Genomic DNA, 57671 nt, shown 5'->3' with positions numbered 1-57671 from the left:
GCCGTCTGCGCGCCGAGCGCCGTCGGCACCGGATTGAGTCGCTGCCCGGTTCCGTCGGCCAGCGTGGGCCGCCAGACCTGCGTTCGCGGCACCGCATCGAACCGGTTCGCATAACCGCCGGCCTTCGCTTGCCGAACCACGCGCGGATCGAGCGCCGCCGCCGGCAACGGCCCGAGTTGCCGTTCGATGGCTTCCATGACGGTCGACGGCAGATTGTTGATCCCGACGTGCTCGACGCGCGTCAGCAGAAAATCCTCGGGCGCCGCGGCACCGCGCACGGGCTGCCAGCCGGCATCGACGAGTTTCAGCGCCCGTCCTGCGCGCGCCGTGCGCAGCGTGCCGTAGCCGGTCCAGAAACTGGCGCGCGACACGATCGCATCGGCCTGGCGCCGTACCGTATCTTCCGCTTCGCGCAAGCTGTCGAACGCCTCCGGCCCGACGTCGTCGTAGAGCTCGCGCGCGCCGGCCGGCCGGCCGAGCGTCGTACTCGCGGTAGTCGCCCGGTTCACGCGATAGTCGCTGCTGATCAGCGTGATGCGATCGGCGGTCAGCGACAGCGACTGCCCGATCCCGAGGATCACGTCGTCGGTGCCGGTCGCCGTCCCGCTCGAGCGGCGCGGCACGCCGCCGCGTCGCGCGGACGTATCGTCCTCGGCCAGTTGCGCGCTGTCGTCGAAGACCAGCATCGCGTGCCCGGCAGGCGCGTCCTCGTCTTCGACGAAACAGAAGCCGAGGCCGGCCTCGGCCAGCAGATGCTGCACGAATTCGTAGTGCGTATGGGTTCGGTACTGCACGCGATACGCAGCGGGGCCCAGCGCATCGAGACGCCGGCTGGCATCCGGCGTGAGGCGCCACCGCGCGATCTCGGCGTACGGTGCGAACACCGTGTCGAGCACGTCGGCAAGCGTCTGGTTCACGAAGGTTCGCTCGTCGCGCGCATGCGTGAGTGCGGCGAGCCACGGCACGACCCGGAGATGGTAGCGAGCGAGACCTGCGTCGTAACCCCGGCATTCGGCCTCGGCGACGAGACCGCTGCGCAGCGTCGTCGTGCCGTTCGCGAGCGTGGTGCGAATCGCAACACGCTGCCCGAGCATCGCGTCGAGATCCAGTGCAGGATCCGTCGACAACGCATCGACGTTCCATTCGAAGAGATCGGAGAGCGATTCGCGGCCGGTCCAGCGCTCGATTTGAAATGCGGCAAGCGCGCCCGCTCCGTCCAGCGAATACAGGCGATTGAATGCGCCAAAAAGAGACGCAAATTCCGTGATGACGCTCATGCGGCCCCGCTCTCTCAGGATTTGACGTTTTTAAATGGATATTGCTGCGACGAACACGGGATGATGCACGATTGCCGGCATCGCGCGCGCCATGCCGAACCGGCGCGTCACGCGCGGGAGCCCCGCGACACCGCCCGCTGTCTGGCTGAACGTGCGCCAGTTGGATCGGGTGATGCGCCCCCTATTCAAAGCTTACTATTCTAGATTACGCCGTTGGGCTTCGCCATAGGCAAACAGACCTAGATTTAAAATGCAGCCCTTGACGTGCCGGCATCACGCCCGATAATGACGGCCTTCGGTTCGAAAGCTACATTACGGCCGAATCGAAAAAAGCAATTATTACCGAAAGGTGATAAATACCCCATTCAGCCGAAATCGATTCGAAAAACGTTGTCGATGATAGACGCGACTCTCTCCCGCACCCGGCGGCGAAGCCGCGATGCATCGTCGCTGATTCCAGCCAGGAGGCCTATCCGGATGACCAAACCCTTCATCGTCCTTGGGGACAAGCACAGCCATGGCGGCACCGTGACCAGCGCGTCCACGCTGTCGTCGGTCGACGGCCGCGGCATCGCGCGCCGCAACGACACGGTGACGTGTCCGATCCACGGCCCGAATTACATCGTCGACGGCGACGACACGATGATCGTGCAGGGCGAAGGCGTCGCGCGCGATGGCCACAAGACGGCCTGCGGCGCCGTACTGGTCGCCAGCCGGACGGCGGGCGGCGACGGCAATTGATATACGACGCCGCAAGTCACGGGGAGAATCGACGGAAATGATCACGCGATTGCGCAAGACCGCATTCGTCGCCGCGCTGTTCGTCGCGGTGTGGATCGCCGTGTTCGTCTGGTGGAAAACGACCCGGCATGCGCCCACCACCCGGGAGCTGGTGCTGTGCGGGCTCGTGCTGCCGGCGGCCCTCGCCGTCTGCGTGGCATGGCTGCGCCGGGGGCTCGGCCCGCATCCGGCGCTCGCGGCCGCCGCACCGCCGGGTTCGCCCGCATCGGCGGACGCCTCTGCCGCGCAGGATCCGACGTCGCACACGTGGTCGGCCCTGCTGCTCGACAGCAGCGTGAGGTTGCCGACGGGGGCGACGACCGCAGACATCGATGCGGCGGCCCGGGAAGAGCGTTCCGTCGCGCTTCATCCCGAACTGCAACGTCCGGACGGAACCGGCGTATTCGCGAGCACCGTCGAATCGGTGTCGCTCGACCGGTTCGATACAAGCCTGCTTGCGCCCGACGCGCGGGAAACGCTGCAGGACGAGCATTGGCGCGGGCTGCTGTTGGCCGCCGACGCACTCGACGAATTGCGCGAGCGTCATGCCGTGTTGTCCGGCGCGGCCGCCGACGCGCCGCCGCTCAGGCTCCATCTGCTGATGCCGGAGCGCTGGCAACCGGTCGCCGCCACGCTCGCCGCATGGCTCGATGCACACGCGGCGCGGGAAGCCGTCGCGCCGGGCATCGTCCATGCGCAACTGCGCACGGTCGCCGATCCCGTACAAGCATGGGCAGTCGTCGACGAACTGATCCAGGCGATGCACCTGCAACCGTCCGGCGAGTTGCACGTCGTCCTCGCGTTCGACTCCACCGCAAGCCAGGACGCAGTCGACGCGCTGGATCGGGCGGGCCGGCTCTACGGCCGGGATCGGCCGAACGGCGTGATGCCCGGCGAAGGCGCATGTGCATTGCTGCTCGGCCATCCCGACACATCGCATGCGATGTCCGTCCCGTCGATCCACCGGCTCGCGGCCGCGCACCGCACGGGTTCCGCCGATCACGGCAAGGCCGAAGCGACGACGCTCGAACAGTTGCTTGCGGCGGCGGGTACGCGCTTGTCGACGTTACGCCCCGACCTGTCGGCATCCGGATTCGTCACCGACGCCGATCAACGCAGCAGCCGCCGCACCGAAGTCGTGACGGCCGGCGAGCAGATCTGGGGCGATGATGCCGCCGAGCGCAGCCGCCACCTCGGGCTCGCCAACGGGGCAAGCGGCGCGGCGCTCGCGCTCGCTGCGCTGGCCGTCGCCGCCGATCGCGCGACAGAGGAAGGACAAGCGGTATTGGCGGCATCGGTCAGCGACCCGCTCGCACGTGGCGTGATGCTCGTCACGCCGGCGATGACGGTCGACACCACGGCATCGGTGCCGCAATCCGGAGCGGTCGACGCGTGACGCGCCGGCCAGCGCGGCGCGTCACGCGTCGCGCGAGCCGCGGTCTACTCCGGTATCGAGGCGCCCGGGCGCCGCGGCCGCCGATACCGCGGCCCGCGGCGATGAATCGCGACGCGTGCTGCCGACGATCGGCCGCGCGATGTGCATGCCCGCAATAGCCGCACTCGCGGAGGCGACACGAGCCGCAACGGATTTTCGTCGGCGGCCGGATGCCTCACCCGCGCCGCACCCAGATCACTTTCCCGTCGCGAATGCCGAGATTGCGGCGCTCCTCCCGGTAATCCATCGTGCCCGGCAACGATTTCCCGTCGCGCTCGAGCACGCGCCACAGGCAGCCGTCGAGCAGCGCGGCCGCATCGGCCTCGGTCTTGCCGACCAGCGCATCGTCCGGCGTGGCGTCCGCCTTGCATACCTGCGCGCCGCCGGACTGCAAAGGGGCCCTCGCCGCACCGCCGGCGGTGGCGTTGCGGTGCTTCGCGTCCATGTCCGCACATCCTGCAAAGGTTGCACCCGCAACGAGTGCAACGAGCATCGCGATCGTATTCTTCATCGGTTTCTCCCTGAAGCGGCCCGGCGGTCGCCGTGCGGCATTCGTGCAAGACCGGGCATCGCATGCATGATCGATTCCGCACGCTGCCGGCCGCTTCCTGCCGAGCCGGCCCGCGCATGGCGGCCTTTCGCGACCCGGCCGAGCCGCCTCGGCGCCCCTGCGTCGCAGGCCCGGCCTGACGCCGAGCCCGCCCGCATGTTACCGCACGCGGTTCGCCGCGACGGCGCGACGCCGACGCCGACGCATCGTGTGCGCGCCGCGCGCACCGGCCCGCGTCGGCAATGCGCTCAGAACGTGTACGTCACGCCCGCGATGCCGTAGTAGTTGCTGCGCGACTGCACGATCGGGCTGTCGCCCGCGCGGCCCAGCAGTCGCGTCACGCCGCCGCTCGCGAGCACCGACCAGTGCCGCGACAGCGTCCAGTTCCATGCAACCGCCATCGACGCGCTGTCGATCCCGCCGCTCACCGAATACGGCCGGAACCGGCTCGTCATCGACTGCGCGTCGGTCACGCCGTAGAAGGTCTGCATGTAGCGTCCCGAGCCCGCGTGCACGGTGCCCGTCACGATGATCTCGAGCTGCGACGTCTTGAGCACCGGCACCGCGAGATCCACGTGCCCCGCCACGCCGCGCGACGTGTGCGTCGCCGGCGTATCGATCGTGACGCTCAGTTCCGCCGCGTTGAAGAGCGTGACGCCGGCGCGCACGCCGACGAGCACCGAGCCCGGAATCCGGCCCATCCCCTTCAGGTAGTCGGAGCCCGGCAGGTCGAAGCGGTTCTCGTCCGCGCGGCCCGCGTCGTAGTTCACCGCCGCCGACACGAACGCCCCGTGCGGCAGGTCCAGCCGGTAGCCGGCGCCCTGCGTGCTGTCGACGAAGAAGCCATTGCCGAACGTGGCGGAAAACGACGGCGCAACGACGCCGCGATACTGTTTGCTGCCCTGGTAGCGCGGTGCGAACCCGCCGCCGAGCGACAATGAATACTGGTTTTCCGCGTGGGCGGCGGCGGCGAGGGTCAGGCCGGCGAGCGGCATGCAATAGCGGTAGCGGCGAAGGGAGGGGCGCACAATATCGAGATATGAGTGACGAAGCCCGCAGTCTAGGTGCCGCCCCGCGCCGAGACTGTCCTGAATGTGCGGCGAATGTGTGCGCAATTGTGTTCGATTGTTCGCGATTGTCGCCCCGTTGCCCCGGTGGTCGATCCGCCGGATAGAATTCGCGTGCCGCGCGCGCATCGGTCTGCCGGGTGCGAGATGGCGCGTGCATCCGGGGAGACCATGAACGAAGTTCCACTCAAATACCGCGTGCTGCTGATCGAGGACGACGATCGCCTCGCGCAGCTCGTCCGCGAATACCTCGACGGCTATGAATTCGCGGTGACGGTCGTGCGGCGCGGCGACCTCGCCGTCGCCGCGGTGCGCGAGCACCAGCCGGCCCTCGTGATACTCGACCTGATGCTGCCGAATCTCGACGGCATGGAAGTCTGCCGGCGCATCCGCGCGTTCACCAACGTCCCCGTGCTGATCCTGACCGCACGGGCGGACGTATACGACCAGGTCGCCGGCCTCGAGACGGGCGCCGACGACTACGTGACGAAGCCGATCGAGCCGCGCGTGCTCGTCGCACGTGCTCGCGCGCTGTTGCGCCGCGCGCAACCGGCCGCGGCGCAAGCACCCGCGGTCGCGCCCGACGCGCTCGTATTCGGCGAGCTCGCCATTTCGCCGCCGAACCGCACCGTCACGTGGCGCGGCGAGCCGGTCGAGCTGAAGACCGCCGAATTCAACCTGCTGCTGATCCTCGCGCGCGCGGCCGGCACCGTGCTGAGCCGCGACGACATCCTGAAGCAGTTGCGCGGGATCGAATTCGACGGGCTCGACCGCTCGGTCGACTCAGGCATCTCGAAGCTGCGCCGCCGCTTCGAGGATGCGTCGTCGGAGCCGCACAAGATCAAGACGATCTGGGGTCGCGGCTACCTGTTCAGCCCTTCCGCGTGGGACGAATAAATGCTGCGCCCGCTGCTTCGGTTGTACCTCGTCGTGATCCTGTTCGTCGGCGCGTCGATCATCTTCATCCAGCTGTCGTTCGACCGGATTTTCTACGAGCGCGGCGCGCAGGCGCAACGCGACTCGCTGACCACCTATTCGTTCGTGCTGAACGACTACCTCGAACGCCATCCGGGCGCGCAGCGCGCGCTCGCATTGCGCGAACTCGCGCTGCACGGCCGCGAAGGGTTCGGCTTCATGTCGATGGCCGACGCACGCGCGCAACTGAGCGGCGCGCCGCTGCGCGATCTCGATGCCGGCAGGATCGCGATCAGCTACAACGGCAAGGATTACTACATGCCGCTCGCGGACGGCTCGGTGCTGCATGCGCGCCCGATCGAGGCGCCGGACCTCGACATCCGCATCTATGCGTACATGCTGCTCGCGCTCGCGACGCTGTTCGCGGTGGTGCTGTGGATTCACTATCACTGGCGCGACATTCGCCGGCTGCAGGACGCCGCGCGCGCGTTCGGCGCCGGGATGCTGTCGACGCGCGTGAAGGTGTCGGGCAAGTCGAACATCTACGAGTTGTCGCAGCAGTTCAACGACATGGCCGCGCGCATCGAGGCGTCGATCAAGCAGCAGCGCGAAATGATGCACGGCATCTCGCATGAACTGAAAACGCCGCTCGCCCGGCTCGAATTCGGGCTCGCGCTGCTCGCCGACGCCGACGAAACGGGCCGGATGCGCGAACGCCGCGACGCGCTGCGGCGCGACGTGCGCGAACTCGACGAGCTCGTTACCGAGCTGCTGACGATCGGCCGGCTCGAACAGGGAGCGAGCGAGCTCGCGCCGATGGAGGTCGTCGTCGACGCGCTGATCGACAGCGTCGCCGGCAACGTCGCGGACGACATCGCCGATCGCGGCATCGCGCTCGACGTGTCGACGCTCGACGCGCCCGCGACCCACGTGTGCGATCCGAAACTCGTCGCCCGCGCGTTGCTGAACCTGATCCGCAACGGCGCGCGCTATGCGTCGCGCAAGGTCGTACTGGCCGCCACGCGCGACCGGTCCGGCGCGCTCGTGCTGACGGTCGACGACGACGGCCCCGGCATTCCGGCCGCCGAGCGCGCCCGCGTGTTCGAGCCGTTCCAGCGGCTGGATTCGAGCCGCGACCGGCAGACCGGCGGCTTCGGGCTCGGGCTCGCGATCGTGCGGCGCGTCGCGCAGGTGCACGGCGGCGACGTGCGGCTCGAGGATTCGCCGCTCGGCGGCGCGCGCTTCGTGATCACGCTGCCCGTGCGCGCGCTGCCGAACAAGCGCTTCGACGTCGCGCAGGACGCGGCGACCCCACACGCCGATGCGCGCCGCCTCAGCGGCACGGGGACGGGTACGGTCATTCCGCTTCGATGAGACGGGCGGCGCGTCCCGGCCCGCCCTCGCCCGAGCGTGCCTTCGCTCAGCGCCGGCGCAGCAGCGCGACGAAGAACAGGCTGCCGAACAACGCGGTCACGATGCCGATCGGCAGATCCTCCGGCGCCGCGAGCGTGCGCGCGGCGACATCGGCCCACACGAGCAGGATCGCCCCCGCCAGTGCGGCGACCGGCAGCAGCCGGCCGTGCTCGGCGCCGACCATGCGACGGCACAGATGCGGCGTCACGAGCCCGACGAAGCCGATCGCGCCGCTGACCGCGACCATCGCGCCCGTCGCGAACGACGCGACGACGAACACCTCGCGCCGCATCCTCGCGCTCGGCACGCCGAGCGACGCGGCGGCGACGTCGCCCGACATCAGCGCATTCAGTTCGCGCCGGCGCGCATAGAGCGCGCAGCCGGCAAGCACCGCGCATACGGCCGGCACCGGCAGCAGATCCCAGCGCGCGAGCCCGACGCCGCCGAGCATCCAGAACAGCACCGACGACGCGGCGCGCTGGTCGCCGAGATACAGCAGCAGGTTGCCGAACGCGGCCATCATGAACGACACCGACACGCCCGCGAGCAGCAGCCGGTCCGATTCGAGCCGGCCGCTCCGGTAAGCGAGCGCGACCACGCATGCGGTAGCCGCAAGCGCGCCCGCGAATGCGGCGGCCGACAGCGTGAACGGGCCGAACGCGGCGCCGGCCACCACCGTGACCGCGATCGCGCCGAGCATCGCGCCCGCGCTCACGCCGAGCAGGTGCGGATCGGCCAGGCGGTTCGCGGTCGCCGCCTGCAACGCGACGCCGACCGCCGCCAGCGTCGCGCCGACGATCGCGGCCAGCAGCGCGCGCGGCATCCGGATCAGCCACACGATGCTGTCGTCGCCCGCGGCGGCCGCAAACGCGTCGGCGCCGCCGAACGCCGACGCGACGTGCGCGGCGACGATCCGCACCGCGGCCGGCATCGCGATCGGCGCGGGGCCGAACGCAGCCGACACGACGATCGACACGATCAGCAGCGCGGCCAGCCCCGGCAGCACCACGCGCATGCCGGGCCGCGCCGGCTGTGCGCGCACGCTCATCGTGCCGCCGCCGCAAATGCGGCCGGATACAGCGCGCGGGCGAGCGTCTCGACGGCCGCGACGTTCTCGGGGCCCGGCGTCGCCGCATCGTACGGAATCACGACGAAGCGCCGGTCGCGGATCGCGGCCACGCGCGCGAGCGCCGGCTGGCTCGACAGGAACTGCTGCTTCTGCGCGGCCGTCACCGCCGAATAGTCGACGATCACGATCACCTGCGGATCGCGCGCGACCACGCTTTCCCAGCTCACCTGCGTCCAGCTGCGCGGCAGGTCGTCCATCACGTTGCGCGCGCCCGCCGCCGCGAGCAACGCGGTCGGCATCGCGAGCCCGCCGGCGGTCATCGGCTTGTCGGTGCCGCTGTCGTACACGAACACGCGTAGCGGCGCCGGACGCCCGATCGCGCGCGACACCGCCGCGAGACGCGCGCGCATCCCGGCGACGACCTGCGCGGCGCGCGCATCGACGCCGAAGATCCGGCCGAGATTGGTCAGGTCGCGGAACACGTCGTCGAACGAGGCGGCCGACTGCTTCATCACGTGCGAGCACGATTCGGTCAGTTCGTACGTGCGGATGCCGAACGGCGCGAGCGTCGCGGGCGTCACCGGCCCGCCGACACGCATCCCGTAGTTCCAGCCCGCGAGATAGAAGTCGGCGCGCGCGGCGGCCAGCACTTCCAGCGACGGATACTGGCTCGCCAGTTCGGGCACGCCGCGCAACGCGTCGCGCACGCGTGCGGTGCCCGTCTTCCAGCCGCCGATGCCCGTATAGCCGACGAGACGATCCTTCAGGCCGAGCGCGAGCATCATCTCGGTGAGGTTCACGTCGTTGCTCACCGCGCGCGTCGGCGCGCGCTCGAACGTCACGTCGCGATCGCAACTGCGCACGGTGACCGGATAGGCGAGCGCGTGAACGGCCGCGCCGCCGAGCACGGCAGCGGCGACCAGACGGCGGGAGACTGAGGACAGGACAGGAAACGGCATGGCGGTCATTCCGGATGAAGCGGCGTGATGCGCGGGCGGCGCGTGACGGGATGGCGATCGACGAGCGCGGCGACGCCGAACACGTCGCGCAGCAGCGCTTCGGTCAGCACGTCGTCCGGCACGCCGGACGCGACGACGCGGCCGTGCGCGAGCACATGGAGGCGGTCGCAATACGCGGCCGCGAGATTGAGGTCGTGAATCGTCGCGAGCGTCGCGATGCCGAGGCGGCGCACGCGCGCGAGCAGTTCGAGTTGGTGACGCAGGTCGAGATGGTTGGTCGGTTCGTCGAGCAACAGCAGTTCGGGCTGCTGCGCGAGCGCGCGCGCCAGCAGCGCGCGCTGCTTCTCGCCGCCCGACAGCGACGCGAAGCGCTGTGCGCGGCGCTCGACGAGGCCGACATCGTGCAGTGCGGAGTCGACGATCCGGCGATCGTCGGCCGACTCCGCATCGAACGGCCGCTTGTGCGGCGTGCGGCCCATGCCGACCAGTTCGTCGACCGTCAGCCCGAAATCGTCCGGCGTCTCCTGCTGCAGCACCGCGATGCGCTGCGCGACCGCACGCGGCCGCATGCGCCACACGTCCTGCGCATCGAGCGCGACGCGGCCCGCGTCGGGGCGCGCGTAGCGGAACACGCAGCGCAGCAGGCTCGTCTTGCCGCTGCCGTTCGGGCCGACCAGCCCGACGAACTCGCCCTCCGCCACGCTCAACGTCACCGAATCGAGCACGGTGATCGCGCCACCGGGAGACCAGCTCACGCGTTCGATGTCGAGCATGTGGGTGACGGGACGCATGCCGTATCGCCCTAGAAGCGCATCGTCGCGACGAGCTCCGCCGAGCGCGACGGGCCGAGCAGCCATTGCTCGCCGCCGTTCGACGTCGTCACCGCGTACGTGCGGTTCGCGAGATTGCGCAGATACATCGCGAGCTCGGTGCGCGACGTCGGCTGCCAGCGCAGCGACGCATCGAACACCGTATACGACGGCACCCGCACGCGATTCGCGTCGTCGCCGTAGGTCGCACCAACGTAACGCACACCCGCATTCGCGTGCCAGCGCTCAGCGAACGCCCAGCCGAACCACAGGTTCGCGGTCTGCTGCGGCACGCCGGACGGCACGTTGCCGTCCCGCGACACCGTCGCGCCGCCGGCCGTCTGGTTGAACGCGTCGTAGCGGGCGCGCAGCAGCGCGACGTTCGCATCGATCGTCCAGCCGTGCGGCAGCCGCGCGCCGCCGGTCAGCTCGACGCCGCGCGACGATTGCCGGCCGACCTGCCGGCGCAGCGCCGGATTGAACGGATCGGTGCTGAGCAGGTTGCGCTTCACGATGTCGTACAGCGCGAACGTCCAGTAAGCACGACCGTCGAGCAGCGTCTGCTTGAGCCCGGCTTCCCACTGTTCACCGGTCGCGAGCCGGTAGCCCGCCTGCGACGCGGACAGCGTCACGAGCGAGCCGACGCCCTCCGCGCCCGTCGTGTACTGCGCATACGCGCTGAACGTCGGCGCGATCTCGAACACGAAACCGGTGCGCCAGCCGACGTTCGCGAACCGCTTGTCGAAGCCCGCGCCGCTCGCCGCCTGCTCGCGGCTGAACGCGATGTGGTCGTAGCGCAGGCTGCTCACCCACGCGAGCCGCGGCAGCACGTCGAGCCGGTTCTCCGCGAATACCGCCGCCTGCCGCGCACGCGTGCTGAACTGCTGCACTGTCGGGTCGGGGCTCGTGAAGACACCGGGATCGAAGCCGTGCGCCGGTACGGTCGTTTCGCCGCCGTACGGCGAATTGTTGATGCCGCTGAACGTGATCTGGCTGAATTCCGTGCCGATGACGAAACGGTTCGCGCGACCGAACAGCATCCCGTCGATGCGCGCGCTCAGCCGGTCGCCGATCTGCCGCTGATGGTGGCCGATGTCGAGATAGTCGCCGCGCGTGACGAGCCCCGTCGCCGCATCGAGCGCATACGATTCCGCGTTGCGCCAGTGGCGGTTCGACGTCAGGTAGTAGAGCTGATTGTCGATCGTCACGCCGGGCGCGGGCCGGTAGCGCGCCGACAGGCGCGTCCACTGGTCGTAGTACGAAATCGTCGCATCGCCGACCGTGTAGTTCAGCTTGCGCAGCGACGAATCGAGCACGCCGTTCGGCGCGGGCACGCCATAGTACGTCGCGGGCATCTGGCGGCCGTAGTCGTAGTCGAGCGTCAGCGTGAGTTGCGGGCTCACGTCGAACGTCAGCGCGCCGCCGATGGCCGTCGTATGCGTATCGGCCCGCTCGGCGAGACCGTTCGCGCGCGCATCGCTCGCATAGAAGCGGTACGACAGCCGCGGGCCGAGCGCGCCCGTCGTATCGAACGCGAAGCGCTTCGCGCCGTCGGGGCCGACGCCGGCCTGCAGCGCCGTCTCGCGCGTGCGCTGCGGCCGTTTCGGCACCACGTTCACGACCCCGCCGATCGCCCCTTCGCCGTACAGCACCGATGCCGGGCCGCGCAGCACCTCGATGCGCTCGACCGACCAAGTGTCGAACGGAAACGTGCTCGTGCCGGCCGCGGGCATCAGCCGCACGCCGTCGAGCAGCGTCATCACCGATTCCTGCCCGCTGAAGCCGCGCACGCTCAACGCGGTGCCGCCGGTGCCCGGCGCGATCGCGCTCGCGACGCCGGCGGTGCGCGTGACCGCATCGAGCACCGTGCGATCGCCGCGTGCGTCGATCGTGTCGGCCGTGACCGCTTCGACGCTCGCGGGCGTGTCGAGGCTCGCGAGCCCGAGCCGCGAGCCCGTTTCGAGCGGTTGCGTCAGCGGGTCGGCCTGGGCGGACGAAGCCGTGACGTTGATCGCCGGCAGCGCGTGCCGGTCGTCCGGCGACGATGCGGCGGCTTCGGCGGCCAGCGCGCCGGTGGTGGCGATCGCGCAGCCGACCAGGGTCGTGCAACCGCGTGCCGCGCGCGTGCGCCAGGCGCTCGCGTTCCGGCGCCGCGCCGCATGGCGCCGCTCCCCGCGCGCCGGGGTGTGTCCGATTCTCGTCACGTCGTATCGATCTTCGTTGGATGTCGTCGCACGCGAGCGGCCCGGGCACCCGGCCGGCCGGCGACGAAAAACGTCAGATGATACAATATATCAACTTGATCCGTCGGGATTTCGACAGCTCGAGTAGCTGCTCCGCGCGTCTAGGGCGGGCAACTCGACTGCTCCTACGGATTGTCGGCTGCGGCTCGTTGCGTGCCATGAACGCGTGAACGCCTGCATCGCGCGCGCTTGCCGCGCCTCGTCGAAGCCGCGCACGACCTCACGCGCCAGGCCTGGCACGCGGCCGCAAGCCGGTTGCACGCCCGCCGCCCCCCCCCCCCCCGCTCAACCGCCGGTCTTGAACGCCGGCAACTGCTGTCCGAGCCGCGCGCCCATTTCCGCGCCGAGCGCCTGCAGCGCATTGAACGGCCGGATCATCACCTCGAACTCGACGATCTTCCCGTCGTCGTCGAAGCGGATCATGTCGATCCCCTTCAGCGCCTTGTCGCCGATGGTCGCGCCGAATTCCAGCACGACGCTCTTGCCGTCGTCGGCCGCGAACTGGCGGTGATACGTGAAATTCTCGAGGAGGGTGATCACCGTGCGCAGCGCCATCAGCAGCGCCGGCGCCGGCCCGTACGGCTTGAACGCCATCGGCGAACGGAACACGGCGTCCGGATGGACGATCGATTCCAGCGCGCCGAAATCCTTGCGTTCGACCATCGCATGCCATGCGTCGAGCGATTTCGCGACGGCGGGATGAACCTTCAGCGGTGAGTGCGTCATCGCAATCTCCAGTAACGTTGTTGGATCGAATCGAAACGAATCGGTATCAAAGGGTCGCGGCCAGCGTCGTGCCCTGGTGAATCGCGCGCTTCGCATCGAGTTCGGCAGCCTCGTCCGCGCCGCCGATCAGATGCACGCGGCATCCGGCGGCCTGCAGTTGCTCCGCCAGCTCGCGCGACGGCTCCTGCCCCGCGCAGATCACCACGTTGTCCACCGGCAGCGTCTGCTCGACGCCGTCGATCGTCACGTGGAAGCCGTCGTCGTCGATGCGCCGGTACGTGACCGACGACGACATCCCGACGCCGCGCGCCTTCAGCGCCGTGCGGTGAATCCATCCGGTGGTCTTGCCGAGCCCGTCGCCGACTTTCGACGCCTTGCGCTGCAGCAGATGCACGTGCCGCGCCGCCGGTTCGGGCCGCGCTTCGCCCAGGCCGCCCGCATTCGCATACGACCGGTCGACGCCCCATTCGCTGAAGAACCGGTCCGCATCGACCTGCTCGCCGCCGTCGCGATGAACGAGATACTCGGCGACGTCGAAGCCGATTCCGCCCGCGCCGACGATCGCGACGTGGCGACCGACGGCCTTGTCGTCGCGCAGCACGTCGAGATAGCCGAGCGCCTTCGGATGCCCGATGCCGTCGATCGGCGGCGTGCGCGGCACGATGCCCGTCGCGATCACCACTTCGTCGAATGCACCGTGCAACAGCATCTCGGCGGTCGCACGCGTATTGACGTGCAGCGCGATGTCGCGCAGTTCGATCTGCCGGCGGAAATAGCGCAGCGTCTCGTTGAACTCTTCCTTGCCGGGCACCTTCTTCGCGATATTGAACTGGCCGCCGATCTCGGCGCCGGCTTCGTACAGCGTGACCGCGTGACCGCGTTCGGCCGCCGTGACCGCGAAGCCGAGGCCCGCCGGCCCCGCGCCGACCACCGCGATCCGCTTGCGCCGCGGCGCCGGCTGGATCACGAGCTCGGTTTCATGACACGCACGCGGATTCACGAGACACGACGTGATCCGGCCGCTGAACGTATGGTCGAGGCATGCCTGGTTGCAGCCGATGCACGTGTTGATTTCGTCCGCGCGCCCTTCCCGCGCCTTGCGGACGAACTCGGCATCGGCGAGGAACGGCCGCGCCATCGACACCATGTCGCAATAGCCGTCGGCGAGCAATTGCTCGGCGACTTCCGGCGTGTTGATCCGGTTGGTCGCGACGAGCGGGATGCGGACCTTGCCCATCAGTTGCCGCGTCACCCACGCATACGCGGCGCGCGGCACCTTGGTCGCGATGGTCGGAATGCGCGCCTCGTGCCAGCCGATGCCGGTATTGAGGATCGTCGCGCCGGCCGCTTCGATCGCCTGCGCGAGCCGGATCACCTCGTCGAGCGTCGAGCCGCCTTCGACGAGATCGAGCATCGACAGCCGGTAGACGACGATGAAGTTCGCGCCGACACGCTCGCGCACGCGCCGCACGATCTCGACCGCGAAGCGGATGCGATTCTCGTACGCGCCGCCCCACGCATCGTCGCGATGGTTCGTGCGCGCGGCGATGAATTCGTTGATCAGGTAACCCTCGGACCCCATGATCTCGACGCCGTCGTAGCCCGCATGCTGCGCGAGCGCGGCACATCGCACGAAATCGGCGATCGTCTCGTCGACCTCGTCGCTCGTCAATGCGTGCGGCGTGAACCGGTTGATCGGCGCCTTCAGCGCGCTGGGCGCGGCGAGCGCCGGATGATACGCGTAGCGCCCGAAATGCAGGATCTGCAATGCGATCCTGCCGCCCTCCGCGTGCACCGCGCGCGTCACGACACGATGGCGTTCGGCTTCCGCTTCGGTCGTCAGCATCGCGCCGCCCGGCGCCGGACGGCCGCGCTCGTTCGGCGCGAATCCGCCCGTGACGATCAGGCCTGCCTCGCCCCGCGCACGCTCCGCATAGAACGCGGCCATCCGCTCGAAGCCGTTCGGCGCTTCCTCGAGGCCGACGTGCATCGACCCCATCAACACGCGATTCCTGAGCGACGTGAAGCCGAGTTCGAGCGGGGTCGTCAAATGCGGATAACGGGAGGTCATCGGGGCGTCTCCATCTTTTATGCAACAAGTTGCACGAATGGTAGCGCGTCGATTCCGTTTATGCAACATGTTGCATAAACGGCCCTCTGTCGCTTGTGCGGCGGCCCCGATATGGCAAGATGCGGTTCATTGCGCAGCCTCCTTCGATCCGACATGTCCCTGCCTCACGCGCTTCTTACCGCCCTCGCCGAACGCCCCGGTTCGGGGTCCGAGCTCGCCGACCGTTTCGATCGCTCGATCGGCTATTTCTGGCAGGCCACGCACCAGCAGATCTATCGCGAACTCGGGCGTCTCGAAGAGATGGGCTGGATCGAATCGCTGCCCGCCGAATCCGGTCGCGGCCGCAAGCGTGCGTACCGGATCCTGCCGGCCGGCAAGAAGGAATTGCGCCGCTGGATCGCCGAACCGGAAGATCCGACGCCGCTGCGCGAGGCATTGATGGTGCGCCTGCGCGCGGAAGCCGTGCTCGGGCCGGCCGGCCTCGAGGACGAGATCCGGCGGCGCATCGCGCTGCATCAGGAAAAGCTGGACTTGTATCTGCAGATCGAGGCGCGTGATTTTTTGGCGGCCGGCGATCCGGCGGCCGGCGATCCGACCGCTGACGATTCACGCACGAAGCGCCTGCAGCATCTGGTGCTGCAGGCCGGCATCGCCAACGAACGGTTCTGGGTCGAGTTTTCGCAGCACGCGCTCGACACGCTGCGTTTGCCCAAGGATTGAAGCGGCTGACGAATGGCGGGCGGCGTTTGCTTCAGCGCCGCTCGGCATCGTGCGCCAGACTAACCGGGCGCGACGCCTTCACACCAGATCGCACCGCACCCGCTCTCATGAAGCCCAGGCCGCGCGGCCTGCGTTGCAGCGCCGCGCGGCGAAGCCGGATCACGCATCCGGAAAAATCACCACCTTGCCTTTCACCTGCCGGTTCGCCATTCGCGCGATCGCGTCGGCCGCGCCGTCCAGCGGCACGCGTTCGGTGATCGCGGGCCGCACCTTGCCGGCCGCGAACCATTCGGCGAGCAGCCGCATGTTCGCTGCATGTTGCGCCGGATCGCGACGCACCGCATCACCCCAGAACACGCCGAGTATGTCGCGCTCCTTCAGCAGCGCGAGGTTCAGCGCGAGCTTCGGAATCTCGCCGGCCGCGAAGCCGACCACGAGGAACCGGCCGCGCCACGCGGTCGCACGCAGCGCCGCCTCGCTGTATGCGCCGCCGACCGGATCGTAGACGACGTCGGCGCCGCGCCCGCCGGTCAGTTCGTCGACGCGGCGGCGCAGGTCTTCGGTCGCATAGTCGATCGTCTCGTCGGCGCCCGCTTCGCGGCACAGCGCGAGCTTGTCCGCGCTCGACGCCGCCGCGATCACGCGCGCGCCGAGCGCTTTCGCGATCTCGATCGCGGCGATCCCGACGCCACCGGCCGCGCCCAGCACGAGCAACGTCTCGCCCGCCTGCAGGCGCGCACGCTGCTGCAACGCGTGCAGCGACGTGCCGTAGGCGAGCACGAGCGCCGCGCCCTGCTCGAACGTCATGCCCGGCGGCAGCGCGGCGAGCTGGTGCGCATCGGCCACGCACTGCTGCGCGAACCCGCCGTGGCCGGTGAACGCCATCACCGAATCGCCGGGCCGCCATGCAGTGACGCCCTCGCCGACCGCGTCGATCACGCCGGCGAACTCGGCGCCCGGCGAAAACGGCAGCGCCGGTTTCACCTGATACAGCCCCTGGACGATCAGCGCGTCGGGGAAGTTCAGCGACGCCGCCTTCACCTGGATCCGGACTTGCCCGGCAGCCGGTTCGGGAATCGCGACGTCCTCGATGCGCAAGCGGTCGATCGGGCCGAATGCGGTACACAACAGGGCTTTCATACGCTTCTTTCTCCTCGCGCGGCGTGGCCGGGCATCGGTACGGTATGCGGGATCCCCCCGCGCGGCCGGATCACGACGCGTATGCGATGCTCAACGGCATCGGCCACATCGTCAGTATTCCGGAAGGTCGTTGAAGGCACGGTCAGAACCACGCGTCGCGCATGTCGAGCGTCGTCGTGTCGACGCTCGACAGCAGATCGAGCTGCGCATCCACCTTCGGCAGTTCCCAGCGGAAAAAGTACCGGGCCGCCGCGCGCTTGCCGTCGTGGAAATCGCCGTCGCGCCCGTGCGCGGCGAGCGTCACGTCGAGCCACAGCCAGGCGACGACGAGATGGCCGAACGCTTCGAGATACACGCTCGCGTTCGCGAGCCGCGTCCGCGGATCGCCGATCGCGCTCAACCGATGCGTGACGTCGCCCAGCCGCGCCCAACGCCGCGCCAACGCATCGGCGTGCTCGCGCGTGCCGGCATCCAGCGCTCGCGCGCGTTCGACGGTCGCGCCAACGCGCGCATCGAGTACGCGCAGCGACGCGCCGTCGTCCTGCACGACCTTGCGGCCGAGCAGATCGAGCGCCTGGATGCCGTGCGTGCCTTCGTGAATCGGATTCAAACGATTGTCGCGATAAAGACGCTCGACCGCGTAGTCGCGCGTGTAGCCGTAGCCGCCGTGCACCTGGATCGCAAGATCGTTCGCGGCAAGACACCACTGCGACGGCCAGCTTTTCGCGATCGGTGTCAGGATATCGAGCAGCCGCGCGGCATCCGCGCGCACCGCCGCATCGTCGTGCGCACGCGCTTCGTCGACGCGTTTCGCGCAATACAGGATCAACGCGAGGCCGCCCTCGACATACGCCTTCTGCGCGAGCAGCATGCGCCGCACGTCCGGATGGTCGACGATCGGCGCCTGCGGCGCGGCCGCATCCTTGCCGGCCGGCCCGAGCGGGCGCCCTTGCGGACGGTTGCGCGCGTAGTCGAGCGCATGCAGATAGCCGGTGTAGCCGAGCGCCACCGCGCCCGCGCCGACTCCGATGCGCGCCTCGTTCATCATGTGGAACATGTAGGCCAGGCCATGATTCGGTTTGCCGATCAGATAACCGATCGCGCCCGTGCGCCCTTCCGGCCGATACCGCGTGCCTTCGCCGAAATTCAGTAGGCAGTTGGTCGTGCCGCGATAACCCATCTTGTGGTTCAGCCCGGCGAGCACGACGTCGTTGCGCTCGCCGCTCGCGCCGCCATCGGCGCCCGTCAGGAACTTCGGCACGATGAACAGCGAGATGCTGCGCGTGCCGGGCTGCAGCCGGCCGTGTTCGTCGGGGATCTTGGCGAGTACGAGATGGACGATGTTCTCGGCCAGTTCGTGCTCGCCGCCGGAAATCCACATCTTGTTGCCGGTCAGCCGGTAGCGCGGGCCGAGCGGCGAATCGCATTCGAAATCGGCGCGCGTCGCGATGTCGGACAGCGACGAGCCGGCCTGCGGTTCGGACAGGCACATCGTGCCAAGGAAGCGCCCTTCCAGCTCCGGGCGAGCGAACGCGTCGATCTGCGCGGCGCTGCCGTGCGCGACGAGCAGGTTCGCATTGGCGACGGTCAGGAACGGATACGCGGCCGTCGCGATGTTCGCGGCCTGGAAGAACAGGAACGACGCGGCTTCGACCAGTTTCGGCAAGCGCATGCCGCCGAGCGCTTCGTCGTGCCCCGCGGCGATCAGTCCGGCGTCCGCGAACGCGCGCACGGCCGGTTCGACTTCCGGGATCAGCGTCACGCGTTCACCGTCGAACCGCGGCTCCTCGCGATCGCCGCGCGCCGCGTGCGGTGCGAACAGGTCTTCCGCAATCCGCTCGCTGGTGTCGAGCACCGCGTCGAAGGTTTCGCGACTGTGCTCCGCGTAGCGCGGCAGCGCGACGAGCGCTTCGGCGTCGAGCCAGTCATACAGCAGGAACGCAAGATCGCGTCGCGACATCAACAGGCTCATCGTGCTGCCTCCCGGGGTGCCGGCCGTGTCGGCCGAATGAAGGGTTGCGTGGCTCCAAGTGCTGGCAGGAATTTAGCACGGTCGTTCGCAAACAACAACGATGCGCACGCCGGTCGGTCCACCTATACGGGAAGTCGGCCGGGCCGCACGATGCGGCCCGGCGCGGGACGGCTGTCGCGTCAGCCCGCCTGCGGTTTCGCGAGCTGATCGGCAACCGGCAGGCTGCGGATGCGGGTGCCGGTCGCCGCGAAGATCGCGTTGGTCAGCGCCGGCGCGACGGGCGGCAGGCCCGGTTCGCCAACGCCGCCGAGCGGCGTCGCGTAGTCGTCCGGCGCGACGAGATGCACGCGGATTTCGCGCGGCGCCTCGTTCATCCGCAGCACCTGGAAGCCGTTGAAATTACTCTGCTCGGGGTGCCCGTCCTTGAACGTGATCTCGCCATGCAGCGCGATGCCCAGCCCCATCACGACCGCGCCCTCGAGCTGCGAGCGCACCCGTTCCGGATTGACCTGCGGCCCGCAGTCGATCGCGATGTCGACGCGCGGCACCGAGATCCTGCCGTCCGCATCGACCTGCACCTCGCACACCGCCGCCGTGTACGACACGAAGCTGCGATGCGCGGCGATCCCGAGCCCGTGCCCCTTCGGCAGCTTGCGCCCCCAGCCGGCTTCGCGCGCGACCGTCTCGATCACGCGCCGCAGCCGGCCCGTATCGACCGGATACAGCGCGGGATCCTCGCCGTAGTTCACGTTTTTCACCGTGATGTGCGGCTCGAAACGCCGCGCGGGCCCGATCAGGTCGAGCAGGAAATCCTTCGGATCGCGGCCGGCCGCATGCGCGAGTTCCGACACGAAGCTCTGGATGCCGAACGCATGCGGAATGTTGTACACCGAGCGGAACCAGCCGATTCGCGTGTGCGCTTGCGCGGCCGGATTCTCGATCCGCACGTTCGGAATCGCGAACGGCAGATCCGCGATACCTTGCGCGAGTTCGCCCGGCTGCTCGTGCACGACGCCGGCGCGGAACGTCGACTGGATCGACGGCGCGACCGTGCGATGCTGCCACGCGACGACCTTCCCCGCCGCATCGATCCCGCCGTCGAACGCTTCGAGCGACACCGCGTGGAAGTAGTCGTGCGCGATGTCGTCCTCGCGCGTGAACGTCAGCTTCACGGGCGCGCCGGCCGCCTTCGACAGCAGCGCGGCTTCCACCACGTAATCGGGCTTCGACTTGCGGCCGAAGCCGCCGCCGAGCAACGTCACGTTGACCGTCACGCGCTCGGTCGGCACGCCGAGCGCCTTCGCGATCTCGTCGCGCGTGGTCTGCGGCGCCTGCGTGCAGGTCCACACTTCGCAGCGGCCGTCGGCCACCCGCGCCACCGCCGCGGGCGGCTCCATCGTCGCGTGTGCCAGATGCGGAACGTAGTACGTCGCGCGCACGCGCTTCGCGGCGCCGGCGAGTGCGGCCGCCGCATCGCCGTCGTTGCGGATCACGTCGCCCGGCTGCGCGGCGGCCGCTTCGAGCGTCTTGCGATACGCGGCCGAGTCGTAGCCCGCATGCGGGCCGCGCTTCCAGTCGATCTTCAACTGCGCGCGGGCCTGGATGGCCGTCCACGTATTGCGCGCAATGACGGCCACGCCGCCGAGCGGCTGGAAGCCGGACGGCAGCGGCGTCGACGCCAGTTGCACGACCTTGACGACACCCGGCAGCTTCTCGGCGGCCGATGCATCGAACGACGCGACCGTGTCGCCGTAGGCCGGCGGGCGCGCGACGACCGCATACAGCATGCCGTCGAGCCGCGTATCGATTCCGTACCGCGCGCGGCCGCCGACGATGTCGCGTCCGTCGATCAGCGCCGTCTTACCCTTGCCGATGTAGCGGAATTCTGCCGGCGCCTTCAACGCCACGCTTTTCGTATCGGGCACCGGCAGCGCGGCTGCCTTCGCAGCCAGTTCGCCGAAGCCCAGCTTGCGCCCGCGTTGCGTGTCGACGACCTCGTGCACCGCCACCTTCACGTGGCGCACATCGACGCCCCACGTCGCTGCCGCGGCCTGCGCGAGCATCTCGCGCGCGGCGGCCCCCGCACGGCGCAGCGCGGCGAAGCTCTGGCGCAGGCTGCGCGAACCGTCGGTGTTCTGGTTGCCGTAGCGCGGCTCGTCGCCGACCGCTTGCGCGACCTTCACGCGCGACCAGTCCGCGCCCAGCTCGTCGGCGACCACGAGCGCGACGCTCGTGCGTACGCCCTGGCCCATCTCGGAGCGGATGCAGGTCACCGTGACGGTGCCATCAGGTGCGATCGCAACGAACAGGTTCGGATCGTCGCGCAAGCCGTGCGGCATTCCCGCGCCGCCATATTGCGGATTCGCGCTGACGGGCGGCTGCACCGGCGCGGCCGCCTGCGCGAGCGACGGCACGCCGAACGCGAGCAGCAGCCCGCCCGAGGCGAAGCCGAGCAGCAGCGCGCGGCGGCTTTCGTTGTGGGCGGAGAGTTCGGGCGCACTCATGCGTCACCTCCGCGACGCACGGCCAGCCGGATCGCCGCGCGAATGCGCGTATAGGTGCCGCAGCGGCAGATGTTGCCGGACATCGCATCGTCGATGTCGGCGTCGGTCGGATGGGGATTCGTCTTCAGCAGCGACGCGGCCTGCATGATCTGCCCGGACTGGCAGTAGCCGCATTGCGCGACGTTCAGTTCCTGCCACGCCTGCTGCAACGGGTGCGTGAGATCGGTCGACAGCCCCTCGATCGTCGTCACGCGCCTGGACGCCGCCGCCGCGACCGGCGTGACGCACGCGCGGATCGCGACGCCGTCGAGATGCACGGTGCACGCACCGCATAGCGCCATCCCGCAGCCGAACTTGGTGCCGGTGTGGCCGAGCACATCGCGTAGATACCAGAGCAACGGCATGTCGGGATTGCCGTCGAAGTGCTGCTCGCTACCGTTGACGGTCAGCGTGATCATCGTTCACCTCCTGGTTGCGATGCCCGCCGGGCGGGCAACGAGTGGGGTTTCGAACGGCGCGGCGCACATTCCGAACGATCAGGCAGGCGTGGCGCCGTTTCGTCGACCGTGTCGCGTGCAGGCACGGTCGGGCGGATGCTGCGAACGATGCCGCCGGCCGGTTGCCTGCGCAACCTTTCCCCTTCGCGCCGGCCGGCGCGCGTCCGCATGGATCGCCGCCCGCATTATCGAACCATTTCGGATTCGACGTCGGATCGCGGCGATTCGGGCGTTTCAGGCAAGGGGGACAAGGCACGGCCGGGGACCGGGCGTGTCATTGGAGGGGCTTTCGAGTGCATCGGATGCGTGCGTTCCGGGTCGTGCATAGGCAAACATCCGGCCGACCTCGCGGCCGGACCGGATGCTTGATGTCTACGGCGGACGCGCCGCAACGTGCTACGGCACGAGCTTCCTCACGGCGAGCGCAGCGCCTGCAACCCGAGCGTGAGCGCGTTGAACGGCATCTCCACGGCGCCCATCGAGAAGCTGGTCGTCTTCGTGGGCACGCCGGCCGTACGCATCAGCGCGTGAACGATCCGCTCGCTCGCATGGCCGTCGCCGTACGGATTGCTCGCGCGCGACATTTCCTCGTACGCGCTCTCGCTGTCGAACAGACGCGACGCCTCCCACACGATCCGGTCCTGATCGGTGCCGACGAGCCGCGCGGTGCCGGCCTGAATCGCTTCGGGCCGCTCGGTCGTCTCGCGCGTGACGAGCACCGGCTTGCCGAGCGCCGGCCCTTCTTCTTGAATGCCGCCCGAATCCGTGATGATGAAATGCGCGCGCGACATCAGGAATACGAACGACAGGTATTCCTGCGGCTCGATCAGGTAGATGTTGGGCACGCCGCCGAGCCGCGCGCGCGCCGGCTCCTGCACGTTCGGGTTCAGGTGCAGCGGATAGACGAACTGCGCATCGCGATAGCGGTTCGCCAGCGTGCACAGCGCGTCGCAGAAGTGCCGGAACGGTTCGCCGAAACTTTCGCGGCGATGGCCGGTGATCAGCACGACACGCCGCGACGGTTCGAGAAACGGGAAGTATGCGGCGATCTTGTCCGACAGCGAGGCGGTGCGATCAAGCATGCGCTTGACCTCGTGCAATGCATCGATCACGGTGTTGCCGGTCAGCGAGACCGCCCCGCCCGGCACGCCCTCGCTCAGCAGGTTGTCGCGGGCCTGCCCGGTCGGTGCGAAATGCCACGACGACACCGCGTCGGTCACGCGGCGATTCAGCTCCTCCGGCCACGGCGACCAGATGTCGCCGCTGCGCAGGCCGGCCTCCACGTGACCGACCGGCAGATAGCGATAGAACGCGGCCAGGCTCACCGCGAGCGTGGTCGTCGTATCGCCGTGCACCAGCACGACGTCCGGCCGAAAATCGTCGAAGACGATGCCGATCGCCTGAAGAATCCCGGTCGTCACGTCGGTCAGCGTCTGGCCTTGCCGCATCAGGTTGAGATCGTAGTCGGGCTTGATGTCGAACAGCGTCAGCACCTGGTCGAGCATTTCCCGATGCTGCGCGGTCACGCACACCCGGGCGTCGACATCCGTCTGCGCCTTCAGCGCACGCACCAGCGGCGCCATCTTGATGGCCTCCGGCCGAGTCCCGAACACAAGCAAGATCTTCTTCATCGTTATCCTCGTTTAGCCGCTTCGCGCCCGGCGATCCCGCACGCGGCGCGAAGCATGTATTCGGGCGGCGCATCCCGTACTCGCACGCGATCGACATGCGGCGGTGTGGCGGGGCGAGCGCACCGCTTCGTCCGCGCGGTTCCGGCCACACGAATCGTCGTACTACGGGCATCCCGTTGCACTGGATCAATCACGTCATGAGTCGTTCCTCGCTGTGTCGAGCGTTACGTCCTCCCACACCAGCAATATTCAAACCAGCCGGCTCGCGTCGCGGCCCGCTTCGCTCCACGACCCTTGCCCGCGGACGGTGCGTGACGGAATGTTTCACAACTGCTACGGACACCCGCATCGCCGGATCGACGCGACAACGATAAACGCCCGGACGCGCGCGCGATCCGTCTGACGACGCCGTCCGACGAATCGCGCATGCATGTCGCGCGGCCGTGACGCAGCGGATCGCGTCGACCTTTCGACACGCGTTGCGTCGCCTCGCTTCGCCACTTTCGTCTGTGCAGTGCGCGGCCCGCACGCGGGCGTCGACCGCCGTCGCGCGCGCAGGATTTCGTCGACGCCCGACACCGCCTTGCATCACACGAATCGTGGAGCGGGAAATGTTGCGAATGTGTAACGCAGACCGGAAACCGGCAAATACATCGGAGTCCGGTCCATTCGTCTCATGTGAAAGCAGCGCGTCGCGACCGCCCGGCCGACACGCGCACGCCGAACGACATGCGACGGACCGGCATCGCAAGCCGCACCCGGGAAGGTGGTATCAGCCGGTTGGCCGGCCGGGGCGCCGCGCTCGATGCTCGACCGACCGTGCGGGGTCGGATGCCACGCGCGCATGCTGATTCGTCAGTGAATCAAAACACGCCGGCGCAGCGCATGCCGTATTCGTTTCCCTCGCGCGGCCCCTTGCTGCGCGCGGCATCGCGGCAGATGGCTCACGCCTTGCTTGATGTCGGACAGGTGCGTCCCGAAGCACTCGCATCGCAGCAGACAGACGGGGACGCCAAAGCAACGCAGCCGGGAGACGACGCGACGCATCCGTCCGGGGCAAGCCGAAACCGCCCCGTGCGACGAACGCGCCATCGCTTCCCATTGACGTCCGCGCGATCCACGGAGCGCCTTCAGCTCTCATCGGTCGTCGTTGCGGGCACGGGGATCGGGACATGAAGAAAACGCGGGCGGCGTCACTTTGCGAGCAAGGCATCCTGCTGCTGATCGTGCTTGCCTGCTCGCTGATCGTGCGCGACACCACCTCGCAGGCGATCGCCGAACCGGTCCGGTTCGGTGTGCCCGCCGCAACCGCCGCAACGGTCGCAACCACCGTGATCGCGATGGAGCGCACCGCGCTCGACCGCGTGACGCCCTCGCTCGTCGCGCCGGCCTCGCCCGATACGGACGCGTCGCTCGAGCCGCCGCCCGCCGCCACGCCGGACATCGCGTTCGATCCCGAACTGCTGCTGATACCGTGCGTAGCGTACCTGTGGCTGTTCACGCTGTTGACGTGCGCGTATGCCGCACGGCATTACGTATTCAGCCTCGACCGCCTGTTCAAGCCGCAGCACGCGCCCTACCGGACGATGACCCACGGCGATTGGCCGCGGCTCACGGTCTTCGTCGCCGCCCACAACGAGGAAACCGTCATCGTCGATTGCCTGATGGCGCTGCTGGCGACGACCTACCCGCGCGACCGGCTGACGATCATTCCGGTCAACGACCGCTCGACCGACAATACGCGCGCATTGATCGACGAAGTCCGCGCACTCGCGCCCGAGCTGATCCAGCCGTTTCACCGCGAGACCGGCAAGCCGGGCAAGGCAGCCGCGCTGAAAGATGCGCTGCGCTTCATCCGCGGCGACATCATGGTGGTATTCGACGCCGACTACCTGCCGCGCCCCGGGCTGCTGAAGGAGCTCGTCGCGCCGTTCTTCGACCCGGAAATCGGCGCGGTGATGGGCCGCGTCGTGCCGCAGAACGCCGACAGCAACCTGCTCGCGCGGCTGCTCGATCTCGAGCGCGCGGGCGGCTACCAGGTCAACCAGCAAGCCCGCAACAATCTCAACCTGGTGCCGCAATACGGCGGCACGGTCGGCGGCATCCGCAAGAGCGCGCTCGATGCCGTGGGTGGCTGGCGCGACGACACGCTCGCCGAAGATACCGACATGACCTACCGCCTGCTGTTGAGCGACTGGCGCACGGTCTATCTGAACCACGCCGAATGTTACGAGGAAGTGCCGGAGCGCTGGGCCGTCCGCGCGCGGCAACTGACGCGCTGGGCGAAGGGCCATAACCAGACGATGCTGCGCTATCTGGTTCCGGTGCTGCGCAACCCGCTGATCTCGCGACGCTGCCGGCTCGACGGCGCGCTGCTGCTCGGCGTGTTCACGATGCCCGCGCTGCTCGCGATCGCGTGGAGCGCCGCGCTCGCGCTCTACCTGTTCAACGGCGTCAACTCGACCGCGCTCGGCCTGCTGCTGTCGCTGTTCGCGCTGTTCTCGTTCAGCACCTTCGGCAACTTCGGCGTGTTCTTCGAGATCGTCGTCGCCGCGCGGCTCGACGGCCGTGCGACGCGGCTGCGGCTCGTGCCGGTCAACGTCGTCGGCTTTTGCGTGACGATCGCGGCGGTCGTCTCCGCGCTGTGGGGGCTCGCGCTCGACGCCGCGTTCCGCCGCGAACTGAAATGGGACAAGACCGAGCGTTTTCGCCGGCAGTTGAAACCGGAGCGATGAACGATGACGACCTTCAACGTAATGGTGCCGGTGGCCGGCGTGCTCAGCCTGCCGTTCCTGCCGATGCTGCATGAACTGATCCGGCGCAGCGACGTCGCGGCGCTGCCGATCGGCGACGGGCCGTTCGTCGACCAGGCGCTGCTCGCCGCACGCTGGCACGACGCGCTGCGCGCGCACGTGGCCGGCACGCCGCCGGCGGATGCATCCGCCGCGCCGCCGTGGCAAGCGCTCGGGCTGGCCGTCCAGCATGCGGATGCGATCGACGTCGCCCGCGACGCGCATCGCGACGACGTGCTCTACGCCGATCGTTCGATCACGCTCGACGACGGCGCGCGGGCCGCGTACGCGTTCGCCGACCAGCGCATCGACATTCGCGCCGGCGCGACGATCGGCACGCTCGCGCATGCGCCGCTGATCGACGTCGACGATGCGGTGCTGCGCGGCGTCGTGGTCGGCGACACGGTGCGCCTGCGCGGCGCCGGCGGCTTCACGTGCCTGTATGGCGAGCCGCTCGTCTTCGGCGCGGCGCCCGGCCCGCGGCCCGCGGACACACCGGCCGCCCCGCGCCGAGCGATCACGCTCGCCCGCCACTTCGCGTCGCTGCCGCATCGCTTCCTGCACGGCCGTTACCTGCTGCCGTGCGACGTTCGCCTGCCCGCGCACACGGTCGTGCAAGGCAACCTGATCGTCGAAGGGACGCTCGTCCTCGGCGAAGGCTGCGTGCTGCGCGGCAGCGTCAAGGCGCATCGCGTCGAACTCGAACGTCACGCGCTGCTGCACGGCGCGGTATTCGCGCGCGACGACGTGCTGCTCGCCCACGCGAGCTGCATCGACGGCGTCGTGTCGGCCGGCGGCCTGCTGCGACTGACGGGCGCGCGCATCGGCGTCGCCGGTCATCCGGTCAGCGCGTGCGCGCGCGACGTATCGATCGTCAATCATGCCTGCGTGCATGGCGATCTCGTCGCGTGGCGCAGCGGCTGGTTCCACACATCCCGTTAAGGAGCGCCTCATGTCCGATCGCCCCAGCCATCGCGGCCCGCGCGTGCCGGTTGCCACCCTCGCGATGCTGTGCGGCGTCGCCTTCGGCGCGCCCGCGGCGCTGGCGGAGCAGCCGGACGATGCCGCCGCCGCGCCCGCCGTGCAGCCGCCGCCGCCCACGACCGTCATCACGCCACGGATGCGCGACGAATCGATGTTCGTGCGCGTGGACGCCGAAGGCCTGCCGGACGGCGTGCCGCTCGCCGAGTTCACGCCCGAGGATACGAACCGGCCGCCGCTGCCCGATGCAGTCGTCACCCATGTGCAGGCGCCGCAGGAATCGCACACCGAACTGTCGCTCGGCTATTCCAGCGCACATCTGACGCACGGCTACGGCGACTGGTACGGCGTGCATCTGCGCGGCGTCTACCAGGACGGCAACCGCACCGTGCTCGGCGAACTGGCGCAACTGCACCGCTTCGGCGAGAACACGCAGCTCGGCGCGCTGACCTACGTGCAGAACTTCGGCCCCGACTGGTTCGGCGGGATCGGCTTTTCCGGCACCACGTCGGGCACGATCCTGCCGAGTGCCCGCGTCGACGCGTCGATCAACCGCAAGCTATTGCCCGACCGTTCGCTGGTCGTGTCGCTCGGCGCCGGCTACGCGTGGAACCGCAGCGGCCACCGCGACCAGCTCTATCACGCCGGCGTGATCTGGTACGCATTGCCCAAGTGGATTTTCGAGGCGGGCGCGAACTATACGGTCGATTCGCCGGGATCCGTGAAGGCGCCCGCCTACTACGGCGCCGTCACCTACGGCGAGGTCGGCAAGAGCGTGATCGTGCTGCGCGGCGGCGTCGGCCGCGAGGCGTATCAGGTCACCGGCTCAGGCTCGCAGATCGCGGATTTCCGCAGCCACGAGATCACCGCGAAATGGCGCTACTGGGTCACGCGCAAGTGGGGAACGCAACTTGAATTCGCGTACTACCACAACCCGTACTACTCACGAATCGGCGGCGAGTTCAGCGTCTTCTATCGCTGGTAAGCGGGCGGGCGCCATGCACACGCATCCCGTCCGTCCTCCCGTCGACCGTTCGCTGCGCACCCACGCGTACCCGCAGCGCTGGCTGTCGTCGATCGCGCTGGTGACGCCCGTGCTGTACGCGTCGCTCTGGTTCGGATTGCCGCTGGCGTGGCGCTACTGGCGCGCGGTGATGGCGTGGGGCGCGCGCCAGATCGATCCGGCGCTTCACGTGATCGTGATCGCTTATCCGGCCGACGCACCGCGCGTGCCGCTGCTGTCGATCGACGTCGCGGCCCGCATGCCGGGCGACACGCTGCTGGCCGCTACCGCCGCGCTCTGCATGATCGGCTTCGCCGCATCGTTCATCCGGCGCGCGCACTGGTTGCCCGTTGCATATCTGTTACGTATCGCGAGCTTCACCCAACTGCTGATCTGCGCGTACTTCTGGCTCGCGCCCGGCACGTTCCCGTACGTCCCGCAACTGCATCTGCGCGACATGTTCGTGCTGCACGGCGCGGCGATCGCGCTGATCCCGCTGGTCATGGCCGCGCTGTACTACCCGCTCGATTTCTCGTTGCTGCAAAAAGCCTGCGCGTCGCTGCTGGTGCTCGGCTACTTCGTGTTCGCGCTGCCGTTCGTGATGCTGCTGCACGCGACGATCGTCCATCACGGCTCGCTGCTGTTCTTGCCGTTCTGCTATTTCCTGCTCGGCGGGCCGCTGCTGATCGGCCTGCTGGTCACGCTCTATACCTACTGCGCGAGCTGGCCCGGCGCATTGACACGCGATCGCGATTCCGTCTGCCGATAGCGCGCCCGAACGCGCCGTATCAGCGATGAAACGAATCCGCCGGGTTTGCGACCGTGCCGCGCGACCCGCATCGCAAGAAGCCAGCAGGACCGGGCCTCCTGCGCCAATGGCACGTTGTTCGCTTCTTTCAATGCGTCGCATCGAGTCCTCTCACCGGCGAAGGCAGCGCGGCGCACCGGCGCATTGGCGCGGCCGGACCGCCTGACACGCATCGCTCGATACCCGACGAACCGGACAGCCGCACACACCTACGGGGCTGGAATGCTCGACCTGGCGGCACGCGTATCCCGGCTGCCGCCCGCCCCCATTCCTTGAGCGAGGAGCACACCATGTTGGCAAAGTCAGGCAAGTTCTTGCGGATCCTGTTCGCGCTGTTCGCGCTCGCGTTCGCATTCAGTCCGGGCGGCGTTCAGGCGGCCACCAACCAGCTTCTCCTGTTGGTGCCCGATACGCTGACGCTGCCCGATTCGCGCGTATCCGCATGGCTCGACAGTGCCCAGGAGGAAGGGCTGCAGATCAAGGTGATGACCGACAGCCAGTTCATGGCGGCCGGCGCGACGCTGTCGCAGTATCCGGGCCTGATCCTTCCCGATCAGGTGCATACGACGGCCTCCGACGCGCTCGTGACGGCGATTCAGAACTACACGCTGAACGGCGGCAAGGTGATGCTCGTCTACGATTTCGGCGTGCTGAATTCGGCCGGCTTCTACGTCAGCCCGAAATCGCGCTTCAGCAGCATGGCCGGCGTGGACTACGTCCTGTATGACCAATACGGCGGCAACATGATCGGTCTGGGCAACGTAACCGGCATGAGCAGCTGGCTGCGCACGCTCCAGGTGCCCCCCGGCAAGTCGATGGCGTGGACCACGACGTCGCCGACCACCACGACCGCGACTGCACTCGCATCGACGAGCACCTCGGGCACGACGACGAATTCGACATCGGGCACCGCGCAGTTCTTGGCCGCGAGCCCGTCGAACCCCGGCGGCCTTGCCAACTACAACCACGGCGCATGGTTCCAGTACACGACGCCATCCACCGGCAGCGGCGTGCTGAACCAGACGGCCCCGAAGCTGACCGGCACCGTGACCGGCAAGCTGAAGAAGACCACGACGTATACGGCCAATTCGCTGCTGAGCACGTCGACCGGCAAGACGGCCACCGCGCTCGCGTCGACGCTGGCCACCACCACCGACACGCTCGAAGGGATCTCCGGCTACGTGTACGGCTTCCTCACCTATCCGAGCTTCGTCACGCAGGGAACGTACACCGGCACGACGATCCTCACCTCGCCGACCTTCGGGCTGGTGTCCGGCTACAACGCGTACGGCAACGGCGGCGTGCTGTTCGTCAATCTGCCGCTCGCCTACCTCGACGGCCAGACCGACGGCATGCTGATTCACGGCTACCTGCATTATTTCGGCACGCAAATGCTGAACCTGCCGTCGCTGTCGCCGCTGCCGAAGGCGATGGCGGGGCTCGTGTTCAACTGGCACTTCTGCGCGGGCGACCAGATCCAGCCGGCGCTTCAGCTGAAGAATCTCGGCGTGTGGAATAACGGGCCGTTCTCGCTCGTGATCACGGCCGGCCCCGATGAAGCGGCCTTCGGCGACGGTGGCGGCATCAATCTCGCCAACAACCCGACCGCGCAGAATCTGCTCAAGTATTTCGTGAGCAAGGGCCATCGCGTCGGCAGCCACGGCGGCTGGATCCACGACTACTGGGGGGCGAATGCGAGCGAAACGAACGCGAGCACGTTCACGCAGTACCTGGTGATGAACCACCAGGCCGTCCAGGCAGCAACGGGCTTGCCCGATGTAGAGTACGCGGCGCCGGAAGGCAACACGCCGACGTGGTCGGTCAACTGGCTCGAAAGCAACGGCTTCAACGGCTATTACTTCACCGGCCACACCGGCTCGGCGCCGACCCGCGCATACCGCAACGGCGCACTGTTGAACCCGGGCCTGTGGGCTTACCCGGTGATGCCGTTCGGCAAGTACGCGACGTTCGAGGAATTCCAGCAGTACGCGGTGCCGACCGCCGACGTGAACAACTGGTATGCATCGCTGATGAACTTCGTCGTCGCGAACCGCACGAGCCGGCTGATCTATGCCCACCCGCTCGGCGCGTCGTCCTACACGTCGACGCTGTCCGCGATCTTCAATCAGGCCAACATGCTGAAGCTCACGGGTCAGTTCAAGTGGTACACGATGAGCGACATCACGATCTTCGATCGTGCACGCCTGAACGTCACGTGGTCGGCCACCGATACGGGCAGCGGCTGGGCGTTCTCCGCCAGCCACCCGACCAGCCTCGCGAACATGACGTGGCTGCTGCCGAAGAAAGCCTTCGGGCTGCCGTTGATCACGCAAGGCTTCGGCAGCGTCGTCATCACCGACTCGACGTACTGGCTCGTGACCGCGAACAGCGGGACCAGCCTCAAGTTCACCAGCGCCAAGGTGCACTGAGCCGCGACATCGACCCACCCGCCGGCGCGCGCCGCGGCCAACGCCGCGCCCGGCGGAATTTGCGCAGGACCACCGCGCAGGAGCCCCCCATCATGAACCGGCCCGCGCTTTTCCCGGCTGCCCGCGCACGCGCGGCGGCCATCGCCCGGCTATGCCGCTCGTGGTGCATCGCCTGCTGTGTCGCCGCCTGCGGCGTCGCACCGCACGCGAACGCCGCCGAACTCCAGCTCAGCGGACTCTACCAACGCCCCGACGGCGCGATCACCGTGCGTCTGAACGGCGCCGGCATCGATCCCTATTTCGCGGCAAAGGCCCTGCTCGGCGCCGCCGACGCGGGGCTCGACGCCCATCAGGCCGCGCTCGCATGGATCGCGTGGCTGCTGCCGCGCCAGCGTCCGGACGGCGGCTTCGATCGCTACTGCATCAAGAGCGGCCAGTACAGCGCCTGCGCGGAAGCCGACGCCGACGACGCGATGATGGCGACCTGGATCGAACTGCTCGCCCGCTTCGCGCCGCCCGACGGCCTGCCCGCCGCATGGGAACTCAGCCTGAATCGCGCCGGTGCGCATCTGGACACGCTGCTCGGCAAGCCCGCGGGCGTGTATCAGATCTCGTCGACGCTGCACGTCGCGCTGCTGATGGACAACGTCGAGGTACACAGCGCGTTCCAGGCGCTCGCCGCGTATTACGTGCGGCGTGGCGACTACACGCGCGCCGGCCCGTGGAGCCAGCGCGCCGACCGGCTCGCGTCCGCGATCCTGAAGGTGTTCTGGCGCGGCACGCAGTCCGGCTTTCGCGCGAGCACGCAGCGCATCAGCGACACGACCTTCTATCCGGCGAAAGTGGCGCAGATCTTTCCGCTCCTGTCGGGCATTCAGGTTCCGCAGCAATCGAACGATGCGATCTACGCGCAGTGGATGAAGAAGTACGGCAAGACCTGGCTGCAACTCGCCAGCTCCGATTATCCGTGGGGCTTGATCGCACTGGTCGCACTCAAGATGAACGACAGGAACACGGTCGCGTGCTGGCATGCGCTATCGGGCCCGTACCGGCACGGCGCACACTGGAACGTTCTGGAGGAAGCGCTTTACCTGGCATTCGAAAGCCGGATGGCCGACCCGGTCGCGCCCGCGAAATGCGGCTTCACGACGGCGGCGACAACGGAGACCGCGTCACGCTGATCCACGCGTGCGCACGGTCCGGGGGAATCTACAGGGAAGGAGACGTGTCATGTGTGGCATCGTCGGCGCGGTCGCGCAACGGGACATCGTCCCGATTCTGATCGAAGGTTTGCGCCGCCTTGAATATCGCGGCTACGATTCATGCGGCGTGGCGACGGTCGTCGACGGCCAGGCGCGGCGCGAACGCAGCATGTCGCGCGTCGCCGATCTCGACGCCCACGTGCGCAGTGCCGGCCTGGCCGGCAGCACCGGCATCGCGCACACGCGCTGGGCCACCCACGGCGCGCCGGCGACCTGCAACGCCCATCCGATCTTCTCGCGCGACGAAATCGCGCTCGTGCACAACGGCATCATCGAGAATCACGAAACGTTGCGCAAGCAACTATCCGGCGAACACTACGAATTCGACGGCCAGACCGACACCGAGGTGGTCGCGCACCTGATCCACAGCAAGTATCGCGGCGACCTGCTCGCCGCCGTCCGCGACGCGACCTCGCAACTGCACGGCGCCTATGCGATCGCGGTGTTCAGCAAGCACGAGCCGCAGCGGCTGATCGGCGCGCGGGCCGGCTCGCCGCTCGTCGTCGGCGTGAAGGACGGCGAATGCTTTCTCGCGTCCGACGCGCTCGCGCTCGCCGGCATCACCGACCGCTTCATCTTTCTCGAGGAAGGCGACATCGTCGAACTGACGCCGGGCGGCGTGCGCGTGCTCGATCGCACCGGCACGCCGATCGAACGCGCGATCCAGACCGTTCCGTCCGTGCAAGGCGTGGTCGAGCTCGGGCCGTACCGGCATTTCATGCAGAAGGAAATTTTCGAGCAGCCGCAGGCCGTGGCCGCGACGATACCCGATGCCGGACTGTTCGATCCGGCCGTATTCGGTCCCGACGCCGCGCGCGCATTCGAGCAGATCGACAACGTGCTGATCCTCGCATGCGGCACGAGCCACTACGCCGGCCTGACTGCACGCCGCTGGCTCGAGACGATCGCGCGCCTTCCCGCGCAGGTCGAGATCGCGAGCGAATACCGCTACAGCGACGCGCTCGCGATGCCCAATACGCTGGTGGTCAGCGTGTCGCAATCCGGCGAGACCGCCGACACGCTCGCCGCGCTCAAGTATGCGCAGGCGCTCGGCCATATCGACACGCTGGCGATCTGCAACGTGCCGACCAGCGCGATGATGCGCCAGACCGGCCTGCGCTTCCTGACGCGGGCCGGCCCGGAAATCGGCGTCGCGTCGACCAAGGCGTTCACGACGCAGCTCGTCGCGCTGTTCATTCTCGCCGTCACGCTCGGGCGGCTGCGCGGCTACGTCAACGATGCGCAACTCGCGCGCTATACGACGCAGTTGCGGCGCCTGCCGGGCGCGCTCGACGACGTGCTGGGGCTGGAGCCGCAGATCGCGCGCTGGGCGGCGGAATTCTCGCAGCATGAAAACGCGCTGTTTCTCGGGCGCGGGCTGCACTACCCGATCGCGCTCGAAGGCGCGTTGAAGCTGAAGGAGATTTCGTATATCCACGCGGAAGCGTATCCGGCCGGCGAGCTGAAACACGGGCCGCTGGCGCTCGTCACGCATACGATGCCCGTTGCGACGATTGCGCCGAACGATGCGCTGCTGGAAAAGCTCAAGTCGAACATGCAGGAAGTGCGTGCACGCGGCGGACAGCTTTATGTGTTCGCGGACGCCGATACGCGGATCGACAACGGCGAAGGCGTGTCGGTGCTGCGCATGCCGGATTACTACGGGTTGTTGTCGCCGATTCTGCACGTCGTGCCGTTGCAGTTGCTCGCCTATCACGCGGCGTGCCTGCGGGGCGCGGATATCGACAAGCCGAGGAACCTGGCGAAATCGGTGACGGTGGAGTGACGAGTGGTGCCGTGACGCACGCGGGCTCGTGAAGGTCGTCGACCGAGCGACCGGGCCCGCGCTGCACGCCGCATTCTCGATTCGTGCCTTGTCGAATCCCGAATACTTCGTACAATATTGAGAGCCCATGTCGTCCAGTCCACGGTGAAAAGGCCGGCCGGGCCGCCTTCGCCCCGAATCGGGTCGCCCCGTTCGGCAAACGACAACGCAAACCTACCGCGCAACGCAGGCCGAATCTCTCCGGGGGGCCGCCACGTGTCGACGCAAGCCAGGAAGCCGCTGATATCGCTCGTCGTGCCTTTTCACGACGAAGAAGAAACGATCGACGCATTCTTTGCCGAAACGCTGCCCGTTCTCGAATCGGTCGCGTCGGTGCGCTTCGAGATCGTCTGCGTCAACGACGGCAGCCGCGACGGCACGCTGGACCGGCTGCTCGCGGTCGCCGCCGGCGACCCGCGCATGCACGTCGTGGATCTCACACGCCGCTTCGGCAAGGAAGCGGCGCTCACCGCGGGCCTCGACGAAGCGGCCGGCGCGGCCGTGATCCTGATCGACGCCGACCTGCAGGACCCGCCCGCGCTGATTCCCGCGATGCTCGAACGCTGGCGCGCAGGCGCCGAGGTCGTCGCCGCGAAGCGCACCGACCGCCTGTGCGACCCGCTGATGCAGCGCGTGGCCGCCGCGCTCTACTACCGCGTGCACAACCGGCTCTCCGAAGTCGAGATGCCGGAGAACGTTGGCGATTTCCGGCTGATGGACCGCGAGGTCGTCGACGCGCTGCGTGCGTTGCCGGAACGGCGGCGCTTCATGAAAGGGCTGTTCGCGTGGGTCGGCTACCGTACCGAGATCGTCGAATACACGCGCGCGGCGCGTAGCGGCGGCCGCTCGAAATTCTCCGGATGGCGGCGCTGGAATTTCGCGCTGGAAGGCATCACGAGCTTCAGCACGGTGCCGCTGCGCGTGTGGACCTATATCGGCCTCACGTTCGCGATGCTGTCGCTCGCGTATGGCGCGTTCATCGTCGTGCGCACGCTGCTGTACGGCAATCCGGTGCACGGCTACCCGTCGCTGATTTCCGTCGTGCTGTTCGTCGGCGGCATCCAGCTGATCGGCATCGGCGTGATCGGCGAATACCTCGGCCGGATCTATCACGAATCGAAGCAACGCCCCGTCTATCTCGTGAGGCGGCACTACCGAGCCGAGCGCGATGCGGCCGCGCGACCGGCATCGAAGCTGCTGCCGTTTCCGCTCAAGCGCGCGCACGCGGCGCGGCGCCGGGCCGCGACGCCGGCGGCCGTGGGCATCGCCGCCCGCAAGACGTCGTTCAAGTAGCACCGGGCGCGTCAATTGGACATCCTCCGGCAATCGACACGCCCGGCCGAGCGGCCGGTCGTCGCGTGGCTCACGCCGCGACGCGTCGTCCTGTACAGCGCGATGGTGCTGATGTCGTACGCGGTGTTCATTGCGATCTGGACCGCGGTCGCGCGTCACGCGTCCGCCACCGGCGGCGTGACGCCGCGCCCGGGCGCCGACTTCTCGGTGTTCTGGTCCGCGTCGTACGTCATGCTGCACGGCGCGCCATCGCAGGCGTACGATTTCTCCGCATTCTCGCGGCTGATGACCGGGCTGTTCCCGCACCTGCCCCGCGACGTCTTTGCGCCGTGGCTGTACCCGCCCACCTATCTGCTGCTCGTGACGCCACTGGCGCTGCTGCCGTTCGCGCTCGGTTATCCGCTGTTCGTCGCGTTCGGCGTGTTGATGCTCGGCCTCGCCGCGTGGCGCGTATCCGGCCTCCGCGCGATTCCCGGCGCGGCGCGCGCCGTCGCATTCGCGCTGATCGCCGCGCCGTGCGTGTTCGTCACCGCGACGCTCGGGCAGAACGCGTTCCTGACCGCATCGTGTGCGGCGCTCGCCGTGTATTGGGCCGACCGGCGTCCGCTGTGGGCCGGCCTCTGCATCGCGCTGCTGTCGGTCAAGCCGCAGATGGCGCTGTTGTTTCCGTTCGTGCTGGTCGCCGTGCGCGCCTGGCGCACGATCATGTGGGCCGCGCTCGCGACGAGCGCATTCGTCGCGGCGAGCGTGCTCGTCTGCGGCGTCGCGTCGCTGCGCCTGTTCGTCGCGAGCGCCGGCCTCGTCCGTTCGATCATCCTCGAGCATGGCGTCGTGTTCTGGCTCGCGTCGCCGACGCCGTTCGCGGCGTTCCGCCTCGCGGGCGTGCCGCTCGGCGCCGCGTATGCCGCCCATGCCGGCATCGCCGCGATCGCGATCGCCGCCGCGTGCATCGTCTGGACGCAATCGCGCGACACCCGCGTGCGCGCGGCCGTCCTGGCGGTCGCGACGCTCGTGGCGAACCCGTACGTGTGGCACTACGAACTCGCGTGGCTCGCGATCGCGATCGCCTGCATGCTGTCGATCGGCTGGCGCGACGGCTGGCTGCGCGGCGAACAGGCCGCGATCGCGCTGATGTGGGCACTGCCGATCGCCGAATACCTGAACCCGTGGCTGCAACTGCCGCAAGTCGGCCCGGCCGTGACGCTCTTCGCACTGCTGATGCTGCTGCGCCGCGCACGGCACGACGCGCTTACCGCTTACAACGCGAGCCGCGGCGGTACGTACACGCCGTAATACGGCCCGACGCCCGTCGCGACGCCGGTCATCTTCACACCGGCGACGAAGTGCCCCTGGATGTACTTGTAGGTGCCGCCCAGCGACACGTCGATGCGGAATGCGGCGAACGCGACGATCGGCACGTAGGTGCTGCTCGACGTCTGCGTGACGACCGGCAGCACGACCGTCGTGCCGACCGGCACCGACGTATAGAGCGTCGCCTTCACGCCGGTCGCGAGATAGATGCTGTCGCCGATATTGAGCGTGGTCGGGTTGCCGGTCACCATCAGGCCGCTCATCGTCGTCGTGTCGGTCGCGGTCGACTGGAACGACGTCCACTGGCCGCCCATGCACAGCGTGCCGTACGTCTGCCCGTTCGTGATCGAAAACTCGTACGGCAAACCCGTCAGCGGATTGATCAGCGGCTGGTTGGTCGCCGCGTTCCAGTACTGGTTGTACACGCACTGGTCGATCGCGATCGGAAAGAGCCCGCCCGCCGCGACCCCGCCCGGCGCGGCGAGCACCGCGATCGCGGTCGCGCCGCCGGATGCGCCGGGGATGCCCAGCAGCCCGCCGAGCAGCAACGGAATCGAGCCGCCGTTGACCCCCGGCGCGCGCGATACGGTCACCTGCACGGCCGGCACGTCGTAGGGGCCAGGCGTGATCGTGGTCGGCTGCATCGACGCCGGTGTGCGCGTCACGTTCCAGTAGCCGGCCGTCACCGTGCCGGTCGCCAGCGGCGCGCCCGCCGCCGAATTCCGCGCGATCACACCGTTCGCCGCCGGCGCGGCCTGCGACCAGTTCAGTGCCCCGCCGGTCGGCGACATCATCGCATCGGCCGCCGCGAGCGCGGCCGCGTCCGCGGCATTCTGCAACTGATTGCGCACCGTGGCGATCCACGCGATGTCGATCGCGAGCGCGCCGAACGACAGCAGCGGAATCAGGAACATCAGGAAGAACAGCGCGACGGAGCCACGCTCGCGCGCCGCGCCGCTGGATGGCTTGTCGGCCGCGTCATTCATACAGCATCACCGAGCTGGCGGTGAGCGTCACCGGGCCGGTCAGCGCGCTGAATGCCGAACCGAGCACCATCCCGGCATACGTGTAGGTCACCGTGACCGTCAGCGCGGTGCCCGCCGTCGTGCCGTTCGCCTGCGTCACGGTCACGGTCGGCGTCGTCGGCGTGCCGCCGGTGATCAGGCTGTTCTGCGTATAGCTCAGCGCGACGTTCGCGATCTGCGTCGGGGTCAGCATCGGCACGCGCAGCACGACGCCGGCCCGCGCGGCTTCGCGGCTCGCGTTCGTGATCACGGCCTTGTCGCACAGCAGCAGGCTCACGTCGATGATGCCGATCAGCACCATCAGCAGGAACGGCAGCATCAAGACGAACTCGAGGGATACGACGCCGCGCGCGTGGCGGCCGCGCATCGCCGCGCGTGTCATTTTGCGGCCCCCGCGGCAGGTGGCATCGTATGCGGCTCGAGCGCGGCGCCCTTCAACGGCCGCGCCGCATCGGCCGCCGGGCGCGCCGCGAGCTGCGCACGCACCGCTTGGTACACGCGCAGATTGTCGGCCACCGCCGACGCCGGCAGATCCGCGGACAGCAGCTTCTTCGCCGAATCGGTGTTGCCGAGCACGCCATACGCGAACGCGAGATTCTGGCGCGCCTGCCACGGCGCATCGGGCAGCCCGGCCACGTCGAGCAGCACGTTCACGCCCTCGCGCGGACGATTGCTCAGCACGAGCGACAGCCCGAGGTCGACGCGCAGCCCCTGCGCGTCCGGATGGGCGCGCAGCGCGTCCCGGTACACGGCCTGCGCGTCCTCGTGGCGGCCCTGCAGGTCGAGCACCGTGCCGAGCCCTTCCGCCGCGAGCGGAAGGTTCGGTTGGGCGGCGAGCAAGGCGCGATAGCGTCCGGCGGCCTCGTCGAGCCGCCGCTGCCGCAACGCGACGCGTGCGAGCCCGACCTGCGGCCCGAGTTCCGCGGGCGCCTGCTGCCGCGCCTGCTCGTAGAGCACGCGAGCGCGCTCCAGATCGCCGGCGCGGTAGTTGACGTCGGCGAGCCCCAGTTGCGCCGCGAGCGAGTCGGGATGCCGGGCGAGCACCTTCCCGTACAGCGTCGACGCGAGATCGACGTTGCCGCCGGCCAGCGCGCTGTCGGCAATGCGCAATTCGGCCTGCGGGTCGTCGCTCTTGTGCGACAGCGCCGGCCGTGTCTGGATGCCCGGCGCGCAGCCACCGGCCAGCAGCGGCAGCACGGCCGCGAAAGCGAACGCGCGTGGGACGAAGCCTTTCATTTGAACACCTCGAGCAGACGGATGGCCGCCGGGCCTACCGCGATCAGGCCGACCGTCGGCAGGATGAACAGCATCATCGGCAGCGTGATCTTCGGCGCGAGCTTCGCGGCCTGTTCCTCGAGCGCGACGATCTGCTCGGTGCGCTCGCTACGCGACAGGGTGCGCAGCGCCTGCGTGATCGGCGTGCCGAATCGCTGCGACTGCGTGAGCGTCGTGGCGAGCGAGCGGGCCGACGGGAAATCGACGCGGAGCGCGAAATGCGCGAGCGCTTCGGACACGTTGCCGCTCAGCGTCAGCTCGTCCGCGCAGACCGTCAGCTCGTCGGCGAGCGGCGGGCAGATGCGCGCGAGTTCACGTGCGACGCGCCGCACGCCCGACACGAGGCTGTTGCCGGCCATCGTGCAGATCACGAGCAGGTCGAGCGCATCCGGAAAGCATGCGGCGATGATGCGGCGGCGGCGCCGGATCATCGCGCCGAGCACGTATTCCGGCACGATCACGCCGATCACGAACGCGGCGATCATCGCCACCGCGCGGATCACGAAGTATTCGCCGAAGCGCGGAATATACGGGCTGAACACGATCGCGACGCCGGCGAACAGCACACCGCAACTGAGCTTGATGCCGATCATCGACGACACCGCACGCCGTTCGCGAAAGCCCGCGCGCGTCAGTTGCAGCCCGAGCTTCGCGCGCTGCATCGGATCGAGCACGGGCAGCCGCTCGCCGAGCTGCGCGAGCCGTCGCGTCAGGTCGTGACGCACGTCGCCCGGCAGACGCCCGCCTGCCACCGACGGCGGCCGCTGTCCGGCGGCCTGCTGCACGCGCACGGCGATCCGCCGGCGCGTGCCGCCGCCCGGCGTCGCGAGCGCCGCCGCGACGCACGCGATCAGCAGCAGCAGTTCGAGGCCGTGGGCGGCCAGCATCGACATCGTCATCGCGCGGTATCCAGTTTCGAAATCTTGTGAATCGCCAGCAGGCCGATCGTCAGCAGCACCACCGCGGTCGTCAGCATCACGCGCCCGGCATGCGTGTCGAACAGCAGCATCACGTACGCGCGGTTCACGAGGAACAGCGCGCCGATCATCACGAACGGCACCGCCGAGATGATCTTCGTCGTGATCCGCCCTTCGGCCGTCAGCGCGCGCGTCTTCAGGCGGATGTCGCGACGCGTGCGGATGATGCTCGACAGCTCGTCGAGCGTCTCGCCGAGGCTGCCGCCGGTCTCGCGCTGCAGCAGCAGGTAGACGGTGAAGAACGAGAAGTCCGCGATCATCAGCCGGTCCGCCGCGTGCGTCAGCACGTCCTTCAGATCCGCACCGACGCGCAGGCTGTCGCCCATCGTGCGGAAGGTCGAGCGCACCGGCTCGGCCGCGCTGTCGCCGACCGTGCTGATCGCCTGCGTGACCGGAATGCCCGCGCGCACCGCCCGCACGATCAGGTCGATCGCATCGGGGACCCCCTCCAGAAAGCGCAGCCGGAAACGCTCGACCAGCATCCGGTAGCTCGCGCGCATCGCGATCAGCGGCAATCCGGCGTAAATCGCCGGATGCACGACGCTCGGCAGCGCGACGAGCTTCACCGCGACGATCCCGGCGATCGCGCCGGCGATCGTGCTCGCGATGACGATCCGCAGCCCGCGCTCGCCGCCGACCGCCCGCACCCGCGTCACGTAGCGCTGCACCCATGCGCGCATGCGGGTTTGCCGGCGCGGCAGGTTGAACAGCGCGACACCGGCCCCGGCGGCCTCGCCGGCGTCCCGGCCCGCGAGCGCGGGCGCCAGGCGCTGCAGCCGCGCGCGAATGCGCCGCTCCGGCGTATGGCGCGCACGCTCGAGCAACGCGGACAGCCCGAGACCCACCGCGAGGATCGCGACGAACGCGCCGAGCGTGAACAGGTCGGCGGCCCTCATTGCCGGAACGCCTCGGAAAGCGCGTCCTCGACGCCGTAGTACGCGGCCCGCGGCGCGAACGCGGGCCGCAGCGACGACGCCTCGAACACACCCCTCACCGCGTCGCGCGTCGTATCGCTTTCCTGGCGGAACGCGAACAGATCCTGCGTGATGACCACCTCGCCTTCCATCCCGACAATCTCGGTGATCCGCGTCACGCGGCGCACGCCGTCGCGCATCCGCTCGATCTGCACGAACAGGTGCACGGCGCTCGCGATCTGACGCCGGATCGACAACAGTTGCAGGTTCGCATTCGCCATCATGACCATGCTTTCGAGCCGGCTGATCGCGTCGCGCGGCGAGTTCGCGTGGATCGTCGTCATCGAGCCGTCGTGGCCCGTGTTCATCGCCTGCAGCACGTCGAACGCCTCCGCGCCGCGGATTTCGCCGAGGATGATGCGATCCGGCCGCATCCGCAGCGCGTTGCGCACGAGATCGCGCTGCGAGATGCCGCCGAGCCCTTCGGTATTGTCCGGGCGCGTTTCGAGGCTCACCACGTGCGGCTGCAGCAGTTGCAGCTCGGCCGCGTCCTCGATCGTCACGATGCGCTCGTGCTCCTCGATGTGCTGCGACAGCGCGTTGAGCAGCGTCGTCTTGCCCGACCCGGTGCCGCCCGAGATCACGATGTTCAGCCGGCATGCGCACGCGATCTTCAGGACCTGCAGCATCGCGTGCGAGATGTTGCCCTGATGCGCCATCCGCGCGAGCGTGATGTCGCGCTTCGCGAACTTGCGGATCGAGATCGACGCGCCGCGCATCGCGATCGGCGGCAGCACCACGTTCACGCGGCTGCCGTCGGCGAGCCGTGCATCAACCATCGGGCTGCTTTCGTCGACGCGGCGTCCGACCGCCGCCGCGATCCGCTGCGCGACGCTCGTCACGTGCGCGTTGTCGCGAAACTTCAGCGACGTGAGCTCGAGCCGGCCCGCGCGCTCGACGTACACCTGGTCGGGGCCGTTGACGAGGATGTCGGACACGGTGTCGTCGGCGAGCAGCGGCTCGATCGGCCCAACGCCGAACATGTCGTTCAGGATCGCGTCGACGATCAGCACCTGCTCGCCCGCGGTGATCTTCAGGCGCTCGCGCTCGACCGTATGCGCGGCCACCTGTTCGATGCCGGCGCGCACTTCGTCGCGCGTCTTCATCAGCGCGGCCGACATGTTCATCGACGCGAACACCGCGGTGCGGATCGCATCGAACTTGCCGGAACGAATCAGCGCCTCCTGCGTATCGGCCGTCGCCGCGCGCGCGGCTGCGGCCGAAGGTGCGGACGTGGACAGGGACGCCGGCACCGGGCTCGCGGCCGGCGCCGGCGCGGGCGCCTCGTCGCGCGGCGCGGCAGGCGACCCCGCCGGCGCGGGGTCCGGCGTCGGCTGCTTGCGGGTACCGAACGTCACGATCCCTTCCTCCATTTGACGAAGCGCGCATACCACGGCTCGGCGATAGCCATCGATTCGCCGGTGATGCCGTTCGCGAGCAGCCGGATCTCGTCCAGGAAACCGCGGCGTTTCGAGCCTTCGATCGGCTCGCCGAGGTTCTCCGCGATCGCGAGCGACTGCGCGTCGTGCGGCAGCTCGCGCAACCGCACGCCGCCGAACGCGTCCTCGAAATCGGTCGGCGCGACGCGCCCCTTGACCGGCTCGAGCGGATTGTTCAGCACCATCGACAGCATTCGTTCGCCCGGCATTTCCTTCACGAAACGCGCCAGCCGCGCGGTTTCGTACGCGGCGTGCACCGACCGATCGGCGACGATATAGACGAGATCGGATGCCGTCAGCGCATCCTCGAACAGCTTGCCGGCGCGAACGCCCACGTCGAACAGCACGTAATGGAAGCGGTCCTTCAGCATGTCGACGAGCTGCGCGATCGCATCGTCGCGCAGCAGCGCGTCCTCGCCGTACGCGAGTTCGGCCGACAGCATGTGCAGGCGGTCGCCCTTCGTGACGAACATGCGGTCGAACAGCGCGTCGTCGGGGCGCCGTTCCATGTTCAGCAACTCGATCAGCCCGTTGTTGCTCGACAGCCCGAGCATCGAGTTCGCGCCGCCGCCGTGCAGGTTCAGGTCGACGTAGGCGACGCGCCGCCGCTTCTCGCCCGCCAGGCAGCGCGCGAGGCTGACCGCGATCGTCGTCGTGCCGACGCCGCCGCGCGCGCCGACGAAGCTGACGATCTTGCCGGTGCGCCCCTGCACGACCGACTCCGTCATGGTCAGCGCGCGCCGCATCAGCTCGACGGTCAGCGGCTTCACGATGTAGTCCTGCACGCCGATGCCCAGCAGGTTGCGGAACAGCCCGACGTCGTTCTGCGTGCCGATCGCGACGACCCGCACCGACGGATCGCATACGTCCGCGAGCCGCATCAGGTCGGACACCGGCAGCACCGAATCCGACACGTCGACGATCAGCTGGCGCGGCGAGCGCTCGTGCTGCTGCAGCAGCCGGATCGCGTCGTCGCAGTTGCCCGGCTGCACGTGGGCGCGCGTGATCGACAGGTCCTGCGCGACGCGGCGGATCACATCCTCGCTGCCGGCATCGGACACGACCGCGATGAGGTCCGCCGCTCCGGCGGAGGCGGCTTGCTTGGCGTTCTGGCGGTCGAGGACGTTCATGGGCGGCATCGCGATCGCATCGGAAGTGGGTCAATGGCCGGGCGAGCCGGTCGTCGTCAGCGTCTTGCCCGGCGCGGGCTGCTTCACGCGATCCTCGACGTAGCGGCGCACCGCGTCGGCCGCGACTTGTGCATCGGCGCCGCCGTACGGCACGGGCGCGACGAGGTCTTCCGGCCGCGCGAGCATCGTCGCGAGATTCGTGTAGGTCGCGCAACCGAACGGCACGCCGGGACGCCCGAAGCCGGCGTCGACGAGATGCGACGGCTGCATCAGCTTCGCGCAGTCGGGCGGCACCGCACGGACGCCGTCGAAGCCGATCGCGCGCGCATCGGGCAGGTTGATCGGCGGCGGCGTCGACAGGCAGGCCGCGAGCGCCAGCGGCAACGGCGCGGTGAACAGGGTTCGGACTCGCATGCGTGCTCCTCCGGTCAGTACACGAAGCCCGCCGCGCCGACGAGACGCGGCGTGTCGCCGGTCAGCAGGTCAAGCCCGAGATTGCGCTGGATCGCGAACTCGAGGTCGCTGCTCGGCCGCGCGACGGTGTCGATCGCCTGCTCGAGCTGGCCGGGCCCGGTCGGCTGCACGATGTACGGCGTCACGATCACGACGACCTCGGTCTTGTTGTCCTGGAAGTTCTTCGACGAAAACAGCCGGCCGATGATCGGCAGCCGGCCGAGCCCCGGGATCTGCGATACGGTATTGGCCGTCTGGCTCTGCAACAGCCCGCCGATCGCGAAACTCTGCCCGCTCGACAGCTCGACCGTCGTCTCGACGCGCCGCACGGTGAGCCCCGGCACCGTGATGCCGCCGGTCGTCACGCTGTTGTTCGGGTCGACCTCGCTCACCTCCGGACGCACCTTCAGGCTGATCCGGTTGTCGGCGAGCACGGTCGGCGTGAAGTCGAGCGACACGCCGAACGGCTTGAACTCGACCGAGATCGCGCCGGTCGTGTTGCCGGCCTGCGCGACCGGAATCGGAATCTCGCCGCCCGCGAGGAAGCTCGCCGTCTGCCCGGACATCGCGGTGAGGTTCGGCTCCGCGAGCATCGTGATCAGCCCTTCCTGATCGAGCGCGTCGAGCACGACGTCGATCGACCAGCGCCCCGTATGGAAACCGCCCGCCACCGAGTACGCGCCGGTTGGCGACAGGTTGAACAGCCGGTTCGTCGGGTCGAACAGCGTGCGTCCGTTGAATAGCCCGCCGATGAAGTTGCCGGCCGCGCCGAGCGAGCTCCAGTTGATGCCGAGCTGCTGCGTGACGTTGCGGCTCACCTCCGTCACGCGCACGCGCAAGTTCACCTGGATCGGGCGCGACAGCGTGAGACGGTTGACGATCTTTTCCTTGTCGTTCACGTAAGGCGCGAGCGACTGCATCACGGCGTCCGCGTCGGCCGCGCTCGGCACCTTGCCCGACACCATCAGCGAGCCCGGCGCGCCGGACACCGACAGCTTCAATTGCGGAAAGCGGCTGTCGAGCACCGTCTGCAGCGACGCGGTGTCGACCTGCACGATCACGGTCCGGCGCAGGATCGGCCGATGATTCGCGCCGAGCGCGATCAGCGTGGTCGTACCGGCCTTCTTGCCGAACACGAACACGGTGCGCGGCGACGGCACCTGGATGTCCGCGATGCTCGGGTCCGCGACGAACATCGCGGTCGCGGGTTCCGGCAGCGACAGCATCTCGCCCTTGCCCGTCGCGATCGACAACGCCGCGCCGGCGTCCGCCGCCTGCGTGCGCTGCGCGAACGCGACGCCCGGCGCGACGAGCGCGGCCAGGCACCAGAAAGCGATCCAACGAACCATGCGCACCATGCGTGTTCCCGTCAAATGCCGGCCGCCGGGCGGCCGGTTCCGAATCGACATCTCGTCATCGCGTCACTGCGCGCCCGCCGCCCGCGGCACTTGCGCCGCCGTGTCGGCGGCCGCATTGCCCACCGCCGGTGCGGCCGGTGCAACCGGCGTGCCCGGCGTGCTCGGCCAGCCGGACGGCAGCGGCGGAACGCCCGGCATGCCGACGCCACCGCCACCGCCGCTACCGCCACGCGAGCCGTCGTCCACCGACGAGCCGCGATAGATCACGACCGTGTTGCCCTGCGGTGCGGGCCGCATGCCCGTGTCGGTCTTCGCCGACGGCGCGCGCGTCGCGTCGCGGAACGCGCGCGATACGTCGCCGGCCCACACCGGCGGCGTATCGGGCTCCTGCTCGTCGCCGCCCGCCGCCTGGCGGCGGTCGCTTGTCGCGAAGCTGCGCAGCGCGAGCGACAGCGAGCCAAGGCGTGTCGCGACTAGCACGACCTGCGCGGTGCGCGGCGCGACCTCGAGCGTGACTGTGCGCGCACGCACCGGCGCGTCGGGTGCGCTCGCGGCCGCCTTCGCGCGCTGGAATTCCGAGCCGACCGCGAGCACGCGCGCGCGGCGCACGACCGTCTCGGCTTCGAACGTGCCGGGCGCCGTCGCGGAGCCGCCGATCTGCTGCGTGAGCACGACGTCGACGAAGTCGCCCGGCTGGATCAGCCCCGCGTTGCCCGACACGTCGTCGACCGGCACCGAGATCGCGCGCATGCCGGGTTGCAGCGCCGCCGCGAGAAAATCCGGCGCGCCGGCCGGGATCACGTTGTCCGCGCGAATCGGCGCACCGGCGTCCACGCGGTTGCGCAGCAGCGCGCCCTTGAGGTCCGCCCCCGGCTGGGATTCGACGAAGGCACCGGCCGGCACCTGCGCGAGCGGCATGCGCTTCCACGCGAGATCGTTGTCGCGCAGCAGCAGCCCTTCGGGCAGATCGGCCGCCGCGACGCGCACGTTGACGTCGCTTGCCGCGCCGGACGCCGACGGCGTCGACGCGGCGACATAGAGCTGGCGCAGGAGGAACGCACCGATGGCGGCAGCAATGATCAGCACGGCCATTCTCAGAGGTTTGGGCATGGCGGCGTGCGTCCCCGCTAGGTGAGCGAAACCGCGTGAGGAAACGGCGCCCAGACGGCCAGTGCGCCGCCGAGCGAGAGCGCGATGCCGTACGGCACGCCGCGCGTGTCGATTGCAGGCGACGGCGCGATGCGGCGACGCTGCCACGCAACGGCCGCGAGCATGGCCAGGCCGCATGCGAGGCCACTCGCCGCGACGATCGTCAACACCGGGAATGCGAGCGCCGGGCCGGCCCACAGAAAGACGGCCGCCGCCAGTTTCACGTCGCCGCCGCCGATCCAGCCGGCGTGACGCAGTCCGGCGAACAGCAGCAGCATCGCCGCGGCGGTCGCGACGTGAGCGGCGAGCTGCGCGAGCCCTTCACGCGCGAGCGCGGCCGCGACGAAATACAGCATCGCGAACGCGAGCACCGTGCGGTTGGACAGGCGCCGCGTGCGCACGTCCTGCAGCACGAGCGACATCAGCACGAGCGTCGCCGCCGACTGTACGAGATGGAGCATCGGAGAGCCGTCCGTCGGCGCGCCCCGGCTGGATACGTCGTACCGCTGCGGATCCGTGTGTTCGTCGGCGGCGCGCGGGTTCAGGAAGATCAGATCAGCGCCGTGACCTTGTTCATCAGCGATGTGAACACGGCAGGCAGGCCCCCGGTGTTGCTGCTCAGTATCACCCCGACCGCCGCCAGCGCGACGACGACGATGCCGGCGAGCACCGCATATTCGAGCGAGCTGACGCCGCGTTCATCACGCAGCAGGGATTTGACGTAGTGCAGCATGACAACCTCCGTGTGACGGGGTCGTTGATCGACCGTTGAATGTAAAGACGCGGCGTTGCTTCGGCGGCGTTCACTGCGTTTCGCCCATTCACGACTCATGCGGCAGGCCTGTCGACGGGCCGTTCGCATCCCCCGAATCCTTTCGATCGCTGCTGCGCGAGTTCGGCGGCAATGGAATCCGCCATTACCCGCGCTCGCTTGTTGCCTGCCCGCCTCGGTACGATGCGGATCAAGCCGTTCGTCTAGGGTATAGACAATTTTTTTAGCGTTTTCAAATAATTTAGCGTCGAAATGTATTTATGGAAATGCCTGTTCACACGTGAATCGAGATCCCGGAAGTCGGCGTATTGTCGCGGCTCCGCACCATGTGATCACTATCCACGTTAATAGTCTTACGACGTCGGGCGGAACGATTTTCCGAATCGCGTACAATTTACGCTTGTGTTCAATTTTTTATTGCCGGACAGCCCTCTTTATTGACCGGATATCGCATTCGGTAGCCGCCCGGCGTCGCGCGAAACGCGTTTGGCGATGGAAGGCGGCGGCCGACCGCACGGGATCGCGTTTCCGGTATTTCGATACGGCTGTCAATGCGTCGCTTTGTTGCGTAAATCGGAGATGCACAAGCACGGCGGGTCGATCATCTAACCGCTGATTGCTGGCGACCCGGGAACGCATGGAGCCGTGTTAGCTGCAAGTACGCGCTGCTCCGCGCTGTCGCGGCCCGAAGACCGCCGCAGACCTGATTCGCCCCAACGACCGAGGGGCCTAATATTGGTAAATTCGAGATATCGTCGCTCAGCCATGCCGCGGAATCGGGACGAATCTTGCAGACTGCCAATTTGTTCGAGTTTTCTTCGGGATGCTCGACAAAGCCCTTCCCGTTGGTCCCGAATCGCTCGACTGGGCAAGCCTGTCACACCGTACATGCGCGAGAACTGCAATGCGATCAATTGCCGTAGAGGCTCGAACGACCCGTCGGAGTATCTGGCTCGCGACGTTGCTGATCCTTGGGCTGAATATTGGCGGTTATAGCGCCGGGTGGTACCACTACAACGAGGTTCTCGCGGAGGGCTTTCGCCTATGGAGACCGGGCGGCGACGGGGACGTGGGTCTTTACGTGCGCGGCGCCATGGCGGCCGATTATTCGCTCATCAGAGCGCCCTCCGTTACAGACTGGCCGATGGTCGCCGTCTATATCTGTGTCGTGGCCTTGTTGCTTTGGGGCATTTGGCGTTCCCCAATCGCGCTCGTTCGCTGGGAACTGGGAGGCGTCGCCGCGTTTTTCGGCGCACTGGTTGTCATCGGTTACGGTATCGATCCGATCACGACGCGTCTGACCATCGGCGGGCAGAATCATTTGATCGTCCAAGGCACCCGGCAGGTCTCCGCTGGACACCCCGTCGAACTCTGTTCGATACGAAACATCTGGATAGAATCGCACACTGGCAGGAACAGCCATTACATCGTAGAGGCCGGCATTTTTCCTGCCGAGGCGGCAGCCCGACCGGATGCAAACGAGCTGGTCATTTTCGACACCGCGACCTCGGCCCGAGCCTTCGCCAACGACCTTAATGAAGCGCGTCAGGCGAATTGCCGCAAGTAGGCGTTTCCTGCCCCATCCGCCCGCCCCCATTTCGCTCGGAACGGCTGGAACTGACGACGCGGCAGGTTCGCCGGCTGGTGGCTCGCTGTGGGAACACGGCGCGGCGGGTCGGAAGCGTGACGATTGCGGCAACTGGACGAAGAAAATCAGCGGCTCAAGCGGCTGTGGGCCGACCAGGCGCCGGACATCCAGGTTCTGAAGGACGTTCTCGGACAAAAGCGAGTTCGCCCGCGCAGCGTCGAGAAGTTGTGCAGCAGGTGATTGAACAGCACGACTATTCGAAGTGCCGGGCGTGCGCGCTCATTCGCCTGAATCGCCGAACCTCGGCGCTCTGATCCAGTTCCGCCTGCCGAACTTCAGTTTCCAGGCGTAAAGGCTGTAGGTCGTGATGCCCAGCCGCTGCGCCACATCCGCCACCGAATGACCCTGTTTCGGTTACCTGATTGACTTCCTCGATCTTGAACTCGTTCGTGTACCGCTTGCCGCTCCTCCCGACCTCCTCGGTTGCCGTAAAGGCTGGCCGGTCCAGAACCGGCCGCGGCTACTAGTCGACCTTGAAGATAGAGACTGCCGCTTTCAGGCTTGCCGCCTGGTCGGCCATCGACTGGGCCGCAGCCGTAGCTTGCTCGACCAAAGCGGCATTCTGCTGGGTCACCTCGTCCATTTGGGTAACGGCGACATTGATTTGCTCGATTCCCGTGGTCTGCTCGCCAGAGGCGGAAGCGATTTCGCCCATGATGTCCGTGACACGTTTCACCGATCGGACGATCTCCTCCATTGTCGCTCCAGCGTTCGAAACCAGATTCGAACCTGCTGCGACGTGAGATACCGAGGTTCCGATGAGCTCCTTGATTTCCTTCGCCGCGACCGCACTTCGTTGTGCCAAGGTTCGGACTTCACCCGCGACAACTGCGAAGCCTCGTCCCTGCTCGCCCGCACGCGCTGCTTCGACCGCTGCGTTGAGCGCAAGGATATTGGTCTGAAACGCGATGCCTTCGATGACCGAGATGATCTCGGCCACCTTGTGCGAGCTGGATGCGATGTCTTCCATCGTGCTGACCACCTGCTTCACGGCGTCTCCCCCCGACGAAGCGGTTTGTGAAGCCGCCGCCGCCAAAGTGCTTCCTTGACGAGCATTGTCCGTGTTTTGCCTCACCGTCGAGGTGAGTTCCTCCATGCTCGCAGCCGTTTCTTCGAGCGAGGCAGCCTGCTCTTCCGTGCGCTGAGATAGATCGACATTGCCCTGCGCCACCTCCGCAGCGGCGACGGAAATGGACTCCGCGGACGCCTTGATGCCCTGAACGATCGAGGTGAGCTTGGCGCGCATCGCCTCGAGTGACGCCATCAAACTCGATGAGTCACCGCGCGCCAGCGGCAGATCGACCATGAGGTTTCCGCCGGCGATCTGCGCCGCGGCATGTTGAGCCACGGAGGGCTCTCCACCCAACTGACGCAGGATACTGCGAGCAATGAGGATGGTTGTCGCGATGGCAACAAGCAGTGATCCGCCAACGATTGCCGAGATCAGCGCGCGAACGCTCGCGTACATCGCAGTCGCATCTTGCTGCGCCTGCTCGTTAAGCTGATCTTCGAAATTTGCCAGCTCTACTGCGCGTGCAAGCCATACCCGCTGCACGGGTCTCGCATTCTGCAAGAGTTCCTTCGTTGCCCCGGCCGCGTCGTTGTTCAGGCCGAGCTCTGCTGCTTTTCTTAATGGAGGCAGTGCTGCTGCCTCGTCTTGCTTGAGGGCAGCGATGAGCGTCCGTTCCCGTTCCGTCGTTCCGGCCTCATCGGCGAACATACGCGATAGTTTCTGGTAGGCGTCTGCGTAAATCTGCTCCTGTTTTTTGATGCGGTCGCCCTCCAGTGCCATATCACGCTGGTCGGTAAGCAACGCCAGATTCCGCACGGCGATCGCGCGATCCTGTATCGATGAGCGTAGTTGGTTGGCCAACCGTGCTTCCGTATTGTTTATTCGCGCAATGGCGTCAAGTTGGTTGTTCAATTGCCACAGTCCGTAAAACGCGGTCACGGCGATTGCCACCAGCAGGGCCGTCAATAACCCGAATCCGATAGTCAGGCGGCTAGATACTTTCATATTTCTCATAGAGGTTCCCGGGGCGATGATGAATGGTCCATACAAGTTGTTTACGACAAAATTCAAACTCGCTGAAGGGAACTCGTGACCGACGGCAGTGGGAACCCCGTGCTCCGTCGCGTGGGACCGCCGATGACCGTCATCGTCGATTTGCGTGCGGCTCCGGACGCCCAATCGATGCCGCGGGGCGCACAGCAGAAAATGCCGGAGCTATCCGTACAAACACCGCTTGCGTACTTTTAGGAGAGGAAATAGAAGGCGCATGCGGAATTCCCGCCCTGTAACATCCTTCGCTGTCCGACAAGCTTGGATCGAGCAAGGACCGGAGCCCGACCTGGAGCGCCCGATGAATACGCTCGCCGAACCAGCTGTCACTGTAGTGGTCAACTAATCCCGGACACTGCGTTAAGTTTTTCTTCCGCAACCGCCGGCGCCAGTCCGTCATTGAACTGATGCGGCCGTATCCAGTTGTACCGGTGTGCCTCCTGCGCCGAAATGTAGCCCACTGACGGTAGCCATTCGGTCTTGAAGCTGCGGAACAACCTCTCCATCGGGGAGTTATCCCAACAATTTCCTGGACGGCTCATGCTTTGCTGTATCCGATAGCGCCAGAGGTGCTGACGGAATTTCCGGCTTGCATATTGGCCGCCTTGATCCGAGTGAAACAGCAAGCCTTGCGGTCGGCCACGTTGCTCATAGGCCATCTCCAACGCCTGCACGACCAGATCGGCATCAGGGCGTGTCGAAAACGCCCAGCCAGCAACCCGACGCGTGAACAGGGCGAGTACTACGGCCAGATAATGCCAACGTCCCTGCGCCCAGACATACGTGATGTCACCACACCGCACCTGATTCGGCGTACCAACCTCGAATTCGCGATTGAGATGGCTGCGATCAAGAAGCTGTACCCGGGTGCGCTGCACGGCGTGGATTTTCTCGTTGGTCAGCCTGTCGATCAAAACACAGGTGAGCTTATAGGCCTGCCGTGGATCGCTGCGTGGAAGCGGCCGGAACCGCAGCCAGATGACGAATTGATTCACAAAGAATTTGCAGCGAACGAGGCTGAATTTCGTGCAATCGTCATCCGTGAGCAGCGGGGCGCGTGCCTTCGCGACTCCGATACTCGAACTGCGGTCCCGCCTGACGCTCCACGGTCGGTGCAAGAACAAGCAGCCCAGTGGGTGGAGTACCGCCAGAAGTTGCGCGACATACCGACCCAGCCCGGATTTCCGTTTGACATAGTGTGGCCGGAGCCGCCGCACCCGACTTAAACGTGTTAGTCCCCGAGCGGTCGGCAATGGTCGCTAGGCTACAATCGGCCCGACGTGAGTCGAACCTGTCGACTGGCCAGCGACAGAAACAATGAATCTCAATAATCGTAGACCGTGAAGCTTTCCCGAATCCCCGAGCTTGATTTGCTTCGGTTCATCGCCGCCCTTGCTGTCGTGTTTTTTCACTATGCATTCCGGGGCTATGCTGCCGATGACCTGACCACCATGCACTATCCGCCGATGGAACCGCTCGCTCGATACGGTTTCCTCGGTGTGCATCTGTTTTTTATGATCAGCGGCTTTGTCATCCTCATGACGGCCGGCGACGCGAGCATCAAAAAATTCATCGCGTCGCGCGCAGCGCGCTTGCTGCCGGCGTTTTGGGTTTGTTGCACGGTCACCTTCCTTGTGACGCTCGCAATTGGTGGAGACCGCTTCACGGCGACGTGGCCGCAATACGTCGTGAATATGTTGACGCTCGGTGGCGGTTTCGGCGCGGACCCGATCGACGGTGCGTACTGGTCGCTCGGCACAGAATTGCGGTTCTATCGGTTGGTCGCGATCGTGCTGATCATCGGCCAGATCGGTCGATCAGAGCGATGGTTGTTCGGTTGGCTAGTTTCCACCGTGCTCGTCGAGGCGTTCCCGTTCATCAAGCTCAAGACCTTCTTGGTGACGGATTACGCAGGTTTCTTCATTGCCGGTGCAGCGTGCTTCCTCATCCGGGCACACGGCCTATCGCGATCGCGGATCACGCTCGTATGTGCAGCCTGGGCGCTATCGCTATATCAGGAACTTCAGCTCTTGCCGTACTTCAGCGAGCATTTCGGGCCGGATCTGAATCCAGTGATCGTGGCGGTTGTGATGACATCGTTTTTTGTGGTGCTGCTCATTCTCGCGCTTCGCCGGACGCCGATTTTAACGAGTCGACGATGGGTCTGGTTCGGTGCAGTCAGCTACCCGCTTTACTTGATCCACCAGAACGTTGGTTACATGCTTTTCAACATCGTCGGCAGCGCGATCGACCGCAACATCTTGTTCTGGACGGTCATAGCGACGGCAATCGGCTTTTCGCTGTTATTGCATGTTGGCGTGGAAAAGCCTGTCGCCGGAGCGCTCAAGCGGAAGTTAGTGTATTGGCTTGAAGCAGTGCAAAACTACGGGGCAGCGCTGCGTAGGCGCGCCCGACAGTAATCGACGCTCGACTCGATGGTCGCCCGTTACCGTAGGACCGTTGGAAGATATTGATGTCGAGAAAGAGCGTGGCGACGTGCCTGGTGCTGTGAACACCCGAGCCGCCCCGCAACCGCAGTCGATGCCCGCGAATCCGGCAAGGCCACGCTACCCGTGCAGAGGCGGCGTAAGGCTATCTCGCCGGGATCGAGAAGGTAGCAATTGGAATCGTCAGCACCGGTCATCCCCTGGCTCAGTGGTAAGCGCCGGCTGGCCGATAAACTCATCCCGCTGTTTCCGCCGCACGGATGCTATGTCGAGGCGTTCTGCGGTGGCGCTACGCTGTACTTCCTCCGACCTGTGCCGGCACCCGTCGAGGTCATCAATGACGTCAACGGCGAGCTGGTCAACCTGTACCGTGTCGTCCAGCACCATCTCGAAGAGTTCGTGCGCCAGTTCAAATGGGCGATCGGCAGCCGGCAGGCATTCATGGCAACAGATGACGCGACCGGAAACCCTGACGGACATCCAGCGTGCTGCCCGGTTCTTCTACCTACAGCACCATGCTTTCGGTGGGAAGGTGGCCGGCCAGACGTTCGGGACCGCTACGACCGCGCCGTCGGTCAACCTGTTGCGGATCGAGGTGCAGCTCTCAGCGGCCCATCTACGTCTGGCTGGAACGCATGTCGAAAACCTGCCTTGGCGCGAGTGCGTGGAACGGTACGATCGGCCGTACACCTTCATCTACCTGGCCCCGCCGTACTGGCAGACAAGAAGGCTACGGGGTGCCGTTCGATTTTGGGGAGTATGAGGCGATGGCCGCGCTGATGCGCAAGGCGCGCGGCAAGGTCATGGTGTCGATCAACGACCATCCGGGCATCCGGAGGGCGTTTGATGGCTTCCACATGCTTGAGCTGGACATTCGCTACTCGGTCGCCAACAGACACGGGCGGCCGCATACAAGCGGCGAGCTGGTGATTACGAACTGGGAGCCTGGGGTGATGGGTGGCCTGTTTTAGTGCCAACTCGACCGCAAAGGCCGTTTACGCGCGTGGTGACCCTAGCCTGACCCTAGCCCACAAAACTGTCCCATTTGAAAGTAGAAAATTCCAGCATGACGTTGTCATCAAGACCAGGAGGTCATGCCGTGAAGAAGAGCAAGTTCACCGAAGAGCAGATCGCATATGCGTTGAAGCAGGCCGAGCTGGGCACACCAGTCGCGGAGGTCTGCCGCAAGATGGGGATCAGCGACGCGACGTTCTACAACTGGCGGACGAAATATGGCGGGCTGTCGCCCTCGGAGCTGCGTCGGCTGAAACAACTTGAGGAAGAGAACGCCAAGCTCAAGCGGCTCGTGGCCGATCTGTCGCTGGACAAGGCCATGCTGCAGGACGTGCTGTCAAAAAAAATCTGAAGCCTTCTCGGCGCCGTGAGCTTGTCACGGACTTGATGCAGCGTTTCGGCGCAAGCCAGCGACAGACCTGCGCATTGTTGCAGCTGTCCCGTACGGTCTACCGCTACGAGTCGGGCGCGCGGGATCAAAGCGTACTGGAAATGCGCATCAAGGAGATCACGGAAGTGCGGGTGCATTACGGTGCACCCCGCGTGTACATGATGCTTCGCCGGGAAGGCTGGAGAGACAACCACAAGAGAGTAGAACGCGTGTATCGCGAACCGGGCCTTTCGTTGCGCCATAAGCGACCTCGACGGAACAAGTCGGCTCGCCGCCGCCAGCCGAAGCAGTCAGTAAGCGCAATCAACGAAATCTGGAGTATGGATTTCGTCGCGGACGCGCTGTTTGATGGTCGACGCTTGCGCACGCTCACGATCGTGGACAACTACACGCGGGAGTGCTTGGCGATTGAAGTTGACGGATCGTTGCGTGGCGAGCACGTTGTCGCTGCGCTGACTCGGCTCGCGCATCATCGTCCGCTTCCCCGCTATATCAAGGCAGACAACAGCAGCGAGTTCATTTCGAAGGCGCTCGACAAATGGGCGTACGAAAATGGCGCGGAGATTGACTTCTCGCGTCCTGGCAAGCCGACCGACAATGCGAAGCATGAATCCTTCAACGGGCGCTTTCGGGAGGAGTGCCTCAACGCACACTGGTTCTTGTCGCTGGAAGACGCCAGACGCAAAATCGAAGTCTGGCGCGGGTACTATAACGAGGCGCGTCCTCACTCTGCGCTGCAGTGGATGACACCGGCGGAATTCGCCCGCCAGTGCACCGATCGGGCCGGTTCGGCCCGCCCCGAAGAGCCGGAATTTTCCAGCTGAGACTGGGACGGAAATTGGGCTAGCCTCACGTCGAGCCGGAACCGTTCTCTCCTGATCTCATATGCCTCGCAATCAAGCCGAGGTTAGGGAAGCAACTCCAGAGCTGCACTCCATCCCTGAATCGTTTCATCGAACTTCGACGCATCACACAAGACATTGCCTTGCTCCGAGAGAGCATCTAACTCATCTTGGATTTTCTTGGGAAGTCTGACCATCTTTATTCTCTTCCTGTCGATACACGCTTCGCGAATTCGAGACACTTCTTATCCTCACCGGAAAATGGCCCATTTCCAAATTGCTCATACAGCGGCACAAAGAACTCCGCAGATTTATCTAGATCACTGGCTTCGAAATACACCGTTCCGCTGAGAAATCCGATTATCAGATCCGGGCCGGTTCCGAAACCGTACGCCCTCCTCACTTCCGCCAACCAGTGAACAGCCTTATCAAACTGCTTAGTATCTCGATAAAAAACGACGAATCCGCATGCCATCGACTGCGCGAGGTCGTACTGCTCTCTAGGCTCGGGCAAAATCTCCCACGCTTTTATGAAACTTACCTCAGCGTCAGCAATTTCACCCTTCTTCCATGCCTCCCGACCAGCGGCGCCGTAAGCGTATATGTCTTTGATCAAGTTTTCCGAGAGTTCCATGACCCCAACCTTACGAAACGACGCACAACCTCGATGTCACCGGGGACGAGAATTCTCGAATAGCCTCATGTGACGGACTGCATCAATCCAATAGGTCGAACTCTTCATCGACGTTAGGCTTTTACGTCTCAATTGATAAGCCACAGAGCCCAATATACCACCGCGACCTATGCTGGTGGAGTGCCGAGATGTCCCACTCACTCCTCCTCTAAGCCACTCAAATCCACTGGCTTAGAGACGGTTTCAAAAAGAGCCCGTGGGCCTGTTAACTTTCGCGGCGAGCTGTTAACCTCAGGCATCGGAACAACCGAGGCCGAGGAGATGGGCAAGCCGATCATCGACGACGAATTGTGGACACTGATCGAGCCGTTACTGCCGCCATCCAAGCCGCGGCGCGAGAAGAACCCGGGCCGCCTGCCTGTTTCGAATCGCGCCGCGCTGACCGGCATCTTGTTCGTTCTCGAGACCGGACTACGCTGGCGCGACCTGCCTGCCGAGATGGGTTGCGGCTCGGGCGTGACATGTTGGCGGCGGCTGCGCGACTGGCAGGCGGCCGGCGTGTGGGACCGCTTGCACGAGTTGCTGCTCGCGAAGCTGCG

48 protein-coding genes and 2 pseudogenes (1 of these 50 running past the window's edge) are annotated in these 57671 nt (G+C 67.1%); 20 read left to right on the top strand and 30 right to left on the bottom strand.

The genetic code is table 11. The features are described from left to right. Positions 1–1277: the 5' end (the start) of a type VI secretion system Vgr family protein gene (locus tag AC3IFE_RS00910; RefSeq protein WP_489189306.1), read on the bottom strand. 1519 nt of this gene lie to the left of the window's left edge; the window shows 1277 of its 2796 coding nt (coding positions 1–1277); the start codon lies at positions 1275–1277; its stop codon lies off the left edge, out of view. A gap of 477 nt (positions 1278–1754) precedes the next feature. On the opposite strand from AC3IFE_RS00910, the gene AC3IFE_RS00905 reads away from it, so the two are divergent. Next, positions 1755–2018, top strand: a complete 264-nt coding sequence (locus AC3IFE_RS00905; protein ID WP_489189305.1) for a PAAR domain-containing protein — start codon at positions 1755–1757, stop codon at positions 2016–2018. Between the two features lie 37 nt (positions 2019–2055). Then, positions 2056–3453: a hypothetical protein gene (locus AC3IFE_RS00900; protein ID WP_489189304.1), complete on the top strand. Its 1398-nt coding sequence runs from the start codon at positions 2056–2058 to the stop codon at positions 3451–3453. 214 nt (positions 3454–3667) lie between these two features. Here AC3IFE_RS00900 and AC3IFE_RS00895 read toward each other — a convergent pair whose 3' ends face one another. Next, a complete protein-coding gene (locus AC3IFE_RS00895) occupies positions 3668–4003 on the bottom strand; it encodes a hypothetical protein (protein WP_489189303.1) in 336 nt (111 codons plus the stop codon). Between the two features lie 287 nt (positions 4004–4290). Beyond that, entirely contained in the window at positions 4291–5037 is a 747-nt protein-coding gene (locus AC3IFE_RS00890) for a MipA/OmpV family protein (protein WP_489189302.1), read from the bottom strand. A 243-nt stretch (positions 5038–5280) separates the two neighbouring features. Here AC3IFE_RS00890 and AC3IFE_RS00885 point away from each other — a divergent pair, with 243 nt between their 5' ends. Next, positions 5281–6006: a response regulator gene (locus AC3IFE_RS00885; protein WP_089467929.1), complete on the top strand. Its 726-nt coding sequence runs from the start codon at positions 5281–5283 to the stop codon at positions 6004–6006. After that, positions 6007–7398, top strand: a complete 1392-nt coding sequence (locus AC3IFE_RS00880) for an ATP-binding protein (RefSeq protein ID WP_089467180.1) — start codon at positions 6007–6009, stop codon at positions 7396–7398. 46 nt (positions 7399–7444) lie between these two features. On the opposite strand, the gene AC3IFE_RS00875 is transcribed toward AC3IFE_RS00880, so the two are convergent. From AC3IFE_RS00875 to AC3IFE_RS00850, 6 genes are all read right to left on the bottom strand, one after another. After that, complete coding sequence (locus AC3IFE_RS00875) at positions 7445–8485, bottom strand: FecCD family ABC transporter permease (protein WP_489189301.1); 1041 nt, start codon at positions 8483–8485, stop codon at positions 7445–7447. Further along, positions 8482–9474: an ABC transporter substrate-binding protein gene (locus tag AC3IFE_RS00870; protein WP_301738805.1), complete on the bottom strand. Its 993-nt coding sequence runs from the start codon at positions 9472–9474 to the stop codon at positions 8482–8484. The genes AC3IFE_RS00875 and AC3IFE_RS00870 overlap by 4 nt, the downstream gene beginning before the upstream one ends. After that, positions 9471–10256: an ABC transporter ATP-binding protein gene (locus tag AC3IFE_RS00865; RefSeq protein ID WP_089467177.1), complete on the bottom strand. Its 786-nt coding sequence runs from the start codon at positions 10254–10256 to the stop codon at positions 9471–9473. Before AC3IFE_RS00865 ends, AC3IFE_RS00870 begins: the two co-directional genes overlap by 4 nt. Positions 10257–10267: 11 nt before the next feature. Further along, positions 10268–12358, bottom strand: a complete 2091-nt coding sequence (locus AC3IFE_RS00860; protein WP_489189342.1) for a TonB-dependent receptor — start codon at positions 12356–12358, stop codon at positions 10268–10270. Positions 12359–12802: 444 nt separating this feature from the next. Next, positions 12803–13243 carry a nuclear transport factor 2 family protein gene (locus AC3IFE_RS00855; protein ID WP_089467176.1) on the bottom strand — a complete coding sequence of 147 codons (441 nt, stop codon included), beginning with the start codon at positions 13241–13243 and terminating at the stop codon, positions 12803–12805. Positions 13244–13289: 46 nt separating this feature from the next. Next, positions 13290–15314 (bottom strand): oxidoreductase, encoded by a 2025-nt coding sequence (locus tag AC3IFE_RS00850; RefSeq protein ID WP_489189300.1) that lies wholly within the window; start codon positions 15312–15314, stop codon positions 13290–13292. A gap of 153 nt (positions 15315–15467) precedes the next feature. Between AC3IFE_RS00850 and AC3IFE_RS00845 the strand changes: the two genes are divergently transcribed. Further along, positions 15468–16034, top strand: coding sequence for a PadR family transcriptional regulator (locus tag AC3IFE_RS00845; RefSeq protein ID WP_489189299.1), 567 nt, complete (start codon positions 15468–15470; stop codon positions 16032–16034). A gap of 159 nt (positions 16035–16193) precedes the next feature. On the opposite strand, the gene AC3IFE_RS00840 is transcribed toward AC3IFE_RS00845, so the two are convergent. The 5 genes from AC3IFE_RS00840 to wecB form a co-directional block, all read right to left on the bottom strand. Then, on the bottom strand, positions 16194–17174 hold the full coding sequence (locus AC3IFE_RS00840; RefSeq protein ID WP_489189298.1) for an NADPH:quinone oxidoreductase family protein: 981 nt from the start codon (positions 17172–17174) through the stop codon (positions 16194–16196). A gap of 142 nt (positions 17175–17316) precedes the next feature. Beyond that, complete coding sequence (locus tag AC3IFE_RS00835) at positions 17317–19146, bottom strand: acyl-CoA dehydrogenase (protein WP_489189297.1); 1830 nt, start codon at positions 19144–19146, stop codon at positions 17317–17319. Between the two features lie 179 nt (positions 19147–19325). Next, the gene (locus tag AC3IFE_RS00830; protein WP_489189296.1) at positions 19326–21650 is read right to left on the bottom strand and encodes a xanthine dehydrogenase family protein molybdopterin-binding subunit; all 2325 of its coding nucleotides are present in this window, start codon (positions 21648–21650) and stop codon (positions 19326–19328) included. Then, a complete protein-coding gene (locus AC3IFE_RS00825) occupies positions 21647–22108 on the bottom strand; it encodes a (2Fe-2S)-binding protein (protein ID WP_089467170.1) in 462 nt (153 codons plus the stop codon). Before AC3IFE_RS00825 ends, AC3IFE_RS00830 begins: the two co-directional genes overlap by 4 nt. Positions 22109–22560: 452 nt before the next feature. Next, positions 22561–23778, bottom strand: coding sequence for a non-hydrolyzing UDP-N-acetylglucosamine 2-epimerase (gene wecB, locus AC3IFE_RS00820; protein WP_489189295.1), 1218 nt, complete (start codon positions 23776–23778; stop codon positions 22561–22563). Positions 23779–24950: 1172 nt separating this feature from the next. Here wecB and AC3IFE_RS00815 point away from each other — a divergent pair. The 9 genes from AC3IFE_RS00815 (at position 24951) to AC3IFE_RS00775 (ending at position 37464) form a co-directional block, all read left to right on the top strand. Further along, a complete protein-coding gene (locus tag AC3IFE_RS00815; protein WP_089467168.1) occupies positions 24951–26513 on the top strand; it encodes a glycosyltransferase family 2 protein in 1563 nt (520 codons plus the stop codon). Between the two features lie 3 nt (positions 26514–26516). After that, the gene (locus tag AC3IFE_RS00810; protein ID WP_489189294.1) at positions 26517–27512 is read left to right on the top strand and encodes a bactofilin family protein; all 996 of its coding nucleotides are present in this window, start codon (positions 26517–26519) and stop codon (positions 27510–27512) included. Between the two features lie 10 nt (positions 27513–27522). Next, positions 27523–28536 (top strand): YaiO family outer membrane beta-barrel protein, encoded by a 1014-nt coding sequence (locus tag AC3IFE_RS00805; RefSeq protein WP_489189293.1) that lies wholly within the window; start codon positions 27523–27525, stop codon positions 28534–28536. 13 nt (positions 28537–28549) lie between these two features. Further along, positions 28550–29323 (top strand): hypothetical protein, encoded by a 774-nt coding sequence (locus tag AC3IFE_RS00800; protein WP_489189292.1) that lies wholly within the window; start codon positions 28550–28552, stop codon positions 29321–29323. 329 nt (positions 29324–29652) lie between these two features. Then, entirely contained in the window at positions 29653–31791 is a 2139-nt protein-coding gene (locus AC3IFE_RS00795; RefSeq protein ID WP_489189291.1) for a polysaccharide deacetylase family protein, read from the top strand. A gap of 92 nt (positions 31792–31883) precedes the next feature. Then, positions 31884–32972, top strand: a complete 1089-nt coding sequence (locus AC3IFE_RS00790) for a hypothetical protein (RefSeq protein ID WP_489189290.1) — start codon at positions 31884–31886, stop codon at positions 32970–32972. Positions 32973–33021: 49 nt separating this feature from the next. After that, positions 33022–34839: a glutamine--fructose-6-phosphate transaminase (isomerizing) gene (gene glmS, locus AC3IFE_RS00785; RefSeq protein ID WP_489189289.1), complete on the top strand. Its 1818-nt coding sequence runs from the start codon at positions 33022–33024 to the stop codon at positions 34837–34839. A gap of 255 nt (positions 34840–35094) precedes the next feature. Beyond that, the gene (locus tag AC3IFE_RS00780) at positions 35095–36171 is read left to right on the top strand and encodes a glycosyltransferase family 2 protein (RefSeq protein ID WP_489189288.1); all 1077 of its coding nucleotides are present in this window, start codon (positions 35095–35097) and stop codon (positions 36169–36171) included. Between the two features lie 15 nt (positions 36172–36186). Then, positions 36187–37464 (top strand): glycosyltransferase family 87 protein, encoded by a 1278-nt coding sequence (locus AC3IFE_RS00775; protein WP_489189287.1) that lies wholly within the window; start codon positions 36187–36189, stop codon positions 37462–37464. Here the strand turns inward: AC3IFE_RS00775 and AC3IFE_RS00770 are convergent. The 12 genes from AC3IFE_RS00770 to AC3IFE_RS00715 form a co-directional block, all read right to left on the bottom strand. Next, on the bottom strand, positions 37428–38468 hold the full coding sequence (locus AC3IFE_RS00770; protein ID WP_489189286.1) for a TadG family pilus assembly protein: 1041 nt from the start codon (positions 38466–38468) through the stop codon (positions 37428–37430). The two genes, AC3IFE_RS00775 and AC3IFE_RS00770, sit on opposite strands and share 37 nt — an antisense overlap. Beyond that, positions 38461–38889, bottom strand: a complete 429-nt coding sequence (locus AC3IFE_RS00765) for a TadE/TadG family type IV pilus assembly protein (RefSeq protein WP_089467160.1) — start codon at positions 38887–38889, stop codon at positions 38461–38463. Before AC3IFE_RS00765 ends, AC3IFE_RS00770 begins: the two co-directional genes overlap by 8 nt. Next, positions 38886–39743, bottom strand: a complete 858-nt coding sequence (locus AC3IFE_RS00760) for a tetratricopeptide repeat protein (protein ID WP_489189285.1) — start codon at positions 39741–39743, stop codon at positions 38886–38888. The genes AC3IFE_RS00765 and AC3IFE_RS00760 overlap by 4 nt, the downstream gene beginning before the upstream one ends. Next, positions 39740–40681: a type II secretion system F family protein gene (locus tag AC3IFE_RS00755; protein ID WP_489189284.1), complete on the bottom strand. Its 942-nt coding sequence runs from the start codon at positions 40679–40681 to the stop codon at positions 39740–39742. The genes AC3IFE_RS00760 and AC3IFE_RS00755 overlap by 4 nt, the downstream gene beginning before the upstream one ends. Continuing rightward, a complete protein-coding gene (locus AC3IFE_RS00750) occupies positions 40678–41655 on the bottom strand; it encodes a type II secretion system F family protein (protein ID WP_489189282.1) in 978 nt (325 codons plus the stop codon). The genes AC3IFE_RS00755 and AC3IFE_RS00750 overlap by 4 nt, the downstream gene beginning before the upstream one ends. After that, a complete protein-coding gene (locus AC3IFE_RS00745; protein ID WP_489189281.1) occupies positions 41652–43091 on the bottom strand; it encodes a TadA family conjugal transfer-associated ATPase in 1440 nt (479 codons plus the stop codon). The genes AC3IFE_RS00750 and AC3IFE_RS00745 overlap by 4 nt, the downstream gene beginning before the upstream one ends. Beyond that, the gene (locus AC3IFE_RS00740) at positions 43088–44311 is read right to left on the bottom strand and encodes a CpaE/TadZ family protein (RefSeq protein ID WP_489189280.1); all 1224 of its coding nucleotides are present in this window, start codon (positions 44309–44311) and stop codon (positions 43088–43090) included. The genes AC3IFE_RS00745 and AC3IFE_RS00740 overlap by 4 nt, the downstream gene beginning before the upstream one ends. A 21-nt stretch (positions 44312–44332) precedes the next feature. After that, complete coding sequence (locus tag AC3IFE_RS00735; protein WP_301738788.1) at positions 44333–44716, bottom strand: CpaD family pilus assembly lipoprotein; 384 nt, start codon at positions 44714–44716, stop codon at positions 44333–44335. A 14-nt stretch (positions 44717–44730) separates the two neighbouring features. Further along, positions 44731–46113, bottom strand: coding sequence for a type II and III secretion system protein family protein (locus tag AC3IFE_RS00730; protein ID WP_089467154.1), 1383 nt, complete (start codon positions 46111–46113; stop codon positions 44731–44733). 63 nt (positions 46114–46176) lie between these two features. Beyond that, the gene (gene cpaB / locus AC3IFE_RS00725) at positions 46177–47223 is read right to left on the bottom strand and encodes a Flp pilus assembly protein CpaB (protein WP_489189279.1); all 1047 of its coding nucleotides are present in this window, start codon (positions 47221–47223) and stop codon (positions 46177–46179) included. A 17-nt stretch (positions 47224–47240) separates the two neighbouring features. Then, a complete protein-coding gene (locus tag AC3IFE_RS00720; RefSeq protein ID WP_301738785.1) occupies positions 47241–47723 on the bottom strand; it encodes an A24 family peptidase in 483 nt (160 codons plus the stop codon). 89 nt (positions 47724–47812) lie between these two features. Beyond that, entirely contained in the window at positions 47813–47995 is a 183-nt protein-coding gene (locus tag AC3IFE_RS00715) for a Flp family type IVb pilin (protein ID WP_059573845.1), read from the bottom strand. A 943-nt stretch (positions 47996–48938) separates the two neighbouring features. On the opposite strand from AC3IFE_RS00715, the gene AC3IFE_RS00710 reads away from it, so the two are divergent. Continuing rightward, positions 48939–49601, top strand: coding sequence for a hypothetical protein (locus AC3IFE_RS00710; protein ID WP_489189278.1), 663 nt, complete (start codon positions 48939–48941; stop codon positions 49599–49601). 348 nt (positions 49602–49949) lie between these two features. On the opposite strand, the pseudogene AC3IFE_RS00705 reads toward AC3IFE_RS00710, so the two are convergent. The 3 genes and pseudogenes from AC3IFE_RS00705 to AC3IFE_RS00695 form a co-directional block, all read right to left on the bottom strand. After that, positions 49950–50130: pseudogene (locus tag AC3IFE_RS00705) on the bottom strand (transposase); the annotation flags it as partial. A 15-nt stretch (positions 50131–50145) separates the two neighbouring features. Then, a complete protein-coding gene (locus AC3IFE_RS00700) occupies positions 50146–51708 on the bottom strand; it encodes a methyl-accepting chemotaxis protein (RefSeq protein WP_489189277.1) in 1563 nt (520 codons plus the stop codon). Positions 51709–52082: 374 nt separating this feature from the next. Then, positions 52083–52646, bottom strand: coding sequence for an IS3 family transposase (locus tag AC3IFE_RS00695; RefSeq protein ID WP_489189341.1), 564 nt, complete (start codon positions 52644–52646; stop codon positions 52083–52085). Here AC3IFE_RS00695 and AC3IFE_RS00690 point away from each other — a divergent pair. From AC3IFE_RS00690 to AC3IFE_RS00675, 4 genes and pseudogenes are all read left to right on the top strand, one after another. Beyond that, a complete protein-coding gene (locus tag AC3IFE_RS00690; protein ID WP_489189276.1) occupies positions 52584–52970 on the top strand; it encodes an XkdW family protein in 387 nt (128 codons plus the stop codon). The genes AC3IFE_RS00695 and AC3IFE_RS00690 overlap by 63 nt on opposite strands. 114 nt (positions 52971–53084) lie before the next feature. Continuing rightward, positions 53085–54164 carry an acyltransferase family protein gene (locus AC3IFE_RS00685; RefSeq protein ID WP_489189275.1) on the top strand — a complete coding sequence of 360 codons (1080 nt, stop codon included), beginning with the start codon at positions 53085–53087 and terminating at the stop codon, positions 54162–54164. Between the two features lie 201 nt (positions 54165–54365). Then, positions 54366–55162 (top strand): annotated as a pseudogene (locus AC3IFE_RS00680) (DNA adenine methylase). 128 nt (positions 55163–55290) lie between these two features. After that, a protein-coding gene (locus tag AC3IFE_RS00675; protein ID WP_489189274.1) for an IS3 family transposase occupies positions 55291–56420 on the top strand; the annotation gives its coding sequence in 2 pieces (ribosomal slippage) (positions 55291–55552 and positions 55552–56420; 1131 coding nt in all). A 217-nt stretch (positions 56421–56637) separates the two neighbouring features. On the opposite strand, the gene AC3IFE_RS00670 is transcribed toward AC3IFE_RS00675, so the two are convergent. Further along, the gene (locus AC3IFE_RS00670; RefSeq protein ID WP_489189273.1) at positions 56638–57072 is read right to left on the bottom strand and encodes a hypothetical protein; all 435 of its coding nucleotides are present in this window, start codon (positions 57070–57072) and stop codon (positions 56638–56640) included. A 321-nt stretch (positions 57073–57393) separates the two neighbouring features. Here AC3IFE_RS00670 and AC3IFE_RS00665 point away from each other — a divergent pair. Continuing rightward, positions 57394–57671, top strand: a 278-nt coding sequence (locus AC3IFE_RS00665; RefSeq protein WP_489189272.1) for a transposase, incomplete at its 3' end; no start/stop codon positions are given.

The organism is Burkholderia sp. APQ4-4ca (assembly GCF_057837105.1).
This window is presented reverse-complemented; position numbering and strand designations above follow the sequence as displayed.

Coding starts and splice junctions, on each gene's coding strand:
- AC3IFE_RS00770 (WP_489189286.1), bottom strand. CDS start 38,468: ATGAATGACGCGGCCGACAAGCCATCCAGCGGCGCGGCGCGCGAGCGT.
- AC3IFE_RS00890 (WP_489189302.1), bottom strand. CDS start 5,037: ATGCCGCTCGCCGGCCTGACCCTCGCCGCCGCCGCCCACGCGGAAAAC.
- AC3IFE_RS00840 (WP_489189298.1), bottom strand. CDS start 17,174: ATGAAAGCCCTGTTGTGTACCGCATTCGGCCCGATCGACCGCTTGCGC.
- AC3IFE_RS00845 (WP_489189299.1), top strand. CDS start 15,468: ATGTCCCTGCCTCACGCGCTTCTTACCGCCCTCGCCGAACGCCCCGGT.
- AC3IFE_RS00810 (WP_489189294.1), top strand. CDS start 26,517: ATGACGACCTTCAACGTAATGGTGCCGGTGGCCGGCGTGCTCAGCCTG.
- AC3IFE_RS00750 (WP_489189282.1), bottom strand. CDS start 41,655: ATGAGGGCCGCCGACCTGTTCACGCTCGGCGCGTTCGTCGCGATCCTC.
- AC3IFE_RS00755 (WP_489189284.1), bottom strand. CDS start 40,681: ATGACGATGTCGATGCTGGCCGCCCACGGCCTCGAACTGCTGCTGCTG.
- cpaB (WP_489189279.1), bottom strand. CDS start 47,223: ATGCCCAAACCTCTGAGAATGGCCGTGCTGATCATTGCTGCCGCCATC.
- AC3IFE_RS00790 (WP_489189290.1), top strand. CDS start 31,884: ATGAACCGGCCCGCGCTTTTCCCGGCTGCCCGCGCACGCGCGGCGGCC.
- AC3IFE_RS00855 (WP_089467176.1), bottom strand. CDS start 13,243: ATGACGCACTCACCGCTGAAGGTTCATCCCGCCGTCGCGAAATCGCTC.
- AC3IFE_RS00690 (WP_489189276.1), top strand. CDS start 52,584: ATGGCTGCGATCAAGAAGCTGTACCCGGGTGCGCTGCACGGCGTGGAT.
- AC3IFE_RS00905 (WP_489189305.1), top strand. CDS start 1,755: ATGACCAAACCCTTCATCGTCCTTGGGGACAAGCACAGCCATGGCGGC.
- AC3IFE_RS00735 (WP_301738788.1), bottom strand. CDS start 44,716: ATGCGAGTCCGAACCCTGTTCACCGCGCCGTTGCCGCTGGCGCTCGCG.
- AC3IFE_RS00865 (WP_089467177.1), bottom strand. CDS start 10,256: ATGCGTCCCGTCACCCACATGCTCGACATCGAACGCGTGAGCTGGTCT.
- AC3IFE_RS00740 (WP_489189280.1), bottom strand. CDS start 44,311: ATGCCGCCCATGAACGTCCTCGACCGCCAGAACGCCAAGCAAGCCGCC.
- wecB (WP_489189295.1), bottom strand. CDS start 23,778: ATGAAGAAGATCTTGCTTGTGTTCGGGACTCGGCCGGAGGCCATCAAG.
- AC3IFE_RS00730 (WP_089467154.1), bottom strand. CDS start 46,113: ATGGTGCGCATGGTTCGTTGGATCGCTTTCTGGTGCCTGGCCGCGCTC.
- glmS (WP_489189289.1), top strand. CDS start 33,022: ATGTGTGGCATCGTCGGCGCGGTCGCGCAACGGGACATCGTCCCGATT.
- AC3IFE_RS00900 (WP_489189304.1), top strand. CDS start 2,056: ATGATCACGCGATTGCGCAAGACCGCATTCGTCGCCGCGCTGTTCGTC.
- AC3IFE_RS00720 (WP_301738785.1), bottom strand. CDS start 47,723: ATGCTCCATCTCGTACAGTCGGCGGCGACGCTCGTGCTGATGTCGCTC.
- AC3IFE_RS00800 (WP_489189292.1), top strand. CDS start 28,550: ATGCACACGCATCCCGTCCGTCCTCCCGTCGACCGTTCGCTGCGCACC.
- AC3IFE_RS00760 (WP_489189285.1), bottom strand. CDS start 39,743: ATGAAAGGCTTCGTCCCACGCGCGTTCGCTTTCGCGGCCGTGCTGCCG.
- AC3IFE_RS00885 (WP_089467929.1), top strand. CDS start 5,281: ATGAACGAAGTTCCACTCAAATACCGCGTGCTGCTGATCGAGGACGAC.
- AC3IFE_RS00880 (WP_089467180.1), top strand. CDS start 6,007: ATGCTGCGCCCGCTGCTTCGGTTGTACCTCGTCGTGATCCTGTTCGTC.
- AC3IFE_RS00870 (WP_301738805.1), bottom strand. CDS start 9,474: ATGACCGCCATGCCGTTTCCTGTCCTGTCCTCAGTCTCCCGCCGTCTG.
- AC3IFE_RS00805 (WP_489189293.1), top strand. CDS start 27,523: ATGTCCGATCGCCCCAGCCATCGCGGCCCGCGCGTGCCGGTTGCCACC.
- AC3IFE_RS00795 (WP_489189291.1), top strand. CDS start 29,653: ATGTTGGCAAAGTCAGGCAAGTTCTTGCGGATCCTGTTCGCGCTGTTC.
- AC3IFE_RS00670 (WP_489189273.1), bottom strand. CDS start 57,072: ATGGAACTCTCGGAAAACTTGATCAAAGACATATACGCTTACGGCGCC.
- AC3IFE_RS00700 (WP_489189277.1), bottom strand. CDS start 51,708: ATGAGAAATATGAAAGTATCTAGCCGCCTGACTATCGGATTCGGGTTA.
- AC3IFE_RS00850 (WP_489189300.1), bottom strand. CDS start 15,314: ATGACCTCCCGTTATCCGCATTTGACGACCCCGCTCGAACTCGGCTTC.
- AC3IFE_RS00815 (WP_089467168.1), top strand. CDS start 24,951: ATGAAGAAAACGCGGGCGGCGTCACTTTGCGAGCAAGGCATCCTGCTG.
- AC3IFE_RS00710 (WP_489189278.1), top strand. CDS start 48,939: ATGCGATCAATTGCCGTAGAGGCTCGAACGACCCGTCGGAGTATCTGG.
- AC3IFE_RS00830 (WP_489189296.1), bottom strand. CDS start 21,650: ATGAGTGCGCCCGAACTCTCCGCCCACAACGAAAGCCGCCGCGCGCTG.
- AC3IFE_RS00825 (WP_089467170.1), bottom strand. CDS start 22,108: ATGATCACGCTGACCGTCAACGGTAGCGAGCAGCACTTCGACGGCAAT.
- AC3IFE_RS00715 (WP_059573845.1), bottom strand. CDS start 47,995: ATGCTGCACTACGTCAAATCCCTGCTGCGTGATGAACGCGGCGTCAGC.
- AC3IFE_RS00765 (WP_089467160.1), bottom strand. CDS start 38,889: ATGACACGCGCGGCGATGCGCGGCCGCCACGCGCGCGGCGTCGTATCC.
- AC3IFE_RS00835 (WP_489189297.1), bottom strand. CDS start 19,146: ATGAGCCTGTTGATGTCGCGACGCGATCTTGCGTTCCTGCTGTATGAC.
- AC3IFE_RS00875 (WP_489189301.1), bottom strand. CDS start 8,485: ATGAGCGTGCGCGCACAGCCGGCGCGGCCCGGCATGCGCGTGGTGCTG.
- AC3IFE_RS00895 (WP_489189303.1), bottom strand. CDS start 4,003: ATGAAGAATACGATCGCGATGCTCGTTGCACTCGTTGCGGGTGCAACC.